The organism is Paenibacillus massiliensis subsp. panacisoli DSM 21345 (assembly GCF_000426545.1).
Taxonomy (GTDB): domain Bacteria; phylum Bacillota; class Bacilli; order Paenibacillales; family Paenibacillaceae; genus Paenibacillus; species Paenibacillus panacisoli.
This window is the reverse complement of record NZ_KE384535.1, coordinates 1-57,671: the sequence shown is the minus strand read 5'-3', so window position 1 is coordinate 57,671 and position 57,671 is coordinate 1. Positions and strand designations below refer to the sequence as shown.

Sequence of the window (57,671 nt, the reverse complement as noted above, 5' to 3'; positions counted from 1 at the left end):
ATGCTTCCATCCGCAGCCTGACTCAATACTTAACAGGGATAGGCTATGAGGTTACGATTGTGGAGCCAGATCGGAGGGGCCTGATTACTCCTGAGGCTCTAATGTCTCATTTACGGGACAATACAGGGCTAGTATCCATTCAGCATGCCAATTCAGAGACGGGCATAGTCCAGCGCCTGGCCGATCTCTCGTCTTTATTGAAGAAACGTGGAATTATACTGCATACAGATGCTGTACAGAGCTTCGGCAAAATACCGATCAATGTGCAGGAGCTAGGTGTGGATGCACTCTCCATCTCCAGCCACAAAATATACGGACCCAAGGGAGTAGGCGCCGCTTACATTCGCCCAGGTGTACACTGGAGACCGGTGTTTCCTGGTACGAATCACGAAGGTGGCTTTCGTCCAGGGACGGTCAATACACCGGGGATTGCAGCATTTGTGACTGCAGCGGAAGCGTTAATGCCCCACATCGAACAGCTAGGCAGGGACTATGAGGAGCTACGTACCCTCTTCTTCCGTAAGGCACGCGAACGCGGCCTTCCTCTACAGCCTGTCGCTCATCCTGCTCACACAGAGAGCAACGCTGGCGACAACACGGACGACAACGCCGGGAGCAACTATGCTGCTGATCAAAGACATGGACCTGAGCATGGGAATCAGCTTGAGCATGAACTCAAGCACAAGGATGAACAGAAGCACGAGCATGAATATGAACTTGAGAGCGAGCATGACCTGCAACATGAGAGCATTCACGCGCCTGCTAATCCGGGAATGAACAATAGTCTCACAGAGCAGACTCTGCTCGTGGTGACGTCTCCAGTCCCTCTCGTTCCCCACATTGCAGGGTTCTACTATTACGGATATGAAGCGCAGTATGTTATGCTAGAATGTAACCGTAAAGGAATTTGTGTATCCACGGGAAGCGCCTGTGCATCAGGGTATCAGGAGCCTTCACCAAGCATTACAGCTCTTGCAGGTCCTCCCGAGAATGCGCTTCACTTCCTGCGTATGTCTATGGGCAGAACAACTACGGCAGAAGACATTTATAGACTGCTGGATGTTCTGGAGGACCTCACTAATAGACGTGGGAATAGACCAGAGAGGGGAAGTACAATTGACTGAAAATTCTGCACACGACGTAGAGCCACATGCAGCTAATCATAGCGTGAGAAACAACGCCACAAATGCGAGCAGTATTACGAATCAAAGCGTGAATCAAAGTACGACTAAAATGATGAATCAAGCAACGGCTCAGAGCACACCAAGGAATGCTCTGAACAACACACCTCAATCTTCTGACCATGACACCACTGGTGCGGAATCCGGAGCTCCGGACAACACAGAGTTGACCCGGCTGACTGGGGCCGAAAGACGTGAGCAGCTGCTACAGTGGCTCAAGAAGGATTCTCCTCTGACCGGAAATGAGCTGGCCCAGCGGGCCTCCGTGTCCAGACAAGTGATTGTGCAGGATATCTCCCTGCTGAAGGCAAGAAATGAACCCGTGATGGCGACGAGCCAAGGCTATATTTACATGGGACAGCCTGAGCTGACAGCACAGCGGTTCGAGCGTATTGTCGCTGTCCAGCATGGGCCCGAGCGTACCGAAGAGGAGCTGAATCTGATTGTGGATCTAGGTGTCACTGTTCAGGATGTTATCGTCGAGCACCCAGTCTATGGTGAATTGGTCGCACCGATCCGAGTCAGTACGAGACAGCAGGTACAGGGCTTCCTTCAGAAAATCCGCTCCACGCAGGCAGCCTATCTATCCGAGTTGACTAACGGCATCCACCTGCATACGCTCTCAGCCACCGACCCTGTACTCATTGACGAAGCCTACACAGTGCTCCTGCAAGCAGGATTTCTGATATCCGACACCGATGATTAGCCCCGTAAGGCCATATGTGTGACTGATACGTGACTGATACGTAACTGATACGCAACTGATAAACACCTGAAATGTAAAAACAGCCCTGCATCGTAGGTGTGCTCGCATTGAGCATCTACGTTCGCGGGGCTGTCGTCTGTACAATCCGTGGTATGAGAATGTAGTTTACTCGGCTGGTGGTGTGAAAGAGCGTGTCGCAAATTCAGCATCCAGCGCATAGAAAGCATTACTGTCCTGCTCGATGCGCTTCAGCTTGGAGATGATGCCGTCGAACAATGCTTCTTCCTCTACCTGCTCATCAATGAACCATTTCAGGAAATACATCGTAGCATGCTCGCGCTCATCCAACGCCAAGTCAGCCAAATTATAGAATCGCTTTGTGTTCTGCTGCTCATGCGCATAGCCGTGCTCGAATACGTCCAGCATGGACTTGTATTCATTTTGCGGGTCCGGCATGGAAGTCAGTGTCGCACGACGGTTACGATCATTCAAGAAGCGATACAGCTTCATTGCATGAAAGCGTTCTTCCTCTGCTTGTACCAAGAAGAAATTAGCAAACCCCTCCAGGCTTTCGCTGGAGCAGTAGGCTGCCATGGCCATATAGACATGAGCGGAATAGAATTCAAAATTCATTTGCTCATTCAGAGCTTCTGCGAGTCCTTCTCTCATAATTATCACCTCAAGTAGAATATGTAGTTCAGCATCCGGCATATGAAGGACAGCAGGCACGTAGCTCCACAGGCCTCAACCATATGTCAGCTGTGAGTAACCACATTGTACCACAAGCGCTACCAGCCAGCTAGCATTCGACATCCACAGCAATTCGGGTGTATTTATGATACAATCACAGACGGTAGATCATGGTATAGCACGATCTTGTACAGAACAAATCATTAGGATTAGGGACATACCCCTAACGATGGAGGACACATGTTAACTTTTGCCGACAAAATTGAACTGCTGCAAACCTTTCCTGAGCTGACACGACGGGACGTCTCGCTGGGAAGAGTCAACTTCCACTATGAAGACAGCATTTATGAAAAGACGATCGTAGCTTATCACATTCATCCGAATGGAAACGGCTTTGTATATGCCGGTCAGTTGAACGGCTATGATACGAATGATAAAGGTATGGTGAACATTCGAGATTTTACTGCTGATGCGCTGAGACAGCTGATCGCAGCGTCCATAGCCTCACTCTCGGGCAAGCCGATTGCAGAGGACAGCTTGTCCACGGGACTGAACGCCTCTTCCGAGTCTGGTACAGGAGCGGACGAGCTGACAGCACAAGAAAGCAATGGGGATGTCGAGATCTGGATGGACGACGAGGGTCATACCTTAACACTGAGCTGTGAGGATGGGCTGTGGTTGATCCAGGCAGGACTTCAGCTAGAGATGGCAGCAGAATCCCGAGAAGAAGCCGAGGAATATTTGCAGGAGGAAGGCTTCTCACCAAAACGCTAGACTGAAGCTGAGCCTACATATGATTTTTGATCGCTAATACACGGGCTGATGGATAGTGATCGCTGGAACACTGCGTTAACCCCATAGTTTGTTCATAATATCTTGTACAAACCAAAAATCCCCTGTGCCAGGCTATGCAATGAACACATGTCTGGACAGGGGATTTTTGTGATAAGCGGATTTGTCGCCAAAAATACTGCTGCCCTATCCCTTCGCAGCCAACCGTACCCGCTCCCGAATCTCATCAATATATGCTTTGGATGCAGCCATTCGGCCCGGATTCGCTTCTTCCATGATGATATAAGCCTCCGGCTTGTACTGATGCAGCAGCTCCAGATACAGCTCATAATTCATGCTGCCCAGCCCTGCAGCAACCGTCTCGATTCCCTGCTCGCCAGCGGTCTTATCCGTGAGAATGCGATCCTTCGCATGACCAGCGACTATGCGGTCACCCAGCAGGTCGAAGGCTTCACGAATCACATCATCCTGCCTGCTCATATTGTCAGCGGTCAGCAGATTACCTGGGTCGATGACGACCCCGATCTGGGAGGTAGGGACCTCCTGCAGCAGTTGATGTAATTCCTTCGCTGTACCGACCAGATGATCGTTAGCTGCCTCAATCCCGACAATTACTCCCCAGCGCTCGGCTTCCTCAACCAGTTCCTCCACCGTTGCCTTCAACACCTTCCAGTCCTCATCCCTGTCGTCTCCAGCCGTGGGTTTGCCTGTCTCAAATGCAACAATGGGTGCCCCCAGCATAGGTGCATAACGGATGAGCTCCTTACAGCGCTCAATATTTTCACGCAGTGCTTCCCGATCTCTCTGAAAAAAATGAAGATAACAACCCAAAATAGATATACGGACTCCTTCCTTCTGGAATGCGTCCGCCATGGACAATGCCAGTCCTGGGCTGAACTTGCCAGGCTTGCTGAAATCCACATCGTTCACGGCTTTCCAGAGCGCTAGCTGAATATGAGTAAAGCCTGCTCCTCCAACTCTCGCTGCCAATTCCCGATACGAATGTGTTCCGAATAAATGCGCAAGTACTCCGACTGTCATGCTCATCTTCCTCTCTCATTTTTCATAGTGAACACTCAACTTCCTGAAGCTCGCTTAGGCAGCCTCTCTTAGTTGAAGACATAGCGCTGCTTATAGGCTGCAATAGCCTCATGTCACCGCAAGGGCTTTGCCAGCAACAACAATTCTATGACCGAAAGGCTCCACAGCAAATGATGCTTGATACATTACCGCCAATATGCTCTGCTGCAGACCTATCCCTAAAGTAACCTATAATTCCTGATGAGGGTGAGGCCGGCGCGGTAAAGGACGGTTTTGTGATCAAAAAGAGCGGATAAATGATGATATTCGGGCCGTAAATCACCAAATTCCACATTGCAAAACGGCAAGGGAGTGATTATGATAAGAGCATAATTTATATAAATATTATTAACGTAATGGTTTTGTTACCAAAGTGGTCTATGCTACCAACGAACTGCATTAATGAACTGCATCAACGAATTAACTCATTTAATTACATTATCATCTTCTCTTATCAACCTGCCACTCGCCACTTCCTGTAACCGTTTTCTACTTTATTATGGAATACTTGACCACCACAATCAAGAAATCGTTATTAAAGGAGCTGCTGAAGGATGAACAAGCTAATTGTAAATGCTGACATTACCAAAGGAATCATTGATCGTAATCTGTATGGACATTTCGCTGAGCACTTGGGACGCTGCATCTACGAAGGGATCTGGGTAGGTCACGATTCACCAATTCCTAATGTAGATGGGATGCGTACCGATGTCATTGAGGCACTGCGCGCCCTTGACATTCCGGTGCTGCGCTGGCCGGGTGGATGCTTCGCTGATGCGTACCTGTGGAAGGATGGAATCGGTCCTTATGAGCAACGCAAGCGGATGATCAACATTCATTGGGGCGGAGTCGTGGAGAATAATCATTTCGGCACGCATGAATTTCTTCAATTCTGCGAGTTGATTGGTGCCGAGCCTTATATTGCCGGGAATGTGGGCAGCGGAACGGTACGCGAGATGGCCGAATGGGTGGAGTACATGACATTCGATGGGGAATCCCCGATGACGGATTGGCGCAAGGCGAATGGTCGTGAGGAGCCCTGGAAGCTGAAATATTTCGGAGTTGGTAATGAGAACTGGGGCTGCGGTGGCAATATGCGACCGGAATATTATGCCGACTTGTATCGTCACTATGCTTCCTACGTCAGAGATTACGGACCTGAGAAAGTCTATAAAATTGCTTGTGGTCCTAACTCAGATAATTATGAGTGGACCGATGTGCTCATGCGTCAGGCCGGAACGATGTTCGATGGGCTTAGCCTGCACTACTATACTCTTCCGACCAATAGTTGGGTAGGCTCCAAGGGCTCCTCCACCGAGTTTGACGAGCACATGTGGTTCAAGACGCTCAAGAACACCCTCTACATGGAAGAGCTAATCGTACGACACGATGCGGTGATGAGCAAATATGACCCCGAGAAGCGTGTGGCCTTGATCGTTGACGAATGGGGCACCTGGTATGACGTGGAGCCAGGCACGAATCCAGGCTTCCTGTACCAGCAGAACACCCAGCGTGATGCGCTCGTAGCAGCGATTAACCTGAACATTTTCCACCAGCATAATGATCGTGTGAAAATGGCCAACATCGCCCAGCTCGTCAATGTGTTGCAGGCTGTCATCCTCACCGAGGGCGGACGTATGCTGCTAACGCCAACATATCATATTCTTCATATGTACAAGGTTCACCAAGACGCAGAGCGCCTCGATACGGTCCTGGAATCCTCCGCCTATGAGATGGAGGGCGAATCCATTGATCAGATTAGTGCCTCAGCCTCCAGAGATGCGGAGGGTCGCATCCACCTGTCACTATGCAATCTGCACCATGCCGATGCTACAGAGCTGCGCTGTGATCTGCGAGGAAGCGCCGCCAGCATCATCGGTGGAACGATCGTTCAGGCTGATACCCTGCAGGCACATAACACGTTCACTGAGCCCGAGCGAGTCACACCTGCCGAGTTCACTGCCTTCCGTCGTGAGGAGGATCAATGGGTCATTACGCTACCAGCCGCCTCCGTCGTCACCCTCCGCCTTCAGGAGCAGGGGTGAATATGAGCACACGCCATCCGAATACCGATGTATCCACCATTTGCAAGGGATGCACTGCCAGCGTGCATCTCTCCGCAGAGGACATTGAGACTCTCTTCGGCAAGATGAACGTCAAGGAGGTCAAGGTAGTAGATGAGAGCCAGTATGAACAGCGCATGCAGGCCTGCCAGGGCTGCGAAGCCTTTCAATTCGGCACCACCTGCCGTTGGTGTGGCTGTCTGATGCATATTAAGGCAAAGCTTCAGGCTGCCTATTGTCCGGCACCGGATGGAAGTCGCTGGTAGGCATAAATATATTCAAATTGACCGTTAAAGGAGACTCGATCTCATGACGCTTCAACAAGTCGCCCCGGTGCCACCGCTGGGCTGGAACAGTTGGGATTGCTATGGTGCAGCCGTTACGGAAGCAGAAGTGCGGGCCAATGCCGAATATATGGCTGATCAGCTCAAGGAGTACGGCTGGGAGTATGTCGTTGTAGATATCCAATGGTACGAGCCCGGAGCCGTATCCTCTGCTTATCGCCCATTCGTACCACTAGAGATGGATGCCTACTCCCGCCTCATGCCAGCAGAGAATCGTTTTCCCTCTGCGGCGGGTGGTGTCGGCTTCGCTCCTCTGGCTGATTACATCCATAGTCTGGGTCTCAAATTCGGAATTCATATTATGCGTGGAATTCCGAGACAGGCCGCGCACGCCGCGACACCAATCCTCGGTACCACCGCTACCGCGAGGGATATCGCACATACCAACTCCATCTGTCCATGGAATACCGACATGTATGGGGTAAATGCCGACAAGGATGGAGCGCAAGCGTATTACAACTCTTTGTTCGAGCTCTATGCATCATGGGGTGTCGACTTCGTCAAGGTAGACGATATTGCTGCCTCCAAGCTATACGACACCCATCTGTCAGAGATTGAGCTCATCCGCAAAGCAATTGACCAGTGCGGGCGACCTATGGTGCTGAGCTTGTCTCCCGGCCCTGCGCCCATACAGTATGCCGAAGCGCTGGCAGCTTATGCGAATATGTGGCGGCTCACAGATGATTTCTGGGACCAGTGGCCGCAACTGTTGGATATGTTCGATCGTTGCGAGACGTGGCAAGGAATCTCTGGCGATGGGGCATGGCCTGACTGTGATATGCTGCCACTCGGACATATTGGTATCCGCTCCGTGGATGGCGGCGGGTCAGACCGCTGGACCCGATTTACCCGTGACGAGCAATTGACGATGATGACGCTATGGGGCATCTTCCGCTCTCCCCTCTTCTTCGGCGGTGAGCTGCGGGACAATGACGATTGGACCTTGGCGCTACTGACGAACCGTGAGATGCTTCAGATGCATAGCACAAGCAGCAATGCACGCCTGATCCGGCGTGATCAGCATGAAGTCATATGGGGAGCTGACGGTGCAAAGGGCGAAAGCTATGCCGCTCTGTTCAACATAGGTGAGCTGGAGCAGCACATCTCTGTCACAGCAGAACAACTGGGCCTCGCTGGACTCTGCCAAGCACGGGAGCTATGGTCAGGACAGTCGCTAGAGGCTGGCGCGGATGGCTCTTACACGCTGCGAGTGCCTTCACATGGAGCTGCACTGATCCGCTTCGACTCTAATTGATGATTTTACGTAGTGCGCTGACTATGTCTTGTCTAAATTAACACGGAAGTCCGATGCCCACTTTATGAGGGTCATCGGACTTTTCTACGTATTTCGTACCATATTATTCTTACTATGTTATCCATACTATGTTATTAGTACTATGTTATTAGTACTATGTTATTAGTACTATGTTATTCGTATCATGTTATTCGTATCATGTTATTCGTTACCATGAAAGGAAGTTAAAACTTCTACTCTTTTCCATGAAGATAGCTAATAGGAACGTCGAGCCTATAAGGGGTACTTCACTTCTTTAGGGCTTGCCTGATTTCAGCTACTGCAATTATTCCTAATATTATTCAACTTGAAATCAGATTTGGTTCAGGTTCTAGGAAGTCAGCATGTACTCTCTGCCTGCCTTTGCTTTGAATACAATTGTATCAGCTTCCACTTGGCCATGTGGTATCTCAATCCACTTTGGTTGCAGCCCTTGTGGTTGCTGCTCTTGTCGTTGCTGCTGATGCAACTCTGGCCCTTCAGCCTGCGGTGTCCTCCATTCCAATTGCTCCTGTAGTCGCAGCCCTTCAGCGCCTGCCACACGAATACGAATCTCCCCGTCCTGATGCGGGCGGAGGACAGCATGTACGAGAGCCCCAGCCTTCCAGCACATATCCACCTCTACTGCCCCACGTGCTCGCAAGCCACGTATCTCTCCATCGGCCCAGGCTGTAGGCAAGGCTGGCAGGAGGTGAATGCAGCCAGCATGGCTTTGTAGCAGCATTTCCAGCACCCCTGCTGTAGCGCCAAAGTTGCCGTCAATCTGGAACGGTGGATGATTATCGAGCAGATTGGGTAGCGTCGACTGCGTCAGCAGAGCCATGATATTCTCTAGCGCCAGCTCCCCTTCCTCCAGTCGTGCCCAGAAATTAATGATCCAGGCCCGGCTCCAGCCGGTATGCCCCCCACCATGTGCAAGTCTGCGCTTCAATGTAGCTTTGGCAGCCTCTGCCCACGCTGGCGTATCCCGAATTGTGAAGCGAGTACCCGGATGAAGCGCGAAGAGCTGCGAGATATGGCGATGACCAGGCTCAGCCTCCTCGTAATCCTCCACCCATTCCTGTATCTGGCCATGCTTGCCTACCTTCGGCTGAGGTAGTCGTTCCCGAAGCTGATGCCATACTTTTTGTTGCTGCTGATCTACTTCCAGCTCGGTAGCCGCCTTAATACAAGCGCTAAATAGCTCATGCAATATTTGGCTATCCATGGACGGACCGATACATAACGTGCCTGAGGTGCCGTCAGGCAAGATGTACCTATTTTCAGGAGATACGGAAGGATTCGTCACCAGTTCACCGTTGTCAGTCTCGGTCAGAAAATCCTCAAAGAAAGCGGCCGCTTCCTTCAGCGCCGGATACACATCAGCCAAATACGCCTGATCTCTTCCATATTCATAATGCTCCCACAAATGAAGACTAAGCCACGCTGCACCCATCGGCCAATGTGTCGCCGGCAGGTAGATATCCTGAGGAGCTGTATCTGCCCATATATCTGTATTATGATGCGCCACGAAGCCACCACAATTGTACATCAGCTTGGCGGTATGTCTGCCTGGCTCCCTCATCCGCTCAATATGCTCCAGCAACGGTTCATGGCATTCTGCCAGATTGCCAGGCTCTGCCGGCCAATAGTTCATTTGGGTATTAATGTTGATCGTATATTTGCTATCCCATGGTGGCTGCATATGCTCATTCCAGATGCCCTGCAGATTCGCAGGCAGAGACCCTGGGCGACTGGAGGATACTAGCAAATAACGTCCATAATTCACGTACAAAGGAACTAGCCCCATGTCCGTCTCCCCCTGCTGGAGCCGTTTCAGCCGTTCGGCTGTCGGTAGATCATTTGCCGTGGATTGCTCCGCCGCAGACAGCTTAAGCTCTACGCGATCCATCAGTGCACTGACATCCTCGATATGGCGCTGCTTCAGAGCCTCATAGCTCTGCCCTGCAGCCTGGGCAAGTTGCTCCATGACCCACACCTCGGGGTCCTGATGCCGAAAGGTCGTAGCGGCTGCCAGCAGCAATGTGACCTGATCTGCATGCTCCACAACCAGATGCTCGCCAATCAGCCTTACAGTGCCACCATCAGCTATGACTCGCAGCCCCGTACGAAAATGTACAGCCCCTTCGCCACCACCATGCCCACGCATCATGAGCGTGTTCTCTTCCAGCTTCACATTCTCATCAAAGTATCGATTCTTCTGCCCGCGCATCAGTCTCGCAGTGAATCCGATGGCTCTTGGCGTAGAGGCCGTGAATCGGATAACAAGCACTTGATCCGGGTGACTTATAAAGTGCTCCCGCCTAAATGCTCCGTTCCCTACCTGATAACCTACTGTCACTATGCCCTCACGAACATCCAGATCCCTTCGATATTGTTCTGGCTCCTGTCCCTCACTGTCGAAGGTCAGTTTCAAATCTCCCAGAGGTGTGTAATGACGCTGATTCTCAGGTACGGCTGACAGCGCCATGGCAGCGAGCTGATGGGCAGACTCTAGCTGTCCGTCTCGTAGCCGTGTGCGAATCTCCTCCAGATGAGCTAGCGCATCAGGATTGTTCCTGTCCCTTGGCCCACCATACCAGAGGCTATCCTCATTCAGTGCAATGCGCTCCTGCTGCACATCACCGAATACCATGGCTCCCAACGTCGCATTTCCCAAGGGATAAGCCTCCTCCCATACGGTTGCAGGCCGATCCGACCATATATGACGCGCATAATCCAAGGGCTGGTGTAGCTTCATTTGCATCAAGATATCCCTCCACTTATAGCAGGCTGCATGCTATGACCAAGCGTGAAATATGAATAGATCATTGGCTTCCTTTCATATCTGCTGCCCGCTTGATGTAGCCCGTGTTTACCCAGGAAAAATAATATGGAATAATAATGCTACAGCCATTATTGTAAACGCTACCTTGACTGACGTCATCGCAGGATGTTGAGCAAAGATCAAAGGATATTGACCTACTTATCGTAAATTGGGGAAGGAGCATAACATTGAGTAGCTTTTGGGAGAGGAAACAGCACGTATGGACATCCGATTCCATCATGAAGGTGTGCACACCTTCGGATGCAGCCAAATCTATGTTTTTCTATGTTCAGGAAGTAGGGCATTTACACACCCTTCATCCATATTTCACCGAACGGGAGCATCTGAATTCCTACCTGATTATTTATACATTGAGGGGAAAAGGCGTCTTGACCTATCAGGGAGAGCGATATGAGGTGAACCGTCATCAGGTCCTGTTCATCGACTGTATGAGCTATCAAAAATATGAAGCGGTCGGAGAAGCGTGTTGGGAGGTTGCATTTGTACATCTCAATGGGTCTTCGATCGGAGGATACTATCAGCAATATAGCCTTCATAAGCTGCCAGTGCTGAACGTAGGAGAAGATTCAGGAATTCCCGAAATACTGCACGAATTGTTAGTACTCCAGAAGGAAAAGGGACTTCGGGCGGAAGCACTAGCCTCACAGCGGCTTACTGAGCTATTGACCCTACTCCTGCTGTATCCTGATCAGCACATCCATGAAGACCATGCCCCCCCACCTTACATCTCCTTGCTGCAGCAGGAGCTTGAGGAGCGCTTTACGGAGAGAATCACGCTGGAGGAGCTAGCTAGAGCATACTCCCGCAGCAAGTTCGTGCTGTCTCGCGAATTCAAGCGTTACATCGGGATATCACTGCAGGAATATATCATTCTTCATCGCATTACAGCGGCCAAAAATCTGCTTAAGCACACCGAATTAACCGTTACTGAGATTGCAGCACAGGTTGGCATAGACAATCCCAGTCATTTCATTAATCTGTTCAAGGCCCGGGAGGAGTTGACTCCCCTAGCCTATCGCAAGCGGTGGAACGAATATTGAGAGGGCATGGGACGTATGCCAGAATGTCAATATTCAATCGCGGTCTTCTGCCCCAAATTTCGATTAGAATCACGCAGCATGTCGCTGAAGCTCGGGGCAATATAATAGATAAAGTCCGGATCATGTACATAGCATATAATCTGTCCTAGAGTTCCCTGCTCCGAGGGATAGAAGTCCAGCATAAGATACAATGATCCCCCTGCCATCGTGGCGAACGGGAACCAGCGGCTATGGGAAAGAAACGGCTGCAGCTCGGGCTCAAGCTCAGCAATCTCCTCTGGAGTAAAATATTGCTCTAACGGCTCGTCCTCGCTGCAAAAATACGTCTTGACCTCTCTCATTTCATCCAGTGACATGAGATAAAAGGGTGAATATCTTGCATCCGGTTGCTCTTTGCCTGGATAGAGCACATGGAAGTGGTAGCCACTGCCATTCTTCTGTCGATAAAATGTACGAAAGTCCTCCGGCAGGCGAATTCCAAAGTCCTTCTCAAACTGGATCAGTTCATGCTCGCTTGCACCGGACTGACGAACATAGTCCTCATACATTTCACGAATCTCAGGGTCCTGTGCTTTTTCCTGAAGCAGTGTATCCAATTGGGCAATCAGCTTGTCCATCTCCTGCATGGTGGCCCTCCTCTGTATCTATCCTTTATATTTCTATACTGAACAGTTCTCCTTAACTGCTCAATCTCCTGCAAGGAATTAGGCCAATTCCTCCTGCAGTAGCTCCGTTCGAAATCCCCGACTATTCACGACGGTGATGCTGATGGCATCAAAGCCATTGCGTTTCACCTCATCGAAGCTGCATTTCTCACCCGTGATGAGCTCCATATTGCCCTCTTCATCTACTTCATCTGCGAATTCTTCATCCCAGTCGATGTTGTAATAGGCCGTGACGTAGATTTCGAAGGTGTCCTCGCCTTCCTCATCCACATAGGAAAGAAGCGGCCCGCGGCGGTTCTGCTGCGCCTCCGTCAGATCCTCACACATCATCGAATCATAGCCATGTCGGCAGCCATCAAAAAGCACCCACTGCTCCTGCGTGTCAGGATCTTCAGCGATGATAAGCTGTGGAGCCTGCTCTGTGCCTGCAATAAGCTCCTCCATCAGTTCACCATAATACAGAATATGAAAGCGTGTGCGATTCTGGCCTGGCGTAAACTGACCTGTCCACTCTTCTTCAATCCATTGTTCAGCATTGTGGGGGACGGCGAGTCCTGACAGATAGGCAGGTCCTTTACGGAGAGTGCCCTCTACCTTGTGCTCTTGTTCATTCATTCACGATTTCTCCTTAGGGATGGAAGCCAGCTTGCTGCACTTCAGCATGCTGGGAACCATCTTGAATATTAATCCATTTACTGATTGTCATGTGAAATAACAGCTCCAAATGTCCACACATGTGGACCTTAGCTACTAGTACCTTGCATCATAGATCAAGGTACTAGATCCGCAGTAGGAGCGCTGCGACGCCTGAGTGAGTGTGAGCATGAAGAGTCTGCTACGTTACGCATATACGGGATAGTCAGCCTCTTCTCGCCATCGTCTTACCATTGCAGCAGAAGTGTACGTACCCAGCAAAAGTGCACGCTACCTTGATTTTTTGAATCACACTAGCTATGATCCTCATCATACTCAGGGCGTCCATGCTTCGGCGGCAAGATACAGCCAGGGGGAGGGCCCAGAATTACCGATTGCTGAATGGGTGCCACGGCACGAGCATAGTCCTCGGCTGAGGCGCAATACGCCCGTTCAATGACCTCTGGAGGCGTGCAGCTCAGAAAATCCGAGCCCAATACGACATCCGGACTTGGCTCATCGAAGATGGTCAGCAGGTGAACACAGTCGGTCTCCGCAATGATCCAGTGAAACCAGCCTTTAGGCAGAACGGATACCTGCCCTGGTCGCAAATAATACGCCATGATCTTACGGGTAAAAGGATTGAAGACCGCCGTGACGGCCTCGCCACTAATCATGAAGATCATTTCAGTCGTATTCGTATGCCAATGCGGTTGAACGATCCCCCCTTTGGACATATGAACATTAAAGAATCCATTACGAATAGCCGGAAGCTGCTCTCCGAAGAGTTGGGTAAGATAATTGCAGGAATCCAGCTTGTAGTTCAGTACGGACGTAGAATCTGCTGCCAGGCTCAGATTCGGGGATTGCAATACAGGATCGATCATCGTACGAGTCCTCCTTGATCTGCTTTCCTGTACTGTATGCCTCCATCTGGGCATTTGACACCCTTCTCGTTGGCTGTGATCCTGTTTCACAGCTTGCCACGATCACAAAGCTTATAATTCAAGCGACTCTACTGTATGTCTGTCCACAAGCCAGACTGCTCCAATCTGCTTGAGCTCAAGTACGAGCCGAATCGGCCCCAGCATCTCATTTCGTGATTCCTGTACAACGCGTACAGTATCCTGCTCCGTGTTCTCGATCTCGTAGGGCTCTTCTTGGTTTAGCCATACCGGGGCCTCGGTCGCAATCAACCATATCATTCCATCTTCCTCATAAAAATAAAATGCGGTTAACGTCTTTGCCCATTGGGGAGACATCACGCTCTCAAACTCTGCCTCAATCTGCTTCAGAGAAGCATAAGGTGGGGAGCCATCATAGTATCCAGCCTCCCGGACGACCTTCATAAAGACCGTGCGATAATCATCTGCGATCTTCTCTACCTCGGATTTGTCCAGAGCAGCAACTGCCTCCGTCCCAGCCCCTCCAGCCGTATTAGAAGTTCCTTGCTCGACAGCCGCATTATCTTGAGTTGAAGCTGAAGCCTCCTCTTCAATCCCGGCCTCAGATGTCTCCGTAAGCGTGTTGTCTGTCCCCTCTAAGGACGTCTCCGGGTCAGCCTCTGAATCGACATGCTCTGTCAGCTCCGTATTTGACTCTGATAACCCCGCCTGTACAGGTGGCGCCTCCTGCTCAAATGACTGTGTGATTGGGGCGCAGCCCGCGAGCAGGAAGGTCGCAGTACTACAGCCAAGCCAGTATCTCAATTGGCGCAATGCAGTTGTTCTCTTGATCGTTGACCCTAGTGTACCTGATTCAATCATTCAAACTGCCTCTCCAGCACCTGCGAGTTAAAAGGACTCTTAAGCTTGTATGCATTCAGACGAGGCTTGCTGGCATTGTTATCGTATATGATCAGATGCTCTCTACTCTTAAGAATGATGTCAAAACGATGTCTTAAATCCTTTTGAATAATCGTGATGTAGTAGCTGAATTTATGATCTGATTTCATGTTTTTGGCAGACTTGATCAGTTGAACCTCATTAAAACCCTTCATAATTTCATGAATCGTCTCCGGATCGGTAATTACAATATCACGCTTCTCGCCTGGCTCGGAAGATAGTCTGGTCAGCTCCAGCGCCGTAATCTCTTCTTCCTGAATATAGTTGGCTACCACTCTCTTGAAGGATGTGAATTTTTTGCCTGCATAGACCATGATTGATACGGCAGCACCCAGAACCAGCGCTCCTGCAATAAAATACTTGTCATTCTTTCTCATCGTTAATTCCTCCTGTCTAGTTGCTGATGCTGTAGCCCACAACTCCAGCATAACCGAGCACAGCTACTTTCAGCAAATTTGCAGTCCAAACCTGCTAGTATTATCCATTTAGTATAAGAAGCTCATCCTCAAGCCACGTCCTGCTCTGCTCCAGTACCACCAGCTCTTCCGAAAGCAACCTTGCTTGCTCTGCGAGCACATCAGCGCCATCTGTCTGCTGCCAGAATCGACTCAGAAAGTGCAGGAATACGTCTGCCTTGCGTAGCTTCATTAATAACGGTAGTACACTTACCTCCTCGGGAAGCAGATGTACATGCTGCACGTAGCCGTGGCAGAAGTCATGAACAGCAATGCGTTCCTGCGCTTCTCCTAGCATACTGGACAGAATGACCGCGGGTTCCATTACCCGGATATCGCGAGTACAAAACTCAAAATCCAGCAGTGCCATCACCTGGTCTGGTCGCTCTGGATGTAACAGCAGATTGGAGGCATTCAGATCACCATGTACCCATTGCTGGGGAAGACTCTCCAGACCATGGAGGGCATCATAAATATCCACGCAGGTATCAGCCAACTGTCCTAGCTCTGATCGAACGTGCATCAGTTCAACAGGAGGACGGCTACAAAAATCCAGCACTCGCTCACGTGAGCATAATGGATAAGACTGCAGCAGGTTATAATACGGCGGATAAGCAGGGGCTCTCTCCAGACTCAGGTCAGCCAGCAAGCATGACAGCTGCCCGGTTGCCTCACCCAACGAACAAGCATACTCAGCATAGCCTCCCCTTGGTGAGACACCGTCAATATAGCTGAACAAGCAAGCATATTTGCCACTTCCGTCCGTAAGCTGTACCAGACTTGCTCCATGTTGTGTCAAAATCGGCGCAGGCACTCTATAGCTCAGTCCTGTCTGCTGAAGCGCTGTTAATACCGCATGCTCGAACAGAATCTTGTCCTTGTCCTGATGCGTGTCATAGATCCGCAGCACGCTGCGACAGCTGTCATTATGTATGAACCATGTTGTATTATTCCATCCACCTGACAGCTTGCTGGCCGTTCCACTGAATGCAGGCCAATGCTGCCGAATGAGCTCTGGGATCATTTCTGTACCGCCTTTTCCATAAATCTTATTGTTAAGCCTTCATTCGTACAAATCATCAGTACAGCTCATCTATTGTAGCTATAGTGTACCTTGCTTCCCCCTTGCAGCACAAGTGTTCTTATAGACGCATATCCATGAAAAAAGACTCATCCCGAGAGTCGGAATGAGTCCTTGATCACAAGAAGGTTTTCAAGAGTTTATTTAAGAGGTTATTTGGAAAATATTCAAAAAATAACTTAGAGCACCTTGCTCAAAAACGCCTGTGTACGCTCATGCTTCGGCTGCTGGAACAACTGCGCAGGAACATCTTCCTCGACAATGTAACCTCCATCCATGAAGATGACGCGATCCGCCACCTCACGCGCGAAGCCCATCTCATGAGTCACCACAATCATGGTAATCCCTTCATGAGCAAGATCCTTCATAACCTGCAGCACCTCACCCACCATCTCCGGGTCAAGAGCTGAGGTTGGCTCATCAAAGAGCAGCACGGACGGGTTCATAGCCAAGGCGCGAGCAATCGCTACACGCTGCTGCTGTCCGCCTGACAGCTGTTCAGGATATGCATCCCTTTTCTCAGCCAGGCCTACCTTCGCCAGCAGGTTCAAGGATGTCTTCTCATTCTCCTGCTTCGTCAGCTTCTTCACATATTTCGGCGCAAGCATGATATTTTCCAATACGGTAAGATGCGGGAACAGATTGAACTGCTGGAACACCATACCCACGTTCTCGCGAAGCTTATCAATATTCGTGCTTGGTGAGGTGACCTCTACGTCGCCAATAATCACCTTGCCAGACGTTACTTCCTCCAACAGGTTCAGGCAGCGCAGAAAGGTACTTTTTCCTGATCCCGAAGGACCGATGACACAGACAACCTCTTTCTCACGAATGGTCGTGGAAATATCCTTCAGCACCTCGTTGGCGCCAAATTGCTTTTTCAGATTTTGTACGACGATCATCGCGCCACGTACCTCCTTTCCAGAACACGGGAAATGCGGGATAAGATATAGATGATAATCAGATAGAAGACACCTACCGTTCCCCAAATCTCAAACGCTCGGAAGTTGGTGGAGATAATAATCTCACCACTCTGCGTCAATTCTGTAATGCCGATCGCGGACAAGAGGGACGTATCCTTAATCGTGACAATAAGCTGGTTAACGAACGCTGGCACCATCCGCCGTGTAGCCTGGGGCAGGATGACGAGCCTCATCGTCTGGAATTTGTTCAGGCCGAGTGAACGTGCCGCTTCGCTCTGCCCTTTGCTGATCGAAACAATACCCGCTCTGAATATCTCTGAGATATAGGCACCTGCATTCAGACTGATTGCGATAATCCCTGCTGTTTCTGCCGGAATACGCATATCCAGGAACACTGGCAAGCCGAAGTAAATGAAGAATACCTGCACCAGCAGCGGCGTACCCCGAATCAAATCAACATATACCGAAGAGATGAAGCGCAGCACCTTATTGGTAGATACGCTCATCAAGCCCGAGATCAGGCCAATAATGAAGGCAAAAATCAAGGAGATAACTACAATCTTCAGTGTGATGAGCGTCCCCTGTAGTAGAATGGGTAATGCGTCACCAATGACTTGCCATGAGAAATTCAATAGCTACACATTCCCTTCTATTTAGCAGATGTGCCCAGGTACTTGCTTACAATCTCATCATATTTGCCGTTTTCCTGTACTTTCTTAAGACCACTATTGATCTTATTCAGCAATTCCTCATCGCCCTTGCCAACCGCAATCCCGTAGAAATCACCATTCAGACGATCACCTACGATCTTCAGCTTGGAATTCGGGTCCACAGCGATCTTATAGGAAATGACCGGAAAGTCTTCAATAGTAGCATCCGCATTCTTATTCGCTACTTCCTGATACATGGATGGGCTATCGTCAAAATACTTCACTGTTGCTCCGTAGGTTTTCGCCAACTCGTCAGCCTTCGCTGCACCGGAGGTTCCTTTTTTGATCGCAATAACCTTGCCCTTCAGGTCTTCTGGCTTCGTAATATCCGTGTTGTCCTCATGCACAATCAGGGACAGACCTGCTTGATAGTAAGGCTCAGAGAAGTCTACAATCTGTTTGCGCTCATCCGTAATGCTGATGCCAGCAATCGCACCATCCAACTGCTTGGAGGTGATGGACGGGATAATCCCCTTGAAATCCATTGGCTTGACTTCAACCTCGAACCCTTCCTCTTCGGCAATCGCATGGATCAGATCAATATCAATACCTACATATTTGCCATCCTGCTGGAATTCAAAAGGAGGATACGTTGCATCTGTACCGATGACATACTTTTCAGAATTGCCTGCACTACCTGATTGATTTGCAGCACCGCATGCTGTTAGCGACAAAGCTAGAAGCGAAGTCAATATAATGGATACTGTTTTTTTCATGTGATAACCCCTTTTCCCGATTAGTATAGGTTCGGATCGAACATTCGACCGCATGAACTCTGCCTGCTGCATAGCTATCTGCTTCTCCCTTGCCTTCCCCGTGTCAGGTTCGTTTGTCTCTCTACGATTCTGTATGTGACATGAGGATTCCTGAGAGAAAGCTATACATGTGGCATTTCTTTGAACGTATTTTAGTGTCTGACCTACATCAACCGACATGATCCTACAAAAATAAGAGTCACAAATTATGAAATTAAAATTGACACACATCAGAAAAACCTCAAAAAAACACTCAAAATCCATAATTTCTCCCCATAATTAACACGAAAAGTGAATATAACTAACAATAAAAAATCTATTTTGTTATTAAACAACAAAAAAATCCAAGCAGCACACGAGAAATATCGTAAATGCTGCTTGGATTTGAAATTAGGTTATATGAATGACACGCTAGCCGTTCATTTTCTCCAGCGTCTCCATATAGAATACGTGCAGGAATTTTTTGATATTGACCTTCCCCTTATCTACAGGCTGGTCCTCCTCCATCGCTCTCATCTTCATTCTCACATCCTGAAAGTCGAAGTAGAGCGGCGCATAATGCTCAAACTTGGGATTACTGTAATCCGTGAGGCCGATGGATGCCATATTTGTCAGCGCGGCTAGAATGGTCCGGCGAATACGCTGCTCAATCGCTTTGGTCTCCTTCTCGACCTCCTTATCCGTATCTTTATAGGTCTGGGCAACAGCTTCATACAGCTCCTTAAGAGAAGGCAGCTCTGTCACCTGCTTATGCTCAATCATATACTCCATCATGGCCATAATGTCCTTACTGCCGTTCTCGCCAATGATGCCAAGATCCATCAAGAGCGGGCGACACACCTCGCGGACCGAACGACTCTTGGGTGCAGCCGGAGATTCACCAATGTTCAGCTTTGCAAGTGATTGTCGGATTTCCAGTAGATAGCGCTCATACTTCCACTGTTCATTGACTTTGCTGAGCACATGCTCCACCTCAACACGATTAATAGGCTTATGAATGAAAAATTCTATGCCTTGCTGGTAGGCAGCCCCGACCATGTCCTTGTTCTCTACCTGCGAGATCATGATAAATTTCCCCGTATAATCATTCGCCTTGAGCTTGGCAATCGTCTCAATTCCATCCTGATCCGGCATCAGCAAGTCCATGAGCACCACATCTGGCTTCAAATCCAGAATCAACTGGGTCCCTTCGAGGCCGCCGTTCGCCGTTCCCTTCAGCTCCCCCATGGAAGACTCCTCGATAATGTCCTCCAGCATGCTTCGGCTCACGATATCATCATCCACGATTATAATAGAAAGCTTCATTGGCACTGCCCTCCTTCATAATGCTGGCCTTCGGCAGTCTAGACACAAATGTCGTACCTCGCCCGTGCCGCTTCATATCTACCGTAATGCGCCCTCCCATGGAATGTACAATATCACGCACATGGGACAGGCCAATGCCCGTAGCCGCTATGCCAGCTTCATTGTATTTGGTTGTGTACCCGGGTTCAAATATAACGTCCTGCTTGGACTCATGGATTCCCTTACCGGAATCCGTCACAATGAAATATACATCATCTATCCGTTCGAGGACTTGAATTCGGATGTCCCCCGTATCATCAATAGCCTCTACTGCATTTGCAATAAGATTGTTCATCACTGTCAGCAATGCGATATAATGTGGAGAATCACAATCATATTGCTGCTCCTTGTGAATGTGGACGTTTTTACCCAGCATTTCGCTGTATTTCAGATTGCCCTTAATTGCAAAATCGAGCATTTCCGTCAAGCTCATATGCACGACCTTCTCACGATCGTAGAGCTTCACGAGACCAGCGAGAATTCGCTGTGAGTCCTTCTTCACCTCATGGATCTGCTGGGCAATGCCTAGCGTACGTTGACTATATTGCTTCAGCTCACTGGCTTGCAGCTCACGGTACAGCTCATAGCTTGCTGCTGTAATCTCTTCGATCGTATTCATGGCTTTTTGCAGATAAAATACCTCTCCATACAGCCCCGAGTTCACGTTCAGCATTTGCTCAATTCGCTTCTCCTGCTCCGCATGAATCAGTCTCATCTGCCGAATGCTGATGCTATTGTACAGCCCTGTGACAAAATAGCTCCGCAGTCCGGCTACCACAAGCAAGTACAGCCATTCCCGTAAATGAAATACATTCGTGCCGCTCAACACTCCGCGAACCAGTAGCTCCAGAATATTTGAACCGAAATCAATGGCTGTAATCCAGCCTCCGATCAGCAGGGGCTGAGAGATATGCAATCGACCCTTCAGCATCCCGAGCGCATAGGCAAAAGCAATGTAATATAACCCTGCACCCAAGTTATTCAGCATGCTGTCAAGAATGGATGGGGAGCTCGTCTGGACGAGCCAATCAATCGACTGAAAGATGAAGCTAACGATACCCGTCAGAATTCCTGTCTTGACATATGACAAATGAGGCATCATTAACAGAAAAAATAAAAAAATGCTTACCCCAAGCCCAATGCGAAACAGGTCCTCCTGAAAAGGATTGATCTTGAATTGCGCCCCAATGGCGGTAGCAAAAGCGACTATTGTCATTTGCACATTTTCATTTCTGACCCAGCTTCGTATCTCTTTCACCCACTATTTCTGACATTATGTATGGCTAGGCTCCATGTTTTCATTTTAGTTTTAATGTTATATATACTAACATAAACTTCCTCCATAAGAAATACTAAATTCAATATGCCAAACGAACCAATTACACTGTGACGCACCAACCACCACACATATCATGAATCTGGTGAACTCGTATGTTACGTAGACATCACCTTTGCAAGAGCAGCTAACTACAGCGGTAATACACTACAGTAATCAGATAGAGAGGAGCTAGCTCCTCTTGGACATAAGGTCGACTAGCGTAGTCGTTACATCAAGGGTCTTGGCATCATCGGTAGACCTGTTACTATCGTGCCCATGCATCACCCTTTTGTAACCTAATCCCGGTTCAGCAACTGCGCGTCGAACCACACATCCTCGTAATCTTCCGCAATTACAAAACGCCATCCTGGCGCAAGACCGAGATACTTCCTGATCTTGGGGTCCCATTCATCAATATGAACTACATGCAGCGGTGCAAAAAAATCATCGGCATCCGAATATTCGTCCGCCCATATATACCAGCCGGTCGTATCTCCTTCTGGTGGAAGACGCAGACCATGGATTGGCTCAAGCCCCTCCTTCACATTCCAGGCAATGCCCACCTTCAGATGGGCTTCACTCTCCATGTATTCCGCACCATATTTACGGCAGATGCTTAATTGCTCTGGTGTCGCTGCCTTTTCTTTCATGCTGGACCCTCACTTTCATGTACATACCTTAACCAGATCAACTTTCCATATAGAGCAGCTACTAGCATGCCAATTTAATATTCATCAGAGGAAGTAGTTTTTGTTATTTGTGATCCAGTATCTCTCTACACTGGGGACTCGATCTAGGAAGCTCTCATACGTTCCAACCCAGCCAGCTGGCACATAGTATTCAAATGAAGCGGGCTCGGGAAAAGCAGATATTAGATATTTTTCATCAAAATGAACGAGCAGAGCAGGTAAGTAGTCCGCTAAAGGACTTTCGACATCTGATTCCATCTCAACTGTATGTAGTAATAATTCTCTCAATTCTACTGTACTTACCTGAAAATCACGGATCTCATCTAAAAAACGTTCAGCAGTGTGTTCATCTAATATACCAATATGATAACGGTACGCATAATTCTCCTGATCTGGCAACTGGTATCCTTTGGCCAAATACGCCTGCTCCAATTTTACTAGATCCAGGAACCAATACTCCTTCTCGGTGACATACCAGCTCCATTTGTCCCTAAATATAACTGCCACTAATATATTCTCGCCATATTCGAGCCTTACTTTCAATACAATCACCCGCTCTCATATCTTCAGCACGGTATATGGAACCTATTCGACTACATTTTTCTGACTATTATTATAGCTGGATTTTTGTCTGCTGTCGTGAGGAATGCGCAGGTGCTAAGGCTGTGAGTAGAATACGCATGCTTTTACCGTCATATAAAAACAATTTACGACAAATATTTACAAACTAGTCTTTTTGGCCTATTGTATTAGTGACAGTATAAAATTAGCCAATTCCCCATCCGATGGGATACAAAGAAGGAAGAGGTTCTTTGAAAAAGATTACTTTATTCACACTTGTTCTCGCGTTATCTGCTGTGCTCACTGCATGTGGAGGCAAGACAGAGACAGGCAGCTCAGAGCAGCCCCCAGCACAAGCCCCGACTCAGGAAGCGCCAGCAGCTCAAGCAGTTGCAGAGACAGCTGCCGAAGAGCCTGTAGCTGAAGAGCCTGCTGCAGAGGAACCAGCAGCGCCTCAAGCGCAAGGCGATACTATGGCTGCTGATTTAATGAACGAATTAAATGCCGCGCTCGTTGATGGAGAGACTCTCGATCCCAAAACATATGATTTCCTTGTAGCCCATGCCGATCTGTTCCCAGCTACTACAGCTGAAGCCAAGAAAGAAGCTGCAAAGCTGGTTGACAAAAACGTGTCTTCAAGGCATCTTTTCAAAAATATTAATCCTTATCTAGACACGATGGTGACTGTAAGTGGTTATGTTCTTGAGATTACGGAGGAAGAATCCGCATACGGAACCATTGCCTTTATACATATCATTGACGAGAATGATAACTCCATTACTGGCATCTATAATAATGAAACTGGCGACATTCTGGATGGAGACGATGTGACCTTGCGTGGTGTACCGATTTCAAGCTTCTCGTTCGACAACGTTGGCGGCGGGACAACCAATGCTATACTGTTGGCAACCTCTACAGTCCAAAAAATGCAATAATCTCCAAGCCCTTCGGGGCTTTTTTTTGTGCAGTAAATCATGCATACATACATGCTAGTGATCACGGTACTCGTCTACATAATCCTCATCTACATAATTCCTCATCTACATAATTCTCTATATTTACTCCCCCCAAGCTTAGATCCTCACGTTCATAAAATTATGATTCACATTCCTGCAATCTTTTCAGTATGATAAGGATATTTAAGCGGTAAATTTAATATGTGCATGTATATAGGATCATGAAGTCCATCGGGAATCTGCAACATTTAGCAACCGATCCCTTGGATCGTGCGTATTATTCAATCATCTACGAAATGTGACTAATGACAGAAACAGAGGGATTACCTATGAGCAACGGATTTGTGGACCGAGTAGAGGCATGCTACCAGCAGTCTGAACAGCAAGCCAAGCACTACTTTACATTATTGAATGAACAGATGATGACTAAAGAATATATTCAGGCACTTACGCAGGATTTTGAGGAGTGGCAGCCCGATCATGTGCATGGTTCTTCGTCACGCTCCGGGTGGCTTAACTGGTCCCTTCCGAGTCGCAAAGCGATCACTACTACAGTCGAGACCCTGAAGACGCAGATCACCAAGCCCTCATTACGCTCGCCACGTGAGTATATCCAGTGGCTTCGTCATGCGGGCAAGCTGGATGCATATCTGCAGCGAAGCGTCTCGTACATGTACATGCGCGATCTGGGCAAGGATCTGACAGACAGCCGCACCCAGCATAGAATCGAGGCTACTGTAGCGGATATCAAGAAAACTCTGCTGCGACCGGAAAAGGATCAGACAGGCAGCTTCGCTAACGACCTGAGTTGGACGTCGCTGTATCGCTGGTCACAGAAGGAAGGCGTCGAACGCGCCGTAATCTGGGTCATGGATAAAATCAAGCGGGCGGCCGTAATGATCCCGGAAGGACTGAGTGCAGAGCATGCCCAGCGGAAGCTGATCAAGATCATCATCGGTGTCGTACAGCATGTGCTGGATGAACTGGACGAGAACACCCCGGCGGAGGAGCGAGCACGCAGGCTGGATGAGGCGATCCGGCTCGGCTACTCGTATGGGCTCACCTATCCATTTATTGATGACTTGCTAGATTCTACCGTACTGAGCCTGGCGGAGAAGGAACGCTATTCAGACATGATTCGCACTGCATTATTGACCGAAGCTGTACCTGAGCTTGAGCAATGGGACGGCCCCAATGCTGAACTGGTCCGCTATGTGCACTCCGAGCTAAGCGAGGCATTCGAATATATCCGACAGCAGCTGAAGCCGGAGCGGAGAATCAAGTTCTTCGAGCAGGCCTATGTTTTTTTTGAGTCCCAGCAACGGGATCGCATCAAGCAGCTGTCACACGCTCACTATTCCAATGAAGATCTATATCTTCCGATCATTCTTAAGGCAGCCTCCTCCAGATTAATTGTGCGCTCTGTCCTTAGTGCACCGGAGGATCAGGATTTCGAATTACGCACCTTCTATTATGGTCTTTATAATCAATTGGCCGACGATTTCGCGGATGCGTTCGATGACATGGCGGCAGGTGCGGTAACACCGTATACGTATTATTTGCAGCACCATGAAGCCCGTCCGGATCTGATCAATCCCTATGAGCTGTATTGGGCCGTTATCTTCTATCTGATTCATAAGGTATATAAAGTAGACCCGCAGACGAGAGAGATTATCCTAGATCGGGCTATCAACGGTCTGAAACGCCGCAAGGAGCGCCTCGGTGCAGACAAGTATGACGAGTGGATGAAGCCCTGGACCGCAGACTCGGCTGAATTCCACCAATACGTCCATGAGCTGGTCTCCCGTGCGGACGACGTGGATTTCTTCGATAAGCTGCTGCGAGACCAGATGGTCGAGTCGTTGAAGCGCGACCGTGAGGAGCAGGACCTCTTCCAGGAAAGAGTAGAACAGACCCGTGAAGAGATTCGCAGCAAGCTTCCGTTGGCCTCGTCTACAGATGAGCCACCTATCTCCGAGCTCTTGATGCAGACCGTGAACTACAGCCTGAACGGGGATGGCAAGCTACTGCGGCCCATTCTGGCTTCCGTCATGGGTGTGCACGAATACGGATTGGATGCGTCCGCGATAGCTCCGCTGCTCAGGTCCCTGGAGTACATGCACACCGCCTCCCTGATCTTCGACGACCTGCCTTCACAGGACAATGCGGATACCCGTCGCGGGCGCCCTACTCTGCACCGGCTATACGGCAGCGGCACTGCCGAGTTAACCGGGATCTATCTGATGCAGCGGGCTACAGAAGAACAAGCGGCCTTAAGTATACAGCATTTTGGCGCACAGCCTGTGCTGCAGCTCATCCGTTATTCCTCACGTAAAGCTCAGGATATCTGTATGGGTCAGAGCCTGGACCTGCACTCCAAGGGCGAACAATTAACGCTGGAGCAGTTAAATACACTGTGCTTTTACAAGACAGGGATTGCTTTTGAAGCTGCACTCGTCATGCCCGCTATCCTGGCACAAGTGGAGGAAGCTGAGATCGAGGTTCTACGGACCTTCGCCTACCATGCAGGAATTGCCTATCAGATCAAGGACGATCTGCTGGATGTAGAAGGAGATGGGGATTTGCTGGGTAAGCCTGTCGGTCAGGACACGGACAATCAGCGCTCCACCTTCGTATCTGTCCTTGGGCTGGACGGTGCGAGACAAGAGATGTGGGAACACTACTGCCTGGCAATGGAGGCCTTACGCGAATTGCCAAGACAGGTACCCTTCCTGAAGCACTTGGCCGGATTTATTATTCATCGTCAGTATTAATACGTACTTCGTAAGGTCCACGAACGGACAGTCATAGGATAATGGACAAATTCGAAGGGGAACAAGTACCTGCATAGCGTAATAAACAAAACAGCAGCGCGATAGGAGTCAATGGAGACAGATACCCATGGGCTCCTAGCGCGTTGCTGCTTCTACGTTTGCTGGACCACTTGTTGCGTTGCTGATCTATGTTTGTCGTCCTCCTACCAGTTGCATGCTGTTCCCTGCTGGATTTTCATCGAATGGAAGGGCACATGTTTGGGCATCCCACTCATCACTCAGGTCTGTCATCCGTCAAGACATGTAAACTTCAACTTCACATTAGTCTATCGTGTTGAAGTACTTCTCTAATTCTTCTAATTCATATTTATCATTGATCTCTCGTCTGGCGATATTCTCAATGATCTTCTTCAGATTCTCAAGCGTCACCCTGTGCTCAGAGCCATCTTCATTATCAACAAGATACACAAAACGATCCTCTTCGTTCCTATAAATATACAGATCATTACTAAATGAATTGAAGCTATCCGTATATACCAGATCATCATTAACGCAGTAAAATTCTTGGAATCCTGCCAGACCTCGTTTAATTTCTCTTGTTCTCCATTTTACCTGATCTTCTCTTGCGCTCATTGAATAGTCCTCCCCATTATTAGTTAATTTGTATGCAACTCACGGATAATAGAGCCAGTAGTCGTTTTGCCTGTCCACTGGAACCGAAAAATACAAATAAAGGTAATTTAACCTAACGTCAATTCTTGGTCAAACTTTTGGTCAGTATTATTTCCAGTGGTTCATTCTCCAGCAGTAAACAACCTGCATCTTTATAGCCAAGTCTTCTATAAAAATGTTGAGCTTCTTCATTGGACTGTGTTGAGGTCATAACCAACTCAAATCCTTTTTGGCTCATCAACTCTTCCCAATACTGGACAACTTTCTTACCGATCCCCGCTCCTCTGTACTCCTCATCAATCCATATCATATTCATGAATGGCGTGTTGTCCCAAAAAAATCCGTATCTCATCCACCCTATTGCTTGATCAGCATCTCTAATGATTAGAATTTCATTTTGATTGATTTTGGTTCGTATAAGCGACTTATGTATGTGCTTGTCTTTTAACAAAATATACTCATCATCTGATTCGATCGCAAAATCAATTCTCATCGCAGAGTCTCCCATTTCCTTCGTAGTGGAGTATTGATTACAGACATCCCTTAGCTTTCTTGATTTCTGCCAGAGCAATTATTCCCGATCTTCTAAACGACCCTGGTCCATTAGGCATCACTTCTTTATCATATCTGTCACATAATTCAATGAATTCATTTAAAATTTCGCCACGCAATTGATTTATTTTGGATTCGCTATTCCGCAAATGCATAAGAAATAAATGAGAGAGAGTTCCAATACTCCTTGAAAACGTAACGCTCATTCCATTCATTGTCAGCTCATGTTCAAGCTCGTCTGTAGTGTAGGCTTTAAACATTGGGATTGTGCATAACATGTCTGCATTCTCTTCAAATTGCTCTTTACTCCAATATCCGTTTTCAAACATTTCGTATACCGCAGGAGACATTTTATTGAAAGACTTTAGGCTATAATTCATCCAAGTAGCTATCATACACGATTTATTCGAGACGGTAATGAGTAATTTTCCATTCGATACTCGGCAGCTTTCACTAATAACCTTGCCCGCTTTATGTCCAGAAAAAGAAATTGCGCCATCCATATTCAACACAAGATCAAATTGTCTATCTTTAAACATAAACAGGTCACTGGCATCCGCTTCGATGAAATGAATGTTTGTTAATCCCTTCGCATGCTCTCTTGCAGCATCTAACATATTCGGAGAAATATCCACATGTGTAACATCAAATCCCTCCCTTGCTAATGGAATTGAAAATGCCCCTGTGGCTCCACCGATGTCTAATATTGTCTTGACACCATCAAGGTTGTGCCTAATCTCTTTCCAACGCAGCATTCTATTGATTAGTTCGTCATCCACATCATTTTCTTCAAGGTCTGCAATGCTGTTCCACCATGAAACGATATTGTTTGAACTGCTCATCTTAACCCTCCTTCGAAATTGAAAAGGATTGCTGATCTAAGAACTACCCTATGATTTCACCCTCCCAGTTAACGATTTGTATTTCTTTATCTTCCAGTAGGCACCAATCAATGATTTCACCGATTAACTTGGGAGTGATTATTTCATCATTCCATGTCGGTGCTAATACTCTCCTCCACCCTATGTAGTCTTTCTCGCAGCCTACAAATTCTTCTCCTATAATCACAATGATGGGCGTTTTGTTCTTAATGCTATACTGTCCTACCTCGTAGGTGACTAGAAGCTTCTTATTCTCTGATACAATATGTAATTTGATGATCCCTTCGTCATCCATATCCGGTTCAACATACCAATAGAATAATCTATTGGAGCGTATGATCTTGCGTTTGTATTTTTTTCTTATTCCTATTGTTCACCTCAAGAAGCTACTGTACACAGAATGTCCCGTGATTACTCTCTATTCCTGTATTCGATAATGTGTGCATGCGGTCATAGTTCAAATATTTATTAATGACTCCATCTATTCGTGCTTTTATCATGAAAGTATTAATTGAGCATTCTGAAGTCTTTCATCCTTGGAAGCCTTTTGGACTTGCTGAATTCCAAGTTGAGTTAAAGGAACTAGATCCCTGCCATGCCCCTTAAGCTTATACCTCTCATTAATCTCCCAATCTGGTTCACCATGACGAATAAGATAAAAGGTCGTCATAGTTCTCATCCTTTTTTTGAAATCTCCTAGTATCACCAACAAATACTTTCTATTTCATGTCCTCCCATTCTTCTCTTAAGACTCCCATCCGGATTGAATCATAATATTCATCATTGTAGAATCGGCATTTCCGAAGTCTTCCTTCTAGCTTCATTCCTAGTTTCTCTGTTACTTTTATCAACACCTCGCGTACCGGGTATGAATGATCTCTCTTGCTAACCCAAAATTCTTCTGCCCGACTGAGCCGTTATCGAATGGTGATTATACATTCCAGCTCTTTATAAAATTCATTTGGTCCTTCGTGAATACATACCCGCGATTTTCATAAAATCTGTGGGCACTTTTTCGACTTGGATGAGATAGCAGTTTTATTCCAGCATACCCGTTGTCTTTCGCCCATTCTTCAAGACGATCTATTAACCTGCTACCAATCCCAAGATTTCTGAATCTTTCTTTCACGACAAACCCCAATATATTAATTAGCGAATCGGAAAATAGCAATTCATAGGGATTTCCATGAATATATCCTATTACCTCGTCGTTGTGTTCATACACAAAAATGATATCTTGCGTTCTGTTACATATAATTTCAATTTTCTCTTTTACTCTCTCTTCGGAAAATAGCCCCAAATTAGGATTGAAGTCTTGATTCAGCAAATAAATATCATGATAATCATTCGTTTGAATTTCCCTGACTCTACCTGTTATCATATCTTGTTATGCCTCTTTTCTTGAAATTAATCCTTTTGGCAACTGCCCCAATCTATTGACCAAGTGACGATAGCCTTCTATGTAAATGTAAAGTTAGTCGATGGATTACCTTCTCGGATATGTTTCATGTTATTTGGCGGTTAAGTGAATAGTACAATTGTATAGTGCACAATCCCATCTAACTTGCGATTTATTTAAAATGGTTACCGATGTATTGTCGAGATGAACCTCTGTATCCACATGCGGAATTAGTTTCTTCAAGGTCCGTCCGATTAGGGCTGCATGACTTATGATCAATACTTTTTTGTCGGGATGTCTTTCACAAATATCCATGATGCATTTCATTCCTCTTGCGACGATCTCATCGTTTGGTTCTATGCCGAGATCTAGCTTAGACCAGCCGTAACCCCACTTATTAACTCTTTCTTGTTCAGTGGTTCCCTCAATCAGTCCACCGTTCATTTCTCTTAATCGCGGGTCGGTTTTTACTTCAATGTTCTTAATTCTTCCCATCATTTGTGCTGTTTCGAGCGCTCGTGATAAGTCACTTGAATAGATGTAATCCCACTCCTCGTTCTCCATCCTCTTAGCTAGCAATTCAGCTTGTCTTCGTCCCTCATCATTTAAAGGTATATCCGTGTGTCCCTGTGCTCTGTATTCATAGTTCCAATCGGTTACGCCATGTCTTACAAATCCGATCAATGTCATACTCTCTCCTCCTTCATTTCATTTTATGTTTATTAGAATGCTCTCGGTCTTTTGTCTAATACTATTGTATTCACCAAATCCATCTTTGGCAAAAAAAGTATGATGAAGCGCTTTCGATAAATCGAACCTCCAACAGACCAAGAACACCCGAGGATTCCCGACTTATTGGCAGCATTATTGAACCAAATTACTAAGTTCTTCTCGAATCTCAGGATTCAGCCCCTTATTCCTCAACAAGTTTCTTATTAAATGTTTATCCACAATGTCTCTATATGCCTGTAGGTGATTTAAGATTAAATTGGATTTTTCTACTCTTCCCATCAAATGATAGGCTACATACCAGATTTCAGGGCTGGATACCTTTATTCCACTCCATGATCTATTTACAACATGAGATACAGGTAACTGAATGAGCTCGCTTCCAGTATGAAAAGCAAAACCACCAATGATATCTATTCTTAACGAAGTAATATGTATTCTGTATTTACTCGCAAAAGGGTAGTCTCCACTTTCCAGCTCTATCCAATCATATCCGTCTATAGCTTTAAGCAATAGATTCTTCGGACAATCAACTATTAAGTCCCAATCATTTACTGCATCGGTTAAACCTAAATAATATAACATCCCACTTCCACCTAGTGAATACGCTAACTCATTCTCTTCGAATCTTCTTATAATTGGCAAAATTTCTTGATGATCTAACATTGCTCACCCTCCTATATATGCCACAATCACTTATAACTTTCCTTTCCTTAGAGCCATTTCAAAAATGTTGTATGGCTGAGCTCAATGTTATTGTTCTTTGCCCATTATTCCGATTAAGCAATCGCTTTGAATATAGATCCGCCTTATATCGTTAGCTGCTATTTGATTATGATTAATAATCAAAACTTCACTATGGTGAAATAATAGTCTGGGTTTAAGAAATCTCCTTGCAGCAGCTATGATATTAATAAGCAGACAGATCATAATAATTGTTAAAAAAAGAAACTTATAGGTCCTGTTAGTAGCTGTATACACATTGAACATGCATAATACAGCCAGAATTGACATGCTAATCATTAACTTCATATTTAGAGGATATCTTATATAAGCTTTCATGGATAGAAGCTCCTGTTTGGATATTGTAACTGATTGCATATCACGCTTTATAATCACTCTCTAATATCGAAAATAAATAGGAATCATGAAACTTCCCTTTAGCCCATATATGTTCTCTTAAATGGCCTTCTTTTTTCATTCCAATTTTAGTTAACACCTTCGCTGAACCAATATTACCAGGACGACATGTTGCATACACTCTATGCACTTTGAATTTTTCAAATGCCAACTTTAAAAGCGCTTTTGATGCCTCACTTGCATACCCATTTCCCCAGTAATCTGGATGAAAGCAATAACCGATTTCAGCGTTTAGCTCTTTAATATACATTCCGCATCCACCTATGAATTGATTGGTATCTTTCAGTATTACGGCGAATTCAAAATCGGTTCGGTCATTTGTTCGTTGCTTTTCAAGTTGTTGGTTCACATATGATTTTGTTTCGGCTTCGTTGTTTGGTCCCCAAAGCATAAATTCAGTTACTTCAGGATTAGACGCATATGAATGCACATCTCTCCAATCCTCGATGACGAGGTCACGAATGATTAATCTAGATGTCTCAATAGGCATCATAGATCCTCCCTAGCGTTTATTTTCCTAGCGTTTATTTTTTACATTTAACGAATTGCCAGGCTAAGTGCGACAGTTCCTCAGAAAAGGATTCGCGAGGGGTTCTCCAGCCCAAAGGCGATCTCCATGGGCAAGGACGATCCGGCATAGAATCGCTATGGCGCAGACATGTATTGCGCTCGATGAAAGTGGGCACGCAGCCCCTGTCTTCCCCCGAGACGACCGCATCGCGCTCCCAAATAACCGAAGGCTTCACGGGAGCAAACCTCTTTCGGACGCTGAGAAATAGCCTTGCCCACGGCTAACTTGCATTAACATCCAACATATATTGCTTCGGTACATAAATTATTCAAATGCACTTTATTGGAACTTCCTTGCGATCAGCTCGCCTTAGCGAGCTTTGTGCCGCGAACCGATGCGGCAGCGTATATTACAAGTGCTGTCCAAATGAGTGCAAAGCCGATGAGCAGGACAGACGAAACCGATTCCTTGAACACAAATACGCTCAGTAATAGCATGATCGTTGGCCCGATGTATTGCACGAAGCCGAGCGTGGATAACGGCATGCGAGCGGCCGCTCGGGCAAAAAAGAGCAGCGGCAGCGCCGTTACTACACCTGAAAGGAGTAATTCGATGAACATGGACGGAGGCAGCGTCCATGCCGTCGCCTTTCCTGTGGAGGCCAAATAGACCCAGTATCCGAGCGCAACAGGCAGAACTACAGCTGTCTCTGACAGCAAGCCTACAGAAGCGTCCTGAACAATTTTCTTTTTCGCGAGGCCGTACAAGCCAAATGACGCAGCCAGTGTGATCGCAACCCACGGGAACCGTCCGTAGTCAATTGCGATAATGAGCACCGCGGCGCCAGCGACGGCAATCGCGATCCATTGACCACGATTGGGCTTCTCACGAAGGAAGACGACCGCTAGCAACACATTCAGCAACGGGTTCAGATAATAGCCAAGGCTTGTCTCAACGACGTGGTTGTTATTGACAGCCCAGATGAAGATGAGCCAATTAGCAGCGATCAGCAGTCCGCTGGCGGCGAGGGATAGCAGGAGCGAGCGACTCGTCACAATTCGCTTCATGTCACTCCAGCGGCGCTGAATGGCGACGAGAACACCCATGAAGACAAACGACCAGACAACCCGATGTGATAGAATCTCGCCTGCTGGCACCTCATTAAACAACTTCCAGTAAAGCGGGAGAACCCCCCACATGATATAAGCGATAATAGCGTTAACTAACCCGTTATTCATAATCAAATTCCTTCTTCCCGTTCCGATGTCTGAACGTATTATGCGTTGTGCATATACTCTTTTACATTACCATATAAGTTCCAGATTAGGACTTGGTCCTCGTAAAATTTAATAAATTGCGGTCTTTCTTGCTTCAAAAGCATAGATCATTCATCCAGTTCTTTACTCCTACACCAATAAATCTGGCCTACAATGAACCGACTCTACGGCCGTTTCGATACAGCAGATAAAGCAGATATGGCGCCCCAATCAGCGACACCATCAATCCCGATGGGACTTCTTTCGGCACAGCAACCAAACGTCCCACAACATCGGCTGTTGTCAGCAGCAAGGCGCCGATGAGCATAGAGAGCCCCATCGTTCTACGATTGAGCCGTTCCTGTAAACAGTCTTGCCGCATGCGGAGCCAGCAATCCGATAAAGCCAACGGTGCCTACGGTGGCTACAACGATCGCCGCCAATAATAGTCCCAGGCTTGCCGTCAGCAGTCGATCCTACTTGATGCGCTGTCCGACTCCTGTCGCAACCTCGTCGGTAAAGGACAATAATTCCACGCGCTTTCCCAACCACCAGGCGATTGGGACGACAAGAACAAAAACGATGACTAATGGAAGAGTACTGCCCGCAAGCCAGATGAGAGCAGCCGTAAAGCTTGTCGTCTGCAGCACCAGGATTTGAATGACGGCTGTACTTACTGCGGATATGCTGATCCCCGCCAGAAGCAACGTTCCGGGTTCTAGACCGCTGCGCCAGGCGGCTGCAAATATAACGATGGAGATAATAACCACCCCAGCAAATGCGCATAACCCCATCAGCCCCCGGCGCATAAGGCCATATAACCAACAGGGCCAATACCCCCGCACCTGCGCCGGATGTAACCCCCACGACTGATGGATCGGCCATCGGGTTGCGCACGGCACTCTGAATCAATAAGCCGGCTACCGCCAGCGCCGCACCGCCAAGCCAGGCGGCAGCCATACGCGGCATACGTAATTGCCACACCAGATAATGATGCGATGCTTCCCCATAGCCTAATAAGGTCTGGATTAACTGTTCCATGGTCAGCATGGAATGTCCTGAACGCAAGCAACCATATAGGGTAACGCCGAGCAAGGCCAAGTCCAGCAGGAGATAGGCCGTAAGCATTCGCGCTTTGTTAGCTCTGAAGCTGGAAACCGAAGACATCGAGGGCATCCCGGCGAATCCACCAATTCCTTGACGCTTCTTGTGCGTGCGCAGCGCGAATACGACCAACCAACCGCCGCCAAGCAATGCCGTCACAGCCCCAACAGGAAGCGTGCCGTAAGTCGCCTGAAACATAGAGATCAGCAAATCGGCAACGAGCAAAAGTCCAGCTCCCAGCATCGCGCTTGCAGGAATCAACAAACGATGCCGCCGAATGCCGGTCAATCGAATGATATGCGGTGCGAGCAGACCAATATACCCAATGGGACCAGCGAGGCTCACACTGAGCGCGGCAAGTGTAATGGCGATTCCGGACATCGCTACCTTCGTCCACACCATCCGCTGGCCCAGGGAAGTTGCTGACTCCTCCCCAAGTGTCAACAGATCAAGGGATTTGCCAGAAAGAAAAACAAGTGCTAGCCCAATGACCATCCAGTGCCATGCAAGCTGAAGGCCGTGCCAATTGTTCTGCATCAAGGAACCCGAACCCCAGAGGAACAGGTGGCTGGCATCTTCCAAATACAAAATTTGCATCATACTCGTTAGCGAAGATAGCAACAAGGTGACAATTAAGCCTGACAGCACCAGGCGAATCGGTGGAGCTTGATGCCCCCCGACCAGCACATAAGCCATGCCAGCCGCCAGAATACCGCCAGCAAGTGCAAAGACAAATGAAAACTGGTGAAGCAGAAAGGGACTCCATACCGTTCCTGCAACGACTGCCAAGTAAGCTCCCGCATTAATGCCGAGCGTGCTTGCAGATGCGAGCGGATTGCGTAGCACCGTCTGCAGCAGCACACCGCTAGTCGCCAATGCAGCTCCACAGAGTATGCCCGCAACTGCCCGCGGCAGACGCAGCCCCCATATAGCCTGATCAACGATTGACCCCTGCGCATCCAGAAGAGAATGCACCAGATCAGATACGCTGATATCTACTTGTCCCTGCATTAGATGAAGCAACAAGAGCAGCACCAGAAGCAGGGCGCTTCCTCCTATCACGCTGACCGCCTTCCCATTCATTTTCATTGCCCGGCCAACGCCTTCACAACCTCACTGACAAGTCCCTTCGCGCTGATCGGTCCACCATACGCCCACATCCGTTGATCTATCGCATAGACACGCTGCTGTTTGACGAACTCCAATTCGTTCCACAACGCATTGGCTTTCAGTTGATCCTGCAATCCGCCTGTGCTGTCCATGTTTAAATAAATCAAGGAAGCATCCTCGTAATCCATTAACGCTTCTACCGTTGTCACCGTCACGCCTCGTTGTTCAAAAATGTCAGGCCGATAGACATGATGTAATCCGATTTCTTTCATGATTCGCGCACCTTGTGAATTACCAGTGAACAACCATACGGAAGGACCTGATTGACCAGGTGTCATTTGGGCAAATACAACATTCGCTCCCGCTTGATTCGCCGCTTCCAGCTTCCCTTTGGCCTCATCATACACCTTTTGCAAATCCTCAAAGCTGCTTCTCCGCTTCAGCCTCTTTGCCTACCATATCTGCAATCACACGGAAAGTCTTCGTCATTTCATCGTACTGCTCCTTCCCTTCCGGTGGATAGGGATCGAAGACCATGGTCGGCGCAATGGCATTTAGCTTCTCATAGTTCTTTTGAACAAAGTACACATTGGTCAAAATGAGATCCGGCTGAAGCTCGGCAATGATTTCGAGATTAGGCCCCTGCCGGCCACCGACATCCACAACCTCGGGTCCCAAAGCAGGCTGTATATTCACCAAGGTGTTAAAGCCTGTCGGGGAATCAATATCTGCCACACCTACCGGCGTAATTCCCAGCGCCAGCAGATCTTCCGTATAATTGAAATCCAATGCCACGATTCTTTTTGGCGTGTCGGTCAACCTTACTTCGCCTAACGGATGCTTGAATATACGAGCCTCATCCATGTTGGACACTGGCTGCCGATTCTCGGAACAGCCGGTCAACATCACGATAACCAAAGCAATAACTGTAAAGATAAATCCTTGTCTAACTACCATCCTTATGCGCCCCTCTCTATGAATGATAATGATTATCACATACATTCATAGCTCAGCTCTACCCGAGAAAGACGCTCAGCCACCTATTAAGGACGGCAAAAACGGATATACACCAGATGATGATGCATATCCGTTTCGATTGTAAAGGATTCCGTTTTTATCATTCAAGATGCTGCCCATACTGACTTGGATTGCAACCGTATTGTTTTCTGAAGGCGGCAGCGAATTGGCTCGGGTTGCTATAACCAACGACCATGGCCACATCGCACACCCTCATCCGATTCGTCTCCAGCAGCCATGCTGCTCTTTGCATTCTTTGTTCGCGTACATATTCAAAGATCGTTTTATCAAATACCGTGCGGAAGCCTGCTTTTAGCTTGGTTGTGCCCATTCCCGCTATTTTCGCCAACTCCTGAATGGACAGAGGGTGATCCAAGTGCTCGACGATCACCCTGCGAACGTTATGCAGCTTCTCCAAGTCACTGCGGTGGAGTGTCGTTAATTCTTTGCTCAGCTGATCATATGTCGGCAGCTCATGAATAAAGAGGGTGACTAATTCGAGCACCTTACTTTCCATAAACAATCGCTTTAGCGCCCCGTCATATTCACACGTCCACATCGCCTGCAAAATCGCTTGAACAGCCGGTGAAATGGCTTGGCCGCGAATCGTGTTTTTATATGTATTCAGCATCTGCCGCAGTTTGCAATTCTCTTCCCCGTCGGCAAAATACGCATCCAATATACCCGGACTCATTCGAATCTTAATCGCATTGTTCTGGATCGCTGAGCTTATCTCCAAATAGACTTTGGTGTGATGGGTAAAGAACACCGTACTCTCCGGACCAGATAAATTCGTACAAACGGCATTATTCCATTAACAGTAGCTTTCGCCGCTTAGGCGATAAACTAACCCCAAAACCTGGCACTCTTGGTCGATGCTCAATCTCAGATTTTGATGCAGACTTAAACGCTCCAGTAAAACTTCCATCCCAGGACGAATGACCATGCGATGAATCGTACCATTTCCAAGTTCATTCGGAAGGATCAGTTTTTGTCCCCAACTGGAACGAGACAGCTTTCTCTCAAGCCCCAACGATAAATGATCCATATATTCGTGCATGCGGGTTAATTTGAATTCGTGCTGCATTAAGCCACTTCCTCGATATCTATATGAGTATTATTCTCATTATAGATTACAAGCAGGAACGATGCAGGAGTATTTTAGCCTACTCAGAAGCATTTTCGAGGGCATATGTTTATGCACCAGGATGTTCTTAGGAAAATGATCTGGCTTCTTAGAGCAACTTACTCTTACACAGCCCTATCACGCCTAGTCCTCCTTGATCTTAATCATTCTGGTTGGGCAGTTTCTGACGGATAAAGACCTCGTTCAAACCTATAGCAGTTGCTATTCCAAAATCCGTTAATTTACTGTCATATGGATGTATATCAAGTCTCTTTAGTTTGAATTTGAAATTTCCTATGGCCAGATTACTGTCATCGTACCTATACTGAACAAACTTTTTCACACCATCAAAAATGGAACATATAACCATAGGGAATGCTAATTCCCAATCCATATTATCTCTCAAATCCTCCTGTAGTCGTGCCTCATTTTCAAAGACGATTCCTCCATCATAAGGCTCAATTTCGAAATCTATGATGGCGAAACGTCCTGGCGGCCCAGACTGTCTAATGTATCTGGCTTGCTTTTCAACACGTTCTATTACAGAAATAATTGATACTTTGTCTTTTTCATAAGGTGGAAATATCCAAAGTTTATTTGGCATTCTTAACGCCCCCCATCAATCACTATATCCTTACTCTATTACTTATTTGTTTTGGTTCACTTTTTGAGGTGCAACTAATTTCAAAGAAAAAATAATGCCCACAGTCTTTACATGCAGTCGCCAGTATAACGGAATAATTCTTAGTGAATGGTAATTTTTTTGTGAAGTTTTTGTGGTAAATTTTCTTTAATTACGTCTTCTCTTGTAGTAGGTTTATCCTTCAATTAGCTTCAATTTCGCTTTGGCCCCAAAGGGAGCCTGATCGTAAAAATTGAACCTCGATTAAGCTCACTTTCTACTTCAATCGATCCTTCGCACAAATCGACAATACGCTTTACCAGCGTTAATCCGAGTCCGTTCCCCGCCGTTGTACGAGAAGCATCGCCTTGATAAAATTTGTCAAACATCCGCCGCATCGTCTCTTTGCTCATCCCGCCTCCTTGGTCCTCAAGCCGAAACACCGCATCTCCTCCGCATTGCCATAAGCCAACCTTTAGCGTCCCGCCGCTGTTCGAATGCTTGATCGCATTATCCAACAAATTTATCCACACCTGCTGAATCAAATTTTTATTGCTGCATATTTCGATCTCGTCGTCCAAAGCAAGCTCCAAATTGAGGTTGCGGGTATTCCATTTCGGCTCCAGCATCAGAATCGCCAGCCTGACTTGCTCGTCCAAGCGGTAGGCGGACTTTTCGCTCACAATTTCAATATTCTCTACCTTGGACAAGTTGAGAATACTGGTCGACAAGCCGACCAATCGTTCAGATTCCTGGATAATGCTGTCCAAGTAGTCCTGTTTGTCCTCCTCACTGAGGCCGCCCTTCTTCAACAATTTGGCGAAGCCGCTGATAGAGGCTATAGGGGTCTTGAATTCATGAGAGAAATTTCGCACGAAATCGCTGCGCAACGTTTCAATCCCCCTCAGCTCCTGCACCATTGTGTTAAAGCTCGCCGCCAGCGCATCCAGTTCAAAAACAATACTGCCCTTCGCTCTCACCTCAGCGGAAAAATCTCCTTTCGCCACCTTGTCGGTGGCTTCCATCATATCCCGGATCGGTCTCACCGAGCGCCTGCTCAACAGCGCGGCAATGACCACACCCAGAAAAATGCTGATATATAACAACACATACACCCCGCGAATGGGCTCAGGGTTACTCATGTCAAGCAGGCCTGCCCGATAAAGTAAAAAAGCAAGCAAGCCTGCCGAACCAATAGATAGCACCATGACTACAAACACCAACGCCACCAAGGAAAACGCCAGACTGATTTTTTGTGGAAATATCCTTCGCCTTCTTGGCATCCTCTTCATCCCCTTCACCCACGCTTCACGATCTTGTACCCCAACCCGCGCACCGTCACAATCTCAAAATCAGGATTGTCCTTGAATTTGTCACGCAATCGATTGATATGGACATTCAGGGTATGGCTGTCGATCTCCGTTTCCAGCCCCCAAATTTCCTCCATTAAATGCATGCGGGTAAAAATTCTGTCGGGATAGCTCATCAGCTTAAACAGCAAATAAAACTCCTTTTGAGGCAGATGAGTCTGCACCTCTCCTCTCGTAACCGTTAGAGCGCTGTAATCCAACGTAGTATCTCCCAGCATGAGCTTGTGTTCACTGACAATCTGCGCCCTGCGCAGCAGCGCCTTGATGCGAAGCAGTAGCTCCTGCTCGTCGAACGGCTTCGTCATATAATCATCCGTGCCAGCAAGGAAGCCGTGATGCTTATCCGTGATTTCATGCGCAGCCGTGACCATCAGAATCGGGATATGGTCCCCAGCGCTGCGCAATTCCTTGCATAATTGATAACCGTCCATCTCCGGCATCATCAGGTCCAGCACAATCAAGTCAAATCGCTGCTCCTCCATCCTGCTCAGCGCTTCAAGGCCGTTTTTAACCGGATGGGCATTAAAGCCTCCATGCTTGAGCACAGCACATAGCAGCTTTTGCGTATTGGCATCATCTTCGACCACAAGAATATCGAACACTGTGCACTCCTCCCTCCAGCGCAACATGATTATACTGTCCCAAAGTAAACCGAACATCAACCCCGATTTGCCGCATCGCTTGAGGTTCAGTTGATATTCAGCGATTAAAGTTCTGCTTATCCCATTATAAAGAGAGGTTATGAAATGACAACAAGCAAAACTGGCAAAATGGGCAGTGCCAACGCCATCCATCTTGAGAATGTCAGCAAAAACTTTGGCGATTACCCGGCCGTGCACAATCTTTCATTGGAGGTGAACCGGGGAGAAGTTGTCGGATTCCTTGGACTGAACGGAGCCGGCAAGACCACGACCATCAAAATGCTCCTGTCCCTGCTGAGACCATCATCCGGCAGCATCCACATGCTGGGGAGCAAGGTTGACGCTGGCAATTACAAGCTATGGGAAAAGGTTGGCTATTTGGAGGAGGCAACCTTTTATCCAGAACTTACCGTCACGGAAAACCTGGACATTGCCCGCAGAATGCATCTGCTCTCCGACCGCAATTGCATTGCTCGCGTCATCCAGCAGCTTAACCTGGGCGCCCATCAGGACAAGCAGGCCAAGAAGCTTTCCCTGGGAAACAAGCAACGGCTAGGATTGGCAAAGGCTATGCTCCACAACCCGGAGGTATTGATTCTGGACGAGCCGATCAACGGGCTTGACCCGGCCAGTGTCGTCGAAATCCGGGAGCTGCTGCTCGACTTGTCGCGCAATCGTGGCATCACCATCCTCATTTCCAGCCACCTGTTAGAAGAATTATCCAAGCTGGTGGACCGTATAAGCATCATGCACAAAGGGCAACTCATCCAGGACATGAAAGTGAACCAACTGGAGCATTCCCTGCAAAAAAGTTTAATCCTGGACGGGCGCAATCGCGTTGCCCTGATGCGTATTCTCACAGAGCATGGGTACAGCTATGAAGAAGCCGCTGACGGGCGCTTGGTCTTGGCAGAAGGCCGCGCGATAGCGCAGCCGGAGAGGCTGGCAGAACTGTTGGCACGAATGGGCCAGCCGCCGACTCACCTGAGCGTCGTTACGGAAGATCTGGAAGGTTATTTCTTGCGCATGATCCGTACAGAAGGGAGGAAGCAAGCATGAAGCTCCTCTCTCTCATTCACAACGAAGCTCTTAAAATATGGCGGTCTGTCGTCTTTTGGGTCATGCTTGGAGCCTTTACAGCATTGCCCTTGATGATTGCTGTATTCAACAGTTCCGCAGCCCATTGGGAAGCCTACTTCGCAGATCTGCTCGGCTCCATAGGCTCCTTGCTGGTCGTAGGATTCGCCTTCACCTCCGCTTGGGTGTTTGGAGTGGAGTACACCAACAATACCATCAAGGACATCCTTGTTAAGCCGGTCCCCAAGACCTATACGGTATTGGCTAAATTTATCGCCATCGCGATGTGGAATACAGGAATGGCTGTTTTCACTTTTTCGGTAATCACAGGCGCAGGTTTCCTGATGGGCGTCAACGGAGACTCCGTATCCACTATTTTGCATTTTTTCTGGCCGTTCATGGCCGCTTCCCTGCTGATTATGCTCATCAGCACAACGAGCGCGTTAATCGCCAATCTCACCCGAGGCTACCTCGCTCCGATCGGAGTCATCTTTGTCATCGTGATCGTCTCGAATGTGGTTGTGCAGTTAGGCTACGGACCTTATTTTCCTTGGACGATTCCAGTTCTGCTGCTAACCGGTTCAGAGCTCGGCTTGATCAGTATGGTGATACTGGCTGCCACAGGGATAGCAGGGTTCGCCGGAACAGTGGCTTGGTGGCGATTTGCCGAGCATAAGTAACAGCCCTGCTTTGGAAAAATATAGCCTCCCGGTATCGACGCATTCATATACATTTCAATATTAATGGCATCGTATCCTTCTACCTCATATTGCCTAAGGATTGGGGTCACATCAGCAATAATCTGGATACACTTTGTAATGGAGGTATGGACGAGGATTGCAAACAACAGTTGATAATTGCCTTTATCCTGGCAGTTCGCCGCTTTGATCTTAGTCGTTATGAATAAAATGGACAGGCTATGTGGAGTAAGCCTCACATGGTCTGTCCATTTTTTATGCTCATACTATAATTTTATCTACGCTCCAATTGGATTCCCTGAAAGAGATAAATGATAATAATTATCAATTTCATCTTCCCAAATCAAAGTCAATCTATTATAATACTACCGATATACCAAACATCCTACGTTTAAATAAAGGAGTGATGCTGTTGTTAACTCAGACGCAACGTTTAACCTTGGTGGAGCAGGTAGCCTCCCAGATCCAGGGGAAGATCGAAAACAACGAATGGCAAGTAGGGATGCGTATTCCTCCAGAGCCCGAACTGATGGAACAACTTCAAGTCAGCCGTAATACCTTGAGGGAAGCCATTCGGGCTTTAACATATGCGGGGCTGCTGAAGACTAGACAAGGGGATGGGACCTATGTCTGCTCCTCAAGTGTTTTGGGGGCAGTGATTGAAAAAGTGATTCAGCACACCGATAGGCTTGAGAGCCTGGAGGTTCGATACGCCATGGAAAGAGAGGCTGCTACCCTGGCTACGCTCAGGAGAAGCGAAGAAGATTTGGAGGCAATTCGGTCATGCTTGGAGCAGTGCAGACAAGCAGCCAGCCAGAAGGATCTCAAAGCTTATGCTCACTGGGATGTCGAGTTTCATAAAATGGTGATTGCTGCTTCGCATAACCAATTGATGTCAAATTTGTATAATCATATTTCGGAGGCGCTGCAAAACACGATTTTAGAAACAACGGACTTCAAAAATGCAGCTTTTTATCACGACTCACATGAACTGCTTTATCAAGCCATTGTGAATCAAGATTGCCATCAAGCCGAGGAAGCTGTTCGCTCATACATTGAAAAGGCTCGTGCTACACTATGCTAAATGAAGCACTTTAAATGCACGAGCACGACTAGACCCGAGAATAACAGGTTTGGAGCTTTTTGACGTGCTATTCCGTTATTTTCTTGTCCGTGCGACGAAAACAGCAATTGGTTATTTCACGAATGTTCCTTACAAATTCGCCGATCCTGACTTAGAACGCGAACACCCCTGTACTGGGTGGCGAAATGGAAACTGCAATTCAGCAGTCCCCTTTCCGCTGCTGGATATTACAATCGACTATATCACGCACAATTTAGTAACAAATAATGCATCCCCTCTTAAGGGCACTTCTTCTACAAGGAAGAAATTGACGATTAAATAACCTAAAACTAAAGCGTAGGAGGAAGCCTTATGAGTTCATCAGAACAATTGTTAAAAAAACAGAATGCAATACTCGATACCAGAACTCGCAAGCAAGCGACATTTTGGTTCATGATCTTAGGAATTATTTTTATCGCAGCAAATTTGCGTGCTCCCCTCACATCGGTGGGGCCATTAGTCAGTATTATTCGGGAGAACGTCCATATTTCAAATACCTTAGCAGGCCTGATTACTACAGTTCCACTAATTGCATTTGCATTGTTATCACCCTTTATACCAAAATTAGGACGTAGATATGGTGTAGAACGTATTATCCTCATTTCCCTTATTGTTTTGACCATGGGTATCGCTGTTCGCTCGTTATCCGGGGTGGTGACCTTGTATGTTGGAACCGCAGTTCTGGGGTTCGCTATTGCCATATGTAATGTATTACTACCGAGCCTGATTAAACAGGAATTTCCGCAGCAAATGGGTACTATGACAGGGGTTTATTCTGTTTCCATGAATCTATGCGGGGCGATCGCTTCGGGTATCAGTGTTCCTTTAGCCGTGGGGGCAGGCTTGAACTGGCAAGGTGCCTTGGGGGTATGGGGGATACTTAGCGTCATCTCCATTCTCTTATGGGTACCGCAACTCAAGGCCCCAGCGAAACCAGCCGCTGTTGCCAGCAGCGCAGGGAACAACCATCAGATTAATATATGGCGCTCTCCATTAGCATGGCAGGTAACTCTTTTTATGGGAATACAATCGACCATTTTTTATGTGCTAGTGGCATGGCTACCTGAAATACTAAAAGGTCAGGGCATCAGTTCGAGTCAATCAGGCTGGTTTCTCTCGATTCTGATTATAGCTTCGCTCCCCTTTGCATTTATCGTTCCTGTTATGGCTGGGCGCATGCCTAACCAACGGTTGTTAGTGATTATTACAACGATTCTGCTTTTGGTTGGAACACTTGGACTTCTCTATAGCAGCATCCATCTGTTTTCACTTTGGGTTATTATTCTAGGTATTGGCGTGGGCTTTGCCTTTGGCTTATCTATGATGTTTTTCGGCTTACGTACCCAAAGTGCCCATCAGGCGGCTGAATTATCGGGGATGGCCCAATCCATCGGATATCTACTGGCCGCAATTGGCCCAGCGCTAATTGGATATTTGCATGATGCCACTCATGGTTGGAGCGTTCCACTCCTGATGTTGGTTGGCGCTTCTGCTCTACTCGGTATGGTTGGTTTGGGTGCGGCTAGAAATCAATTTGTTGATTCTGCAAAATTGTAATGACTCTTGTTGTCAGAGAAACGGTAGTTGAAGCCTAGCGGCTGCCGCCAGGGAGATTTCTTTATGGGCGTTGCTTGGCGCGTTAATATCAATCAGATCTATGGCGCCGCGGGCGATTAGTTCCTTCCAGTCGGTCACACTTTCCGACCAGCCGAGTTGTGTGACGAAGCCCCTTGTACAACTTCCTCATTGCGTCCGCAGATGACCGACATTTGCGGCTTCACGGCTGCGGGAAGAATATCGGCAGACTGCGGTAGGCATTGCTGTGGGCCTTGCCCATGAATTTATAATCTATCATTCCAATGTGTAGCTGTTTCATTCGTAGTCCTTCTCTACTTAATTCACGGCTGTATGTACACACATACATTTTCTAATCCCGGCTGCGCCCTGTCAAATCACTTCTTGCCGGACGACCAGCTCTGCCTTGGTCAGACTGCCCGGCTCGACCATGCTGAGACCGCAGCAGCCCGCCTTACATAGCCTCCCAAAAAGAGGCTGTCTCATAAGTAGATATTCTACTGGCGGAGATAGGCCCTCTGTCTTCTCAAAAGCTTAAAACGTCAATAGAGCAGCGATTCTCCCATTATTGGAGAATCGCTGCTCTGCGTTTTTGGTCATTTGCTGCTAGCTTCAATAGATTATGGGCGAGCGAAAGCCAGCCGACCTCCAGTATCACCTTTTTCTATGCCGCGAAGCAGAAATCGCCGGAAACCCCGCTTGTTCTTCAGTTGTCCAAATACGCTTTCTGGCTCCGTCATTCGGCGTACGGCTAAGAGGTATCCTTCCTCGCTTTGCAGCATTTCCCGAGCCTGTTTCTGGTACCGTAATCGTTCCAAACTCACCATGGCTTCCCGATTTCCCCTTGCCTTCGTGCAGCTTTCTTTTCGTCAGCCAGAAACTGAAGCACGGCGGTAAATACGGATTCGAGAACGCTCTTCATCCGCTGGGAACGGAAGCGGTTCAAGGTACGAAAGTCTGGCCGCTGCCGGCCGGCGAGCCACATGAAGAGGATGTTCTCGCGGATGGATTTAGCGATTTGGCGGGAGGAATACATACGCTGAGTGTAGGCGCAAATGATGACTTTGGTAAGCATTTTAGGGTGATAGCTGTCACGGCCACCACCAGGGTAGAAACCTCTCCTTTGAAATGGTTGGTCGCACTTCCATTTTACCAAAAGTGATGTTTCTTTTTTTGTGTTTGTAAAAGATGGAGGATTGGTTTCCCGCTTAAACAGTGGAGAGGACGGACTGATTGTGGAAAAGCGGCAGCGGTCGCCTTTGTCCCCGGATTTTCACCGCTTAGGAGAATAAATAAAATCTGGGGACAACAGCGATTGTAACAACGGTCCGTTCACGGAGCGTCCACCCAAAAAGCCTACGTATATCCTACGTAAAAACAAGGCTGACCCAAGCAGCCATTTCATGGCTTTTGGGACAGCCTCTCGTCTCATTACACAAGTATGGAATTAATGCCCCATCATCATGGCAGTATCATTTAACTGTCAATTTTGTAGAGCTTAGCGAGCCCGCCCTCTGAAGTTTCGCGGTAACTGCTGTTCATATCCAGGCCTGTCTCATACATGGTCTGTACAACCAGATCAAAGGATATTTTACGGGTACCCGACAAGAATTTGGCCAGGCTCAGCGCATTGATCGCCCGCATCGCACCGACCGCATTCCGCTCAATGCAAGGGATCTGAACTAGTCCGTTAATCGGATCACAGGTTAACCCCAGGTGGTGCTCCATGGCAACCTCCGCCGCATACTCAATCTGGTCGATCTCCATACCGGACAATTCAGCCAGTGCAGCCGCTGCCATAGAGCAAGCCGTGCCAACCTCCGCCTGGCAGCCGCACTGAGCGCCGCTGATCGAGGCGTTCTGCTTGACCAGATTACCGATGAGCCCGCCGACAGCCAGTGCACGAAGAATCTGTTCGTCCGGGACCTGCATCTTCTCCTGCATATATCGTAGCGAGGCAGGCACAACACCGCTGGCTCCGCAGGTCGGGGCCGTTACGACTGTACCGGCGGCGGCATTCTGTTCGTTGACGGCGAAAGCATATGCGCTGACGATCCGGTTCTCCCGCGTCTCCGGGCTCTCATCCGCATGCCCCTGATGATACAGATATTTCGCCTTGCGTTCGACATTCAGGCCGCCTTCCAGAATACCTGTGACAGACAGCCCTTCGTCGATTGACCTCTTCATCGCTTCCCAGATGCCTTGGAGGAAATCCCAGATCTGTATGCCTTCACGCTGCTCGACGTAATCGCTTAGGCGGAAATGATTCGCTTTACACAAGGCGCTGATCTCTGCAAAGCTGTTCTCCGGGTAGACATCAGCTCCCCGCACCTCCTCCCGTCCCTCAATCACAATGTCTCCGCCGCCGATACTGACAACGCGCATGGAGGCTGTTTGCTGACCGTCTTGGTAAGCGAACAAGTCCATCGCATTGGGATGGGGTAGAATAAAATCTGGCTGCGGAACAAATTCAACCTCCGCTGAAGCGGGTGACAATGCGCGAATAATGGCCGTGTCCGTCATATGGCCTTTGCCTGTTTTGGCAAGGGAACCATAGATCAGTGCCTTGAACTGGTCTGCATCTTCATTTTCTGCTTTGAAGATTCTGGCCGCCTTCTCCGGCCCCATGGTATGGGAGCTGGACGGTCCGCTGCCAATCTTAAATAGTTCAGTCAACGATCTCATAGCACCCTTATCCCTTCTCAGTTGTCTTTGGCTTAAGATCTTCCTCCTACGGCTTGACCAGGCGTATTACCCATTCCTCTGAAAACGTTCCTTGAGCTTCATCAGCCGTTCTTGAATCCCCTCTTCATCAATAGCCATGTCATACAATTGGTGTGTAAGCTGGAGACCTTGATTCTCTGCAAAAGCTTGTTTCCACGGGTGCGACACAATCGAATGCGTAAGATGTCTTGTAGAGCGGGGGGCCTGCATGATCATCTCTGCCAGCTCCCATGCCCGTGAAAGAAGCTGTTCACGAGGCAATACCTCACTAACCAGACCGAGGTCTAGTGCCTCTTGGGCAGTAATGTTCATCCCCGTGTATGCGTAGTATGCAGCTTTCTTGCTCCCCAGTATCTTTTGAAGGGCCAGAACGATTCCGTCTCCAGGCGGAACACCGCCCAGATAATGGGCATCGAAGAATACTGTGTCTTCCGCACAAATGGTAATATCACAAAGCGTTCCCAGTTGCCAGTGTGCGCCTGTGCCATTGACCGCCCCGATCGTGGGGATGTCAAGGCAATGAACCATATTTTCAATCATTCTGAGTGACTCATGGTACATTTCCAGCTTCCGGCGATACGGCCAATCCATGAATTTCGTATTCCAGACTTCAGGGTTGCCTATCTGCCACAACTCTCCTGTCCCTGTAAGGATCATGACCTCATTCTCAGGATCACGGCCAATATCTGACCATACATGACCATATGCAGCTTGGACCGGCCAGTCGAATTGTAACGGTCCACCGTCAGTGTGCATACGCACTTCGAGGATGCCGCCGCGGCGGGTCATGAGGAATAAGTCCTTGTACTTCTCCGAGTACTCTTCGAACCGTGTAAGTCCCGTCATCTTTCTATTGAACATCGTTGCCCATCAGGCGTCCTTGCATTTTCTTCAGGCGCTCCAGCGCTCCTTCTTCATCAATGGCCATGTCGTACATCTGGTGGGCAAGCTGGAATCCCTGATCGGCGACCAGAGCTTGCTTCCATGGCCGGGAGATAATGGAGTGAGACAGATGTCTCGTTGAACGCGGTGCCTGCATGATCATCTCCGCGAGCTCCCAAGCGCGTGGGAGAAGCTGCTCACGGGGCAGAACTTCACTGACGATACCCAGGTCCAAGGCGGTCTGACCATTGATATTCTTGCCGGTGTAGGCGTAGTAGGCTGCTTTCTTGAACCCGATCATGCTCTGCAGTGTGAGCAGCATTCCATCTCCTGGAGGCGTGCCTCCCAGATAATGCGGATCGAAAAAGTCAGCGTCTTCTGTACAAATGGTAATATCACAGAGCGTTGCGAGTTCACAGTGCGTTCCCGGCCCGTTGACCGCCCCGATGGTCGGGATGTCAATGCAGAAGATCAAATTCTCAAGTAATCTCAGCGATTCATGATACTGTTCGAGTTTCTTTTGCTTCGGCCAGTCCATAAATTTCGTATTCCAGACCTCCGGGTCGCCAATAAGCCATTTATCCCCTGTTCCCGTAATAATCATGACTTCGTTCTCAGGGTCGCGGCCAATATCTGACCAGGCATGAGACCAGGCGGTATGAGCTTCCCAATTGTGCTTGTACGACCCTCCGTCAGTGTGCAGCCGAACTTCGATGATTCCGTCACGGCGGGTCATTAACAAGAATTCCTTGTATTTCTCCGAGTACTCTTCAAATTTGGTAGGCCCAATCATACGTCTCTCTGTCATTGTAATTCCTCCTAAGTTTGGTTTAGAGCTTAACTGTTACTTTCAAGCCAATCTCTGGCAAAAGCTGCGTAAGCCGCAGCCCCTCTATGAAGCACCTCATCCGAGAACATCGTCTTAGGATGGTGTACAGGGTAACTATAACCTTCTTCGACATTGCCTGCGTTAAGAAACACAGTGGTACTTGGCACCGCCTGTGAGACAAACGCGAAGTCTTCCGAGCCCATTAATTTACCGCCGGGTACCAGCTCAGTTATACCGATATAGGAGCCGTCGCCAAAGGTATTTGCAATTGAAGCCCTCATTTGCTCATTAAGTCCGCCATCCGTTTTCACTTCAGGACAACCCCTCGTATAGATCACTTCCACCTTGGCCTGAAAAGTATCTCCGATCCCTGCACTAATTTCGCGGATACGGGCTTCCACTTTATCCCGCAATGCAGCGTCAAATGTGCGCACGCTTCCTTTCAATCTGGCCGTATCGGGAATCACGTTGTTCGTAGTTCCGCCTTCCATCACGCCAATGGTAAGCACCGCATTATCAATCGGCGAAATTTCCCGGCTTAGGATACCCTGCAGTGACAGATGAAGATGAGCAGCCACATTCAAAGGGTCCACTGCCGCCTCGGGCATTGCGCCATGTGAGCCCCTGCCGCGGATGATGATTTCGAACCAATCCGACGAAGCAGAGATCGCTCCACCTTCCTCAGGCACTACAAATTGTCCGAGAGGAAGCGGCATTCCGGTCAACACATGAAGCATCATGGCTGCATCCACCTTAGGATTGTCAAGAATCCTATTCTCAAGCATCATCTTTGCCCCGTGCAGAGTCTCTTCACCCGGCTGAAACATAAGCTTAACCGTCCCGCGAAGCTGCTCTTCGTTGGCCTTCAGGATCTCCGCAGCTCCGAGCAGCATGGAAGTATGCAAGTCATGACCGCATGCATGCATGTTTCCGTTCAACGACGCAAAAGAAAGCTCCGTTTCTTCTTGAATGGGCAGCCCATCCATATCCGCACGGATCAGAATCACCTTCCCGGCATGTTGTCCGCCGATCGTAACCATTAGACCTGACTCTCCTACGGGCGTGGGTTCAAGCCCCATCGACTCCAACACCTCTTTTACGTAGGCAGTTGTCCTCGGCAAACTTAAATCAAGTTCCGGAACCGCATGAAGATGATGCCTGTGCTTGACCAATTTGTCCTGCAGCTGATGGGCCATACCCAAAAAATCTCCAGCTTCTTCAATCACAATGAACATCTCCTAAAGCACAAATTGAATGAACGTAAGAACAGAGTACACATTCCCCCTTCATATTTTAAGACTTTTTAAGAACACTTTCATCGTACTTTTAAATCCGTTCGCTGTCAAGAGAAAATAAGACATTTTAAGAACATTATTTTAGAGGCTGCCGGAACATTGAAATATCACATTTATTGTGATATAACTCTTTTGATTGAACTGTTTATGAAAGGAATCTATCATGAAAATCAAGCTGGGTATTATCACGCCTGAGACCCATATGGACTATTTCCGCGCCATTGAAGAAGAAATGCGGCCCTTATGTCAGTTCAGGTTTCTTACAATCGGCAACTTCCGGGAAACAACAGACATCTATCTCAAAAACTTAGATTCGGTGGATGGATTTGTGATCAGTGGCAGGATGCTTTACGAGTCAATCGATAAGGAATGCCTGGATGAAAAAGTACCTGTTCACATTTTGCAGGATAATGAAAACCTTCTATATAGGGAACTTTTCCGGCTGCTGGTTACAGAACCTGGGCTTGATATATCCCGGATCTATGTGGATTATGCGTATATAATCGAGTCTTTCAGCGAATTCCAGCAATACCTGACTCATGAGGGAAAGCCCATTGACAGCGGTGATCTGCTCGAACGGGTGGAGACAATGCTGGAGAACCATATCACGCTGTGGGAAGACAAGAAAATAGACCTGTCCATCACCGCGTTCGGCCACTTTGTTCCAGAACTCAAAAAGCACGGAGTCAGATATATCTTAATCCGGCCCACTTTGGAGAACGTTAAAGAGGCCATCAGAGAGATCATCAACGAAATTACCATCCTCAAGCTTAAGAGCCAGAGGGCAGTTGTTGCATGCTTATCGACCAATACGGCGGATCCGCCATCTGAAGAGCAGCTTCATGAGCTGAAGGTCCTTGTCGGCAGGTTTCTGCGCAGCGTGAATCTGGCAGACACGGCCCAAATTTCGGAAGGCTTTGTCAGACTATACACCACCTATGGAAATTTCATGAAAATCACCTCTAACGCGCATAACTGCACCCTGCTGGAGTATCTGGAAGAGCGCATAAGCGACAAGCTGAAGATCGGGTGGGGCTCGGGGCATGAATATTTTCAAGCTAACATTAACGCCACCAAAGCTCACAGACAGGCGGAAGCCTTTACGGGCAGCTGCAGCTTTTTTATAAACGAGGATCAGAAGGTTATCGGCCCAATGCGGAGCATCAATGTCATACAGTTCTCTGAACAGGGGGACCCGGAAATCATCGCGTTAGCCAAAAGGATCGGAATAAACAACATCAACCTGCAAAAAATCATGTCCTATGCAGAAATCATGAGAACCAATAAATTATCCTCTGAGGATGTTGCTGGGTGCCTGTCCATGACCGTCAGAGGTGCAAACCGTATCCTTAACAAAATTGAAGAAAGTAACTACGTACAAACGGTTTTTGAAAAACGAGACAACAGTAAAGGGCGACCCAAAAAATACTACGAACTGTTGTTTCTCGACAAAGAAGGGCGCAAATTAAGCAGATGACACTCATTGTTACGTTTGCCATTTCGACTTAAAATTAATGGCAAAAAAGGCACATTTTCAAAACTGAAAACGTGCCTTTTTTGCGCTTGATTTACCAAGTCAAATCACTTCCTGGCCGGACGACCAGCTCTGCATAAGCTGTCCCCCCCTTATCTGTGAACAGCCTAAAAAATATTATTTAACTCGAATTTGTTTCTTTAACAACATGATTTGTCCGATATGATATGCATTATGAATACTTAAATTAGAAACAACTCCCCACCAAGGAGCATTAAAATATTCTGGAAGTTGTTTTGTGAGCTTTGATTCATCTGTTTCTTCTAAAATAACTCTCCAATTGCTAAATACATGCTCAAGTCTATTTAATGTCTCCTTCCAGCCTACATCATTCAATTGATCTTGAGTCAAAGAAAATGTCTCATCATTGTTAATCGCATTATTTAATATAAATTCTCCTGCCTTAAAACGCTCAAGCCATTTTTCATTCCAATAAATAAGATGATTCACAATGGACCAAATCGTTTGTTTATTGTCATTCTCAGTAACTGCTTCTGCTACTGTTAAATCTTCCAGTATATCCGCAAGAGGAATAAACCAACTCTTATCGTTATAACATGCAGTTAATTGATCTATTAAAATGGATTTATAGGTCATAAATGATCCTCTTCTCTTAATTGATTTAGGGTTCTTTCGGAGAACGTTCCTGTATTCACGACCCAGCGTATGATATGATGGGTGTCCGGCGCCTATGCTTCTCCGAAACTCCATTTCCGGACCCAGAGCGTATGCCCACAGTGTAAATACATTGTTGTCCACCGTTACTGTCTTCAAAGCATCAGCTAAAAAACTTTGATCAAGACTCCAATTCTATTTTTTACTTTGGTATAAAAACTCAACTTCACCATCCAGCAAATATCGATATTCAAATAATTGCATTGTTCTTTCCCTTATTCTCTCCATTATAGCTGTGGCTAGGCTTACCGATCCTTGTGATCCAAGGTAACCATTATTAATGAATGTCTTCTCTACAAATGTTGTCTCTCTTAAGTGATACTGTAACCATTCCTTCTGCGATTCAATTAGTGCTTCTCTTGATTCTTTATCCAACTTAGAAAGAAGCTTATTATATATTTGGTTCAACTCTTTATCCCAAATCTCTATGTACTTGCCTTCCAACGCCCCCCATCCCAATGTTGTAGACTCTTTGGAATTTTGAAGTTCATTAAACTCCACTTCGTAATCATGATCTATAGGATTTCGGAGCATTTCATCATAAAATTCTCCTTTCAAATCATAGTTCCCAAGGCTCATGGATAACACTTCATTGTTAGAAGGAACTGATCGGCCTTCAGTTATTTCTTTCGATTCTGTTCCATTACCTGTACTCACTACATCAGGAGGCAGTTCAGAATTCATTATTGATTTAGTTTCGCCGTTTAAAGTAGTCGATTGACTAACATTTTGACAAGATGAACACATGATCGTAATAAAAAATAATAAAAGGATCTTACCTTTCATAAATGATCTCCTTAAATTTCATCTTTAACATTAACTTCATAACCCTTCGCTAAGACCCATCCACTTAACCCATAAGAAGACATGATTTCGATGTATTTATAGCTCTCATCAGTTATCTTTTTTTCTAATTCTAATATTGAGTGATAACGGATTGGCCAACCATAATTTTTGCTCTCTTCTAATATTTTTAGATTATCTTTAATAAAATGGCTAATATCTGATTCAACAATATCCAGGATAATACTACCCTTTAATTGGTGTTCGAACCTATGATTCAATACATCTTTAAATACAATCTTGGTCTCTTCCCTTGTACTGCCACCTTCATAGGTTGTATGTAATATGATTTGGTCATGTTGTAGATCAACTTCATATGCCAAAATCACATTGTCGTGTACCATTGACATCAATTAATCACTCCTTTAATGACTTGCTTGGATGTCATATAACGTTCCTGTATTCACGACCCAGTGTATGCTGGGTGTTCGGTGTATGATGGACCAAGTGCGAATGCTCGCTGCCTGAATATATTGTAATAGGATGTCACCATCGTCTTCAAGATACTTACAGTAATCCATTTATTCGTTATACCATTTTCTAAGTTGATTTATATGGGCTTGATGATAACGGCAATGGTCAGCTATATGCCATAGCCCCCAACGAATGGTCGCTTGCTTTTCATTTTGATGACCGAAATTAACCACTTGATCAAGGTTGGAATCTGTTAATTGTGTGCATGTATCTTCTAACAATCTTATTACATCTTGGTAATCTGACATTAGAGTATTTAAAGGCATCCCCTTAATCATCGGAAGTTTATTATTCTCATCTATCATAGGACCATATTGCTCTTTCAAAATATCAGGTAGAGGTTCTCTCTTTAGCCTGTAAACCCAGTTAAGGTCTACATACGACAGATGTCTAATCAACTGAGCGGTACTATTATAGTTGCCGTTAGGACCTTTATAATCAACTTCTTCTTGAGACATTCCCTCAGTGATAAGTTTTAAACGTTGATTATTTGCCTTTACTGTGGAAAATAACATCCCAACAATGGGTGACATATTTGCTTCACCTTGTAGATCATAAAGCATCCTAGCTTCCTCCCTTTCTTTACTGAGTTTTAATATCTTCTCCACTGTATTTATATTTGTTTTTAGGTTGAACAGATTTTCGTGTGTTTGATGCTCTCACGTTGATGTCCTATAACGTTGTTGTATTCACTCACGACGCCCCACCACCTTAAAGGAACGAAGTGACGAGCCGCAACGCGGTTGGGTGGTGGGGGTGTGTTCGCCTGAATCCACTTTCAGCTTCGTCTCATCGGGCGAACCGAGGGCCGAAGGGCCCGAAGCGTGAATATTTTGTTATCTGAAGTATCGGTCTGCTTGAACTACTATCAATAACTATTCAACCTTTACTTCAGCAATAAAGAAATTCTCTCCAGGTATTGAATCTCCAGCCATTCTTCTTATCATTGACAATTGACCAACATGTGTCATTGCATCTGATAATGGTCCTTGAATCAGTTTTTCGATAATTCTATCTTTGTTTGGTATTCCATTTGATTTCATTAAATTGTCTAAGTTATCCAGCTCATTAAAAAATGCCTGTACTTCGTCATTCCAGTTTCCTGATTCTTTCTTAAGTTGTACTTGGTTATCAAAAACGGATTGGGCATATCTTATGACATCAGACATGTGTGCCAAAATTTCAATTGGAGTTCTTACACCGTTACCGAGCTCATAATTCGGGTAATTACTTGGAGCATTTAGAATTGCTTTTGAACATCGATACTTGAGAGACGAGAGGTAATGTCTTAAAAAGTAAATTTCATCCATTTTCATTATCCCCTTTTCTAATTCTTCTCTTTTTAAAGGTCTACCGATCTTTCATATAATGTTTTGTATTGACGACGTCCTGGCCTCTTAGAGTCGCTGCTTATAGTTGTGAGGCTTTGCCGAACACCTAATGCAGTGACGTCCCGACGGGCTTAGGGGGCTGGATGTGGTCACTCGCTTCTCAGAGTGACCCGAAGCGTCAATATAGTGTTAGCCAAAGGGGTTTCAGGAAGCAGCCATTGCATTTAAGGCGTTCTCAAAATGGCTATATACTTCATCTGCAATTCCCAGAAACTCTTCAACAAGTACATTACTATCCAAGTAACAAGCATACAGATAATCAACTAAAGCGGAGTCAATCTCACAATAGTTTAATATGGCATTCTTCATCTTAATAATCTCATCTTGCCATACACCTGTATCTTCTAAAACCAAAGAGTATAATGCACGAATTAATCTCTTAGAATAACCTTTAATATATCTAGTTTTCATTGTATTATCACTAGCATTAGAAAGTAAACGATGTATACGATCTACTTCCTTCTTGGTCTCTGTATTTGGATCGGCTACACTTAGTTGGACAGAAAAAATAAGGGCTTGTAGAATAAACTTATCAAGTGAAGGAGCGGATATCTACAATGCCAAAACAACAACGACGTACCTTTACCTCAGACTTCAAAAAGCAAATGGTGCAGCTCTATGAAAACGGAAAATCCAGAGCAGCTCTTGTGGAGGAATATGACCTCACAGCCTCGGCTTTAGACCGTTGGATCAAGCAAACCAAGACCACAGGCTCCTTCAAGGAGAAGGACAATCGTTCGCCCGAAGAAAATGAATTGAGCGCTCTCAGAAAAGAAGTTCAGCGTTTGCGGATGGAGAACGACATTTTAAAGCAAGCAGCGCTGATCATGGGACGAAAGTAGTTATCATCCAGAATAACCGTGATAAATACTCGGTATCAGCAATGTGTGACGTCCTGCAGATGGCAAGAAGTACATTCTATTACGAAGCGAAAGAACAACGAAAAGAAGATCAACTCATAGAAGCGATTGTGGAGATTTTCCACAAGAATCGAAAAGCCTACGGCACGCGAAAGATCAAAGTCAAGCTCAAGGAACAAGGCCTCATCGTGTCCAGACGCCGCATTGGCCGGATCATGAAAGAGCAGGGCCTGGTTTCCACGTATACCATAGCCCAGTATAAGCCTCATAAAACGGCTTGTAATGAAGCGACAACAACGAATATACTGGATCGTGAGTTTGAGCAGACTGAAGTCAAATGCTTTGTCGTCAGCGATCTGACCTATGTGAAAGTCCAGAATCGGTGGCACTACATTTGTGTGCTCATCGATCTGTTCAATCGAGAGATTATTGGTCATAGTGCAGGTCCACATAAGGACGCTGCTCTGATTTCCCGCGCCTTTGCTACCGTAGAGGGAGATTTGCGTCACATTCAGTGGTTTCATACGGACCGCGGTAGTGAGTTTAAAAATCAAAGGATGGATGAGCTTCTGAAGACATTTGAAATTGGTCGATCTCTGAGTATGAGAGGCTGTCCCTATGACAATGCCGTGGCTGAAGCCACTTACAAAGTTATGAAAACGGAGTTCATCCACCAGATGAGCTTCCAAAGCCTCCGTCATTTGGAATTAGAATTATCTGACTATGTCAACTGGTTTAACAAGCATCGAATTCACGGAACGCTGGGATACATGACACCTGTTCAGTATCGCAAAGAAGCCCTTAAAAAAGCTGTCTGATTTACTATTGACAATCCA

General features: G+C 47.0%; 59 protein-coding genes and 6 pseudogenes (1 of these 65 running past the window's edge). 15 read left to right on the top strand and 50 right to left on the bottom strand.

Features of this window, described 5'->3' with window-relative positions; all coding sequences use genetic code 11:
* Window positions 1-1,124, top strand: partial view of an IscS subfamily cysteine desulfurase gene (locus K331_RS33075; protein ID WP_084165582.1) — the 3' portion only. Its footprint begins 292 nt before the window's first position; only the last 1,124 of its 1,416 coding nucleotides appear in the window; the start codon falls outside the window, past its left edge; it ends in the stop codon at window positions 1,122-1,124.
* A gap of 223 nt (window positions 1,125-1,347) precedes the next feature.
* Window positions 1,348-1,887 (top strand): transcription repressor NadR, encoded by a 540-nt coding sequence (locus K331_RS0125890; RefSeq protein WP_028592533.1) that lies wholly within the window; start codon window positions 1,348-1,350, stop codon window positions 1,885-1,887.
* A 165-nt stretch (window positions 1,888-2,052) separates the two neighbouring features.
* Here the strand turns inward: K331_RS0125890 and K331_RS0125885 are convergent, their stop codons facing one another.
* A complete protein-coding gene (locus K331_RS0125885) occupies window positions 2,053-2,556 on the bottom strand; it encodes a ferritin (RefSeq protein ID WP_025681031.1) in 504 nt (167 codons plus the stop codon).
* Between the two features lie 261 nt (window positions 2,557-2,817).
* Here K331_RS0125885 and K331_RS0125880 point away from each other — a divergent pair, with 261 nt between their 5' ends.
* A complete protein-coding gene (locus tag K331_RS0125880; RefSeq protein ID WP_028592532.1) occupies window positions 2,818-3,351 on the top strand; it encodes a hypothetical protein in 534 nt (177 codons plus the stop codon).
* 204 nt (window positions 3,352-3,555) lie between these two features.
* On the opposite strand, the gene K331_RS0125875 is transcribed toward K331_RS0125880, so the two are convergent.
* Window positions 3,556-4,410, bottom strand: a complete 855-nt coding sequence (locus tag K331_RS0125875; RefSeq protein WP_028592531.1) for a sugar phosphate isomerase/epimerase family protein — start codon at window positions 4,408-4,410, stop codon at window positions 3,556-3,558.
* 593 nt (window positions 4,411-5,003) lie between these two features.
* Here K331_RS0125875 and K331_RS0125870 point away from each other — a divergent pair.
* The 3 genes from K331_RS0125870 to K331_RS0125860 are packed head-to-tail and all read left to right on the top strand — an operon-like array spanning window position 5,004 to window position 8,111.
* Window positions 5,004-6,494: an alpha-N-arabinofuranosidase gene (locus K331_RS0125870; RefSeq protein ID WP_028592530.1), complete on the top strand. Its 1,491-nt coding sequence runs from the start codon at window positions 5,004-5,006 to the stop codon at window positions 6,492-6,494.
* A gap of 2 nt (window positions 6,495-6,496) precedes the next feature.
* A complete protein-coding gene (locus K331_RS30615; RefSeq protein WP_018883033.1) occupies window positions 6,497-6,778 on the top strand; it encodes a DUF6171 family protein in 282 nt (93 codons plus the stop codon).
* A 43-nt stretch (window positions 6,779-6,821) separates the two neighbouring features.
* Window positions 6,822-8,111, top strand: coding sequence for a glycoside hydrolase family 27 protein (locus K331_RS0125860; protein ID WP_028592529.1), 1,290 nt, complete (start codon window positions 6,822-6,824; stop codon window positions 8,109-8,111).
* Between the two features lie 370 nt (window positions 8,112-8,481).
* Here the strand turns inward: K331_RS0125860 and K331_RS0125855 are convergent, their stop codons facing one another.
* The gene (locus K331_RS0125855; RefSeq protein ID WP_028592528.1) at window positions 8,482-10,896 is read right to left on the bottom strand and encodes a glycoside hydrolase family 95 protein; all 2,415 of its coding nucleotides are present in this window, start codon (window positions 10,894-10,896) and stop codon (window positions 8,482-8,484) included.
* 248 nt (window positions 10,897-11,144) lie between these two features.
* On the opposite strand from K331_RS0125855, the gene K331_RS0125850 reads away from it, so the two are divergent.
* Window positions 11,145-12,017, top strand: coding sequence for a helix-turn-helix transcriptional regulator (locus K331_RS0125850; protein WP_036635967.1), 873 nt, complete (start codon window positions 11,145-11,147; stop codon window positions 12,015-12,017).
* A gap of 26 nt (window positions 12,018-12,043) precedes the next feature.
* Here the strand turns inward: K331_RS0125850 and K331_RS0125845 are convergent, their stop codons facing one another.
* The 13 genes and pseudogenes from K331_RS0125845 to K331_RS0125785 form a co-directional block, all read right to left on the bottom strand.
* Window positions 12,044-12,643 carry an SMI1/KNR4 family protein gene (locus K331_RS0125845; protein ID WP_084165581.1) on the bottom strand — a complete coding sequence of 200 codons (600 nt, stop codon included), beginning with the start codon at window positions 12,641-12,643 and terminating at the stop codon, window positions 12,044-12,046.
* Between the two features lie 78 nt (window positions 12,644-12,721).
* Window positions 12,722-13,297, bottom strand: a complete 576-nt coding sequence (locus K331_RS0125840) for a hypothetical protein (protein ID WP_028592525.1) — start codon at window positions 13,295-13,297, stop codon at window positions 12,722-12,724.
* 332 nt (window positions 13,298-13,629) lie between these two features.
* Complete coding sequence (locus K331_RS0125835) at window positions 13,630-14,202, bottom strand: cupin domain-containing protein (RefSeq protein WP_028592524.1); 573 nt, start codon at window positions 14,200-14,202, stop codon at window positions 13,630-13,632.
* A 111-nt stretch (window positions 14,203-14,313) separates the two neighbouring features.
* Window positions 14,314-15,081, bottom strand: coding sequence for a hypothetical protein (locus K331_RS0125830; protein ID WP_028592523.1), 768 nt, complete (start codon window positions 15,079-15,081; stop codon window positions 14,314-14,316).
* Window positions 15,078-15,536 carry a hypothetical protein gene (locus tag K331_RS0125825; protein WP_028592522.1) on the bottom strand — a complete coding sequence of 153 codons (459 nt, stop codon included), beginning with the start codon at window positions 15,534-15,536 and terminating at the stop codon, window positions 15,078-15,080. Before K331_RS0125825 ends, K331_RS0125830 begins: the two co-directional genes overlap by 4 nt.
* Window positions 15,537-15,636: 100 nt before the next feature.
* Entirely contained in the window at window positions 15,637-16,638 is a 1,002-nt protein-coding gene (locus K331_RS0125820; RefSeq protein ID WP_028592521.1) for a phosphotransferase, read from the bottom strand.
* Between the two features lie 236 nt (window positions 16,639-16,874).
* Window positions 16,875-17,597 carry an amino acid ABC transporter ATP-binding protein gene (locus K331_RS0125815; RefSeq protein WP_028592520.1) on the bottom strand — a complete coding sequence of 241 codons (723 nt, stop codon included), beginning with the start codon at window positions 17,595-17,597 and terminating at the stop codon, window positions 16,875-16,877.
* The gene (locus tag K331_RS0125810) at window positions 17,594-18,250 is read right to left on the bottom strand and encodes an amino acid ABC transporter permease (RefSeq protein ID WP_018883044.1); all 657 of its coding nucleotides are present in this window, start codon (window positions 18,248-18,250) and stop codon (window positions 17,594-17,596) included. The genes K331_RS0125815 and K331_RS0125810 overlap by 4 nt, the downstream gene beginning before the upstream one ends.
* Before the next feature lie 17 nt (window positions 18,251-18,267).
* Complete coding sequence (locus K331_RS0125805) at window positions 18,268-19,044, bottom strand: transporter substrate-binding domain-containing protein (RefSeq protein ID WP_028592519.1); 777 nt, start codon at window positions 19,042-19,044, stop codon at window positions 18,268-18,270.
* 450 nt (window positions 19,045-19,494) lie between these two features.
* Window positions 19,495-20,388, bottom strand: coding sequence for a response regulator (locus K331_RS0125800; RefSeq protein WP_028592518.1), 894 nt, complete (start codon window positions 20,386-20,388; stop codon window positions 19,495-19,497).
* The gene (locus tag K331_RS30610; protein ID WP_051290050.1) at window positions 20,360-21,643 is read right to left on the bottom strand and encodes a sensor histidine kinase; all 1,284 of its coding nucleotides are present in this window, start codon (window positions 21,641-21,643) and stop codon (window positions 20,360-20,362) included. The genes K331_RS0125800 and K331_RS30610 overlap by 29 nt, the downstream gene beginning before the upstream one ends.
* A 401-nt stretch (window positions 21,644-22,044) precedes the next feature.
* Window positions 22,045-22,395, bottom strand: a pseudogene (locus tag K331_RS0125790) (immunity protein Imm33 domain-containing protein); the annotation flags it as partial.
* A gap of 84 nt (window positions 22,396-22,479) precedes the next feature.
* Window positions 22,480-22,977 carry a hypothetical protein gene (locus K331_RS0125785; RefSeq protein WP_028592516.1) on the bottom strand — a complete coding sequence of 166 codons (498 nt, stop codon included), beginning with the start codon at window positions 22,975-22,977 and terminating at the stop codon, window positions 22,480-22,482.
* A gap of 269 nt (window positions 22,978-23,246) precedes the next feature.
* Here K331_RS0125785 and K331_RS32550 point away from each other — a divergent pair, with 269 nt between their 5' ends.
* On the top strand, window positions 23,247-23,930 hold the full coding sequence (locus K331_RS32550) for an LptM family lipoprotein (RefSeq protein ID WP_211237361.1): 684 nt from the start codon (window positions 23,247-23,249) through the stop codon (window positions 23,928-23,930).
* A gap of 350 nt (window positions 23,931-24,280) precedes the next feature.
* Window positions 24,281-26,725, top strand: coding sequence for a polyprenyl synthetase family protein (locus K331_RS0125775; RefSeq protein WP_028592515.1), 2,445 nt, complete (start codon window positions 24,281-24,283; stop codon window positions 26,723-26,725).
* A 321-nt stretch (window positions 26,726-27,046) separates the two neighbouring features.
* On the opposite strand, the gene K331_RS0125770 is transcribed toward K331_RS0125775, so the two are convergent.
* The 21 genes and pseudogenes from K331_RS0125770 to K331_RS0125680 all read right to left on the bottom strand — a co-directional run bounded on the left by K331_RS0125770 (window position 27,047) and on the right by K331_RS0125680 (window position 40,816).
* Window positions 27,047-27,358: a hypothetical protein gene (locus K331_RS0125770; protein WP_028592514.1), complete on the bottom strand. Its 312-nt coding sequence runs from the start codon at window positions 27,356-27,358 to the stop codon at window positions 27,047-27,049.
* Window positions 27,359-27,476: 118 nt separating this feature from the next.
* The gene (locus K331_RS0125765) at window positions 27,477-27,890 is read right to left on the bottom strand and encodes a GNAT family N-acetyltransferase (protein ID WP_028592513.1); all 414 of its coding nucleotides are present in this window, start codon (window positions 27,888-27,890) and stop codon (window positions 27,477-27,479) included.
* A 37-nt stretch (window positions 27,891-27,927) separates the two neighbouring features.
* Window positions 27,928-28,791 (bottom strand): class I SAM-dependent methyltransferase, encoded by an 864-nt coding sequence (locus K331_RS0125760; RefSeq protein WP_028592512.1) that lies wholly within the window; start codon window positions 28,789-28,791, stop codon window positions 27,928-27,930.
* 43 nt (window positions 28,792-28,834) lie between these two features.
* A complete protein-coding gene (locus K331_RS0125755; RefSeq protein WP_226383694.1) occupies window positions 28,835-29,125 on the bottom strand; it encodes a hypothetical protein in 291 nt (96 codons plus the stop codon).
* Between the two features lie 201 nt (window positions 29,126-29,326).
* Window positions 29,327-29,500, bottom strand: coding sequence for a histidine phosphatase family protein (locus tag K331_RS0125750; RefSeq protein WP_156897725.1), 174 nt, complete (start codon window positions 29,498-29,500; stop codon window positions 29,327-29,329).
* Between the two features lie 49 nt (window positions 29,501-29,549).
* A pseudogene (locus tag K331_RS32870) lies at window positions 29,550-29,681 on the bottom strand (GNAT family N-acetyltransferase); the annotation flags it as partial.
* An 80-nt stretch (window positions 29,682-29,761) separates the two neighbouring features.
* Window positions 29,762-30,211, bottom strand: coding sequence for a GNAT family N-acetyltransferase (locus K331_RS0125745; RefSeq protein WP_028592509.1), 450 nt, complete (start codon window positions 30,209-30,211; stop codon window positions 29,762-29,764).
* Window positions 30,212-30,340: 129 nt separating this feature from the next.
* Complete coding sequence (locus tag K331_RS0125740) at window positions 30,341-30,919, bottom strand: histidine phosphatase family protein (RefSeq protein WP_028592508.1); 579 nt, start codon at window positions 30,917-30,919, stop codon at window positions 30,341-30,343.
* 174 nt (window positions 30,920-31,093) lie between these two features.
* Window positions 31,094-31,624: a hypothetical protein gene (locus tag K331_RS0125735; protein ID WP_028592507.1), complete on the bottom strand. Its 531-nt coding sequence runs from the start codon at window positions 31,622-31,624 to the stop codon at window positions 31,094-31,096.
* Window positions 31,625-32,060: 436 nt separating this feature from the next.
* A complete protein-coding gene (locus K331_RS0125725) occupies window positions 32,061-32,591 on the bottom strand; it encodes a GNAT family N-acetyltransferase (protein WP_318842598.1) in 531 nt (176 codons plus the stop codon).
* 31 nt (window positions 32,592-32,622) lie between these two features.
* A pseudogene (locus K331_RS33250) lies at window positions 32,623-32,896 on the bottom strand (hypothetical protein); the annotation flags it as partial.
* 72 nt (window positions 32,897-32,968) lie between these two features.
* On the bottom strand, window positions 32,969-33,847 hold the full coding sequence (gene rarD, locus K331_RS0125720) for an EamA family transporter RarD (RefSeq protein WP_028592504.1): 879 nt from the start codon (window positions 33,845-33,847) through the stop codon (window positions 32,969-32,971).
* A 187-nt stretch (window positions 33,848-34,034) separates the two neighbouring features.
* Window positions 34,035-34,193, bottom strand: a complete 159-nt coding sequence (locus K331_RS33200; protein ID WP_169718403.1) for an iron chelate uptake ABC transporter family permease subunit — start codon at window positions 34,191-34,193, stop codon at window positions 34,035-34,037.
* Window positions 34,169-36,058, bottom strand: a complete 1,890-nt coding sequence (locus tag K331_RS32060; RefSeq protein ID WP_051290048.1) for an iron ABC transporter permease — start codon at window positions 36,056-36,058, stop codon at window positions 34,169-34,171. The genes K331_RS33200 and K331_RS32060 overlap by 25 nt, the downstream gene beginning before the upstream one ends.
* Window positions 36,055-36,495, bottom strand: a complete 441-nt coding sequence (locus K331_RS31260) for an ABC transporter substrate-binding protein (protein ID WP_169718402.1) — start codon at window positions 36,493-36,495, stop codon at window positions 36,055-36,057. The genes K331_RS32060 and K331_RS31260 overlap by 4 nt, the downstream gene beginning before the upstream one ends.
* Before the next feature lie 4 nt (window positions 36,496-36,499).
* Complete coding sequence (locus K331_RS31255; protein WP_051290046.1) at window positions 36,500-37,036, bottom strand: ABC transporter substrate-binding protein; 537 nt, start codon at window positions 37,034-37,036, stop codon at window positions 36,500-36,502.
* 160 nt (window positions 37,037-37,196) lie between these two features.
* Window positions 37,197-37,865, bottom strand: a complete 669-nt coding sequence (locus K331_RS30590) for a helix-turn-helix transcriptional regulator (RefSeq protein ID WP_051290045.1) — start codon at window positions 37,863-37,865, stop codon at window positions 37,197-37,199.
* A gap of 45 nt (window positions 37,866-37,910) precedes the next feature.
* Complete coding sequence (locus K331_RS0125695) at window positions 37,911-38,183, bottom strand: hypothetical protein (RefSeq protein ID WP_028592503.1); 273 nt, start codon at window positions 38,181-38,183, stop codon at window positions 37,911-37,913.
* Between the two features lie 199 nt (window positions 38,184-38,382).
* A complete protein-coding gene (locus K331_RS0125690) occupies window positions 38,383-38,826 on the bottom strand; it encodes a hypothetical protein (protein WP_028592502.1) in 444 nt (147 codons plus the stop codon).
* A 230-nt stretch (window positions 38,827-39,056) separates the two neighbouring features.
* Window positions 39,057-40,127, bottom strand: coding sequence for a HAMP domain-containing sensor histidine kinase (locus K331_RS0125685; protein ID WP_028592501.1), 1,071 nt, complete (start codon window positions 40,125-40,127; stop codon window positions 39,057-39,059).
* Window positions 40,128-40,141: 14 nt separating this feature from the next.
* A complete protein-coding gene (locus K331_RS0125680) occupies window positions 40,142-40,816 on the bottom strand; it encodes a response regulator transcription factor (RefSeq protein WP_028592500.1) in 675 nt (224 codons plus the stop codon).
* 144 nt (window positions 40,817-40,960) lie between these two features.
* On the opposite strand from K331_RS0125680, the gene K331_RS0125675 reads away from it, so the two are divergent.
* The 4 genes from K331_RS0125675 to K331_RS0125660 all read left to right on the top strand — a co-directional run bounded on the left by K331_RS0125675 (window position 40,961) and on the right by K331_RS0125660 (window position 45,310).
* Window positions 40,961-41,914: an ABC transporter ATP-binding protein gene (locus K331_RS0125675; protein WP_028592499.1), complete on the top strand. Its 954-nt coding sequence runs from the start codon at window positions 40,961-40,963 to the stop codon at window positions 41,912-41,914.
* A complete protein-coding gene (locus tag K331_RS0125670) occupies window positions 41,911-42,612 on the top strand; it encodes an ABC transporter permease (RefSeq protein ID WP_028592498.1) in 702 nt (233 codons plus the stop codon). Before K331_RS0125675 ends, K331_RS0125670 begins: the two co-directional genes overlap by 4 nt.
* Before the next feature lie 430 nt (window positions 42,613-43,042).
* A complete protein-coding gene (locus K331_RS0125665; protein WP_028592497.1) occupies window positions 43,043-43,714 on the top strand; it encodes a FadR/GntR family transcriptional regulator in 672 nt (223 codons plus the stop codon).
* A 351-nt stretch (window positions 43,715-44,065) separates the two neighbouring features.
* The gene (locus K331_RS0125660) at window positions 44,066-45,310 is read left to right on the top strand and encodes a CynX/NimT family MFS transporter (protein WP_028592496.1); all 1,245 of its coding nucleotides are present in this window, start codon (window positions 44,066-44,068) and stop codon (window positions 45,308-45,310) included.
* A gap of 39 nt (window positions 45,311-45,349) precedes the next feature.
* On the opposite strand, the pseudogene K331_RS31750 reads toward K331_RS0125660, so the two are convergent.
* The 7 genes and pseudogenes from K331_RS31750 to K331_RS0125625 form a co-directional block, all read right to left on the bottom strand.
* A pseudogene (locus tag K331_RS31750) lies at window positions 45,350-45,629 on the bottom strand (gfo/Idh/MocA family oxidoreductase); the annotation flags it as partial.
* Between the two features lie 319 nt (window positions 45,630-45,948).
* The gene (locus K331_RS32865; RefSeq protein ID WP_028592495.1) at window positions 45,949-46,155 is read right to left on the bottom strand and encodes a transposase; all 207 of its coding nucleotides are present in this window, start codon (window positions 46,153-46,155) and stop codon (window positions 45,949-45,951) included.
* A gap of 38 nt (window positions 46,156-46,193) precedes the next feature.
* A pseudogene (locus K331_RS32860) lies at window positions 46,194-46,439 on the bottom strand (transposase); the annotation flags it as partial.
* Between the two features lie 365 nt (window positions 46,440-46,804).
* Window positions 46,805-48,013, bottom strand: coding sequence for an L-serine ammonia-lyase, iron-sulfur-dependent, subunit alpha (locus K331_RS0125640; RefSeq protein WP_028592493.1), 1,209 nt, complete (start codon window positions 48,011-48,013; stop codon window positions 46,805-46,807).
* A 66-nt stretch (window positions 48,014-48,079) separates the two neighbouring features.
* A complete protein-coding gene (locus K331_RS0125635; RefSeq protein ID WP_028592492.1) occupies window positions 48,080-48,913 on the bottom strand; it encodes an enoyl-CoA hydratase/isomerase family protein in 834 nt (277 codons plus the stop codon).
* Complete coding sequence (locus tag K331_RS0125630) at window positions 48,903-49,742, bottom strand: enoyl-CoA hydratase/isomerase family protein (protein ID WP_028592491.1); 840 nt, start codon at window positions 49,740-49,742, stop codon at window positions 48,903-48,905. Before K331_RS0125630 ends, K331_RS0125635 begins: the two co-directional genes overlap by 11 nt.
* 29 nt (window positions 49,743-49,771) lie before the next feature.
* Window positions 49,772-50,998, bottom strand: a complete 1,227-nt coding sequence (locus tag K331_RS0125625; RefSeq protein WP_036635962.1) for a M20 metallopeptidase family protein — start codon at window positions 50,996-50,998, stop codon at window positions 49,772-49,774.
* Between the two features lie 223 nt (window positions 50,999-51,221).
* On the opposite strand from K331_RS0125625, the gene K331_RS0125620 reads away from it, so the two are divergent.
* Window positions 51,222-52,535, top strand: coding sequence for a hypothetical protein (locus K331_RS0125620; protein WP_028592489.1), 1,314 nt, complete (start codon window positions 51,222-51,224; stop codon window positions 52,533-52,535).
* A 174-nt stretch (window positions 52,536-52,709) separates the two neighbouring features.
* Here the strand turns inward: K331_RS0125620 and K331_RS0125615 are convergent, their stop codons facing one another.
* From K331_RS0125615 to K331_RS30585, 6 genes and pseudogenes are all read right to left on the bottom strand, one after another.
* Window positions 52,710-53,189, bottom strand: coding sequence for a DinB family protein (locus tag K331_RS0125615; RefSeq protein ID WP_028592488.1), 480 nt, complete (start codon window positions 53,187-53,189; stop codon window positions 52,710-52,712).
* A gap of 213 nt (window positions 53,190-53,402) precedes the next feature.
* Complete coding sequence (locus K331_RS0125610; protein WP_028592487.1) at window positions 53,403-54,053, bottom strand: lysozyme inhibitor LprI family protein; 651 nt, start codon at window positions 54,051-54,053, stop codon at window positions 53,403-53,405.
* 11 nt (window positions 54,054-54,064) lie between these two features.
* Complete coding sequence (locus tag K331_RS0125605; RefSeq protein WP_028592486.1) at window positions 54,065-54,460, bottom strand: hypothetical protein; 396 nt, start codon at window positions 54,458-54,460, stop codon at window positions 54,065-54,067.
* 171 nt (window positions 54,461-54,631) lie between these two features.
* On the bottom strand, window positions 54,632-55,147 hold the full coding sequence (locus K331_RS0125600; protein ID WP_028592485.1) for a DinB family protein: 516 nt from the start codon (window positions 55,145-55,147) through the stop codon (window positions 54,632-54,634).
* Window positions 55,148-55,459: 312 nt separating this feature from the next.
* On the bottom strand, window positions 55,460-55,894 hold the full coding sequence (locus tag K331_RS0125595; protein WP_028592484.1) for a hypothetical protein: 435 nt from the start codon (window positions 55,892-55,894) through the stop codon (window positions 55,460-55,462).
* A 225-nt stretch (window positions 55,895-56,119) separates the two neighbouring features.
* Window positions 56,120-56,464 (bottom strand): annotated as a pseudogene (locus tag K331_RS30585) (nucleotidyltransferase); the annotation flags it as partial.
* A 68-nt stretch (window positions 56,465-56,532) separates the two neighbouring features.
* Between K331_RS30585 and K331_RS0125580 the strand changes: the two are divergent.
* Window positions 56,533-57,653 (top strand): IS3 family transposase gene (locus K331_RS0125580; RefSeq protein WP_156897719.1). Its coding sequence is split into 2 segments (ribosomal slippage): window positions 56,533-56,782 and window positions 56,782-57,653, totalling 1,122 coding nucleotides; the frame shifts between segments, so codons are not numbered across the junction.
* Window positions 57,654-57,671 lie beyond the last annotated feature (18 nt).

Excerpts from the sequence above, each read along its gene's own strand:
- K331_RS0125855 (WP_028592528.1), bottom strand. The coding sequence starts at position 10,896 with ATGCAAATGAAGCTACACCAGCCCTTGGATTATGCGCGTCATATATGG.
- K331_RS0125845 (WP_084165581.1), bottom strand. The coding sequence starts at position 12,643 with ATGCAGGAGATGGACAAGCTGATTGCCCAATTGGATACACTGCTTCAG.
- K331_RS0125690 (WP_028592502.1), bottom strand. The coding sequence starts at position 38,826 with ATGCCAAATAAACTTTGGATATTTCCACCTTATGAAAAAGACAAAGTA.
- K331_RS0125640 (WP_028592493.1), bottom strand. The coding sequence starts at position 48,013 with ATGAGATCGTTGACTGAACTATTTAAGATTGGCAGCGGACCGTCCAGC.
- rarD (WP_028592504.1), bottom strand. The coding sequence starts at position 33,847 with ATGAATAACGGGTTAGTTAACGCTATTATCGCTTATATCATGTGGGGG.
- K331_RS0125725 (WP_318842598.1), bottom strand. The coding sequence starts at position 32,591 with ATGATGCCTATTGAGACATCTAGATTAATCATTCGTGACCTCGTCATC.
- K331_RS0125755 (WP_226383694.1), bottom strand. The coding sequence starts at position 29,125 with ATGGATGACGAAGGGATCATCAAATTACATATTGTATCAGAGAATAAG.
- K331_RS0125765 (WP_028592513.1), bottom strand. The coding sequence starts at position 27,890 with ATGAGAATTGATTTTGCGATCGAATCAGATGATGAGTATATTTTGTTA.
- K331_RS0125835 (WP_028592524.1), bottom strand. The coding sequence starts at position 14,202 with ATGATCGATCCTGTATTGCAATCCCCGAATCTGAGCCTGGCAGCAGAT.
- K331_RS0125615 (WP_028592488.1), bottom strand. The coding sequence starts at position 53,189 with ATGACCTATAAATCCATTTTAATAGATCAATTAACTGCATGTTATAAC.
- K331_RS0125875 (WP_028592531.1), bottom strand. The coding sequence starts at position 4,410 with ATGACAGTCGGAGTACTTGCGCATTTATTCGGAACACATTCGTATCGG.
- K331_RS30615 (WP_018883033.1), top strand. The coding sequence starts at position 6,497 with ATGAGCACACGCCATCCGAATACCGATGTATCCACCATTTGCAAGGGA.
- K331_RS32060 (WP_051290048.1), bottom strand. The coding sequence starts at position 36,058 with ATGAAAATGAATGGGAAGGCGGTCAGCGTGATAGGAGGAAGCGCCCTG.
- K331_RS31255 (WP_051290046.1), bottom strand. The coding sequence starts at position 37,036 with ATGGTAGTTAGACAAGGATTTATCTTTACAGTTATTGCTTTGGTTATC.
- K331_RS0125630 (WP_028592491.1), bottom strand. The coding sequence starts at position 49,742 with ATGACAGAGAGACGTATGATTGGGCCTACCAAATTTGAAGAGTACTCG.
- K331_RS33200 (WP_169718403.1), bottom strand. The coding sequence starts at position 34,193 with ATGCTCATCGGCGCCTTGCTGCTGACAACAGCCGATGTTGTGGGACGT.
- K331_RS0125635 (WP_028592492.1), bottom strand. The coding sequence starts at position 48,913 with ATGTTCAATAGAAAGATGACGGGACTTACACGGTTCGAAGAGTACTCG.
- K331_RS0125600 (WP_028592485.1), bottom strand. The coding sequence starts at position 55,147 with ATGCTTTATGATCTACAAGGTGAAGCAAATATGTCACCCATTGTTGGG.
- K331_RS0125830 (WP_028592523.1), bottom strand. The coding sequence starts at position 15,081 with ATGATTGAATCAGGTACACTAGGGTCAACGATCAAGAGAACAACTGCA.
- K331_RS0125885 (WP_025681031.1), bottom strand. The coding sequence starts at position 2,556 with ATGAGAGAAGGACTCGCAGAAGCTCTGAATGAGCAAATGAATTTTGAA.
- K331_RS0125800 (WP_028592518.1), bottom strand. The coding sequence starts at position 20,388 with ATGAAGCTTTCTATTATAATCGTGGATGATGATATCGTGAGCCGAAGC.
- K331_RS0125675 (WP_028592499.1), top strand. The coding sequence starts at position 40,961 with ATGACAACAAGCAAAACTGGCAAAATGGGCAGTGCCAACGCCATCCAT.
- K331_RS0125740 (WP_028592508.1), bottom strand. The coding sequence starts at position 30,919 with ATGACATTGATCGGATTTGTAAGACATGGCGTAACCGATTGGAACTAT.
- K331_RS0125840 (WP_028592525.1), bottom strand. The coding sequence starts at position 13,297 with ATGAATGAACAAGAGCACAAGGTAGAGGGCACTCTCCGTAAAGGACCT.
- K331_RS0125685 (WP_028592501.1), bottom strand. The coding sequence starts at position 40,127 with ATGCCAAGAAGGCGAAGGATATTTCCACAAAAAATCAGTCTGGCGTTT.
- K331_RS0125605 (WP_028592486.1), bottom strand. The coding sequence starts at position 54,460 with ATGTCAATGGTACACGACAATGTGATTTTGGCATATGAAGTTGATCTA.
- K331_RS0125805 (WP_028592519.1), bottom strand. The coding sequence starts at position 19,044 with ATGAAAAAAACAGTATCCATTATATTGACTTCGCTTCTAGCTTTGTCG.
- K331_RS0125610 (WP_028592487.1), bottom strand. The coding sequence starts at position 54,053 with ATGAAAGGTAAGATCCTTTTATTATTTTTTATTACGATCATGTGTTCA.
- K331_RS0125770 (WP_028592514.1), bottom strand. The coding sequence starts at position 27,358 with ATGAGCGCAAGAGAAGATCAGGTAAAATGGAGAACAAGAGAAATTAAA.
- K331_RS0125750 (WP_156897725.1), bottom strand. The coding sequence starts at position 29,500 with ATGACGACCTTTTATCTTATTCGTCATGGTGAACCAGATTGGGAGATT.
- K331_RS0125860 (WP_028592529.1), top strand. The coding sequence starts at position 6,822 with ATGACGCTTCAACAAGTCGCCCCGGTGCCACCGCTGGGCTGGAACAGT.
- K331_RS0125745 (WP_028592509.1), bottom strand. The coding sequence starts at position 30,211 with ATGATAACAGGTAGAGTCAGGGAAATTCAAACGAATGATTATCATGAT.
- K331_RS0125625 (WP_036635962.1), bottom strand. The coding sequence starts at position 50,998 with ATGTTCATTGTGATTGAAGAAGCTGGAGATTTTTTGGGTATGGCCCAT.
- K331_RS0125880 (WP_028592532.1), top strand. The coding sequence starts at position 2,818 with ATGTTAACTTTTGCCGACAAAATTGAACTGCTGCAAACCTTTCCTGAG.
- K331_RS32865 (WP_028592495.1), bottom strand. The coding sequence starts at position 46,155 with ATGGTGAGTTTGGAACGATTACGGTACCAGAAACAGGCTCGGGAAATG.
- K331_RS0125670 (WP_028592498.1), top strand. The coding sequence starts at position 41,911 with ATGAAGCTCCTCTCTCTCATTCACAACGAAGCTCTTAAAATATGGCGG.
- K331_RS0125760 (WP_028592512.1), bottom strand. The coding sequence starts at position 28,791 with ATGAGCAGTTCAAACAATATCGTTTCATGGTGGAACAGCATTGCAGAC.
- K331_RS0125620 (WP_028592489.1), top strand. The coding sequence starts at position 51,222 with ATGAAAATCAAGCTGGGTATTATCACGCCTGAGACCCATATGGACTAT.
- K331_RS0125870 (WP_028592530.1), top strand. The coding sequence starts at position 5,004 with ATGAACAAGCTAATTGTAAATGCTGACATTACCAAAGGAATCATTGAT.
- K331_RS0125735 (WP_028592507.1), bottom strand. The coding sequence starts at position 31,624 with ATGTTAGATCATCAAGAAATTTTGCCAATTATAAGAAGATTCGAAGAG.
- K331_RS0125775 (WP_028592515.1), top strand. The coding sequence starts at position 24,281 with ATGAGCAACGGATTTGTGGACCGAGTAGAGGCATGCTACCAGCAGTCT.
- K331_RS0125595 (WP_028592484.1), bottom strand. The coding sequence starts at position 55,894 with ATGGATGAAATTTACTTTTTAAGACATTACCTCTCGTCTCTCAAGTAT.
- K331_RS30610 (WP_051290050.1), bottom strand. The coding sequence starts at position 21,643 with ATGACAATAGTCGCTTTTGCTACCGCCATTGGGGCGCAATTCAAGATC.
- K331_RS0125660 (WP_028592496.1), top strand. The coding sequence starts at position 44,066 with ATGAGTTCATCAGAACAATTGTTAAAAAAACAGAATGCAATACTCGAT.
- K331_RS0125820 (WP_028592521.1), bottom strand. The coding sequence starts at position 16,638 with ATGATCCCAGAGCTCATTCGGCAGCATTGGCCTGCATTCAGTGGAACG.
- K331_RS0125695 (WP_028592503.1), bottom strand. The coding sequence starts at position 38,183 with ATGCAGCACGAATTCAAATTAACCCGCATGCACGAATATATGGATCAT.
- K331_RS0125825 (WP_028592522.1), bottom strand. The coding sequence starts at position 15,536 with ATGAGAAAGAATGACAAGTATTTTATTGCAGGAGCGCTGGTTCTGGGT.
- K331_RS0125815 (WP_028592520.1), bottom strand. The coding sequence starts at position 17,597 with ATGATCGTCGTACAAAATCTGAAAAAGCAATTTGGCGCCAACGAGGTG.